Annotated in this window: 44 protein-coding genes (1 of these 44 running past the window's edge); 14 read left to right on the top strand and 30 right to left on the bottom strand. The window is 68.1% G+C overall.

Going from position 1 to position 57671, the window contains the following annotated elements:
• Nucleotides 1–272 precede the first annotated feature (272 nt).
• The 7 genes from SZ55_RS27925 to SZ55_RS07565 all read right to left on the bottom strand — a co-directional run bounded on the left by SZ55_RS27925 (nucleotide 273) and on the right by SZ55_RS07565 (nucleotide 5588).
• Nucleotides 273–932 (bottom strand): hypothetical protein, encoded by a 660-nt coding sequence (locus SZ55_RS27925; RefSeq protein ID WP_152644450.1) that lies wholly within the window; start codon nucleotides 930–932, stop codon nucleotides 273–275.
• 52 nt (nucleotides 933–984) lie between these two features.
• Nucleotides 985–1380, bottom strand: coding sequence for a GFA family protein (locus SZ55_RS27930; protein WP_152644451.1), 396 nt, complete (start codon nucleotides 1378–1380; stop codon nucleotides 985–987).
• A gap of 151 nt (nucleotides 1381–1531) precedes the next feature.
• On the bottom strand, nucleotides 1532–1906 hold the full coding sequence (locus SZ55_RS07545) for a cupin domain-containing protein (RefSeq protein ID WP_044403666.1): 375 nt from the start codon (nucleotides 1904–1906) through the stop codon (nucleotides 1532–1534).
• Between the two features lie 92 nt (nucleotides 1907–1998).
• Entirely contained in the window at nucleotides 1999–2421 is a 423-nt protein-coding gene (locus SZ55_RS07550) for a DUF1801 domain-containing protein (protein ID WP_044403668.1), read from the bottom strand.
• Nucleotides 2422–2518: 97 nt separating this feature from the next.
• Nucleotides 2519–3562 (bottom strand): hypothetical protein, encoded by a 1044-nt coding sequence (locus SZ55_RS07555; protein ID WP_044403670.1) that lies wholly within the window; start codon nucleotides 3560–3562, stop codon nucleotides 2519–2521.
• A 143-nt stretch (nucleotides 3563–3705) separates the two neighbouring features.
• Nucleotides 3706–4836: a M14 family metallopeptidase gene (locus SZ55_RS07560; protein WP_044403672.1), complete on the bottom strand. Its 1131-nt coding sequence runs from the start codon at nucleotides 4834–4836 to the stop codon at nucleotides 3706–3708.
• Nucleotides 4837–4934: 98 nt separating this feature from the next.
• Nucleotides 4935–5588 carry a YceH family protein gene (locus SZ55_RS07565; protein ID WP_044403674.1) on the bottom strand — a complete coding sequence of 218 codons (654 nt, stop codon included), beginning with the start codon at nucleotides 5586–5588 and terminating at the stop codon, nucleotides 4935–4937.
• Nucleotides 5589–5648: 60 nt separating this feature from the next.
• On the opposite strand from SZ55_RS07565, the gene SZ55_RS27935 reads away from it, so the two are divergent.
• The 3 genes from SZ55_RS27935 to SZ55_RS07575 all read left to right on the top strand — a co-directional run bounded on the left by SZ55_RS27935 (nucleotide 5649) and on the right by SZ55_RS07575 (nucleotide 8702).
• On the top strand, nucleotides 5649–5939 hold the full coding sequence (locus SZ55_RS27935) for a hypothetical protein (RefSeq protein ID WP_152644452.1): 291 nt from the start codon (nucleotides 5649–5651) through the stop codon (nucleotides 5937–5939).
• 83 nt (nucleotides 5940–6022) lie between these two features.
• On the top strand, nucleotides 6023–6514 hold the full coding sequence (locus SZ55_RS07570) for a hypothetical protein (RefSeq protein WP_044403676.1): 492 nt from the start codon (nucleotides 6023–6025) through the stop codon (nucleotides 6512–6514).
• 232 nt (nucleotides 6515–6746) lie between these two features.
• The gene (locus SZ55_RS07575) at nucleotides 6747–8702 is read left to right on the top strand and encodes an acetoacetate--CoA ligase (protein ID WP_044403679.1); all 1956 of its coding nucleotides are present in this window, start codon (nucleotides 6747–6749) and stop codon (nucleotides 8700–8702) included.
• Between the two features lie 517 nt (nucleotides 8703–9219).
• On the opposite strand, the gene SZ55_RS07580 is transcribed toward SZ55_RS07575, so the two are convergent.
• The 6 genes from SZ55_RS07580 to SZ55_RS07605 all read right to left on the bottom strand — a co-directional run bounded on the left by SZ55_RS07580 (nucleotide 9220) and on the right by SZ55_RS07605 (nucleotide 14880).
• Nucleotides 9220–9471, bottom strand: a complete 252-nt coding sequence (locus SZ55_RS07580) for a DUF2790 domain-containing protein (protein ID WP_044403681.1) — start codon at nucleotides 9469–9471, stop codon at nucleotides 9220–9222.
• Between the two features lie 190 nt (nucleotides 9472–9661).
• The gene (locus SZ55_RS07585; RefSeq protein WP_044403683.1) at nucleotides 9662–9916 is read right to left on the bottom strand and encodes a DUF2790 domain-containing protein; all 255 of its coding nucleotides are present in this window, start codon (nucleotides 9914–9916) and stop codon (nucleotides 9662–9664) included.
• A gap of 206 nt (nucleotides 9917–10122) precedes the next feature.
• Nucleotides 10123–11004 carry an efflux RND transporter periplasmic adaptor subunit gene (locus SZ55_RS07590; RefSeq protein WP_044403685.1) on the bottom strand — a complete coding sequence of 294 codons (882 nt, stop codon included), beginning with the start codon at nucleotides 11002–11004 and terminating at the stop codon, nucleotides 10123–10125.
• A gap of 6 nt (nucleotides 11005–11010) precedes the next feature.
• A complete protein-coding gene (locus SZ55_RS07595; RefSeq protein ID WP_044403687.1) occupies nucleotides 11011–11211 on the bottom strand; it encodes a DUF1656 domain-containing protein in 201 nt (66 codons plus the stop codon).
• On the bottom strand, nucleotides 11201–13381 hold the full coding sequence (locus SZ55_RS07600; protein ID WP_044403689.1) for an FUSC family protein: 2181 nt from the start codon (nucleotides 13379–13381) through the stop codon (nucleotides 11201–11203). Before SZ55_RS07600 ends, SZ55_RS07595 begins: the two co-directional genes overlap by 11 nt.
• Nucleotides 13378–14880 (bottom strand): efflux transporter outer membrane subunit, encoded by a 1503-nt coding sequence (locus tag SZ55_RS07605; protein WP_044403691.1) that lies wholly within the window; start codon nucleotides 14878–14880, stop codon nucleotides 13378–13380. The genes SZ55_RS07600 and SZ55_RS07605 overlap by 4 nt, the downstream gene beginning before the upstream one ends.
• 175 nt (nucleotides 14881–15055) lie before the next feature.
• Here SZ55_RS07605 and SZ55_RS07610 point away from each other — a divergent pair, with 175 nt between their 5' ends.
• The gene (locus SZ55_RS07610; protein ID WP_044403693.1) at nucleotides 15056–16000 is read left to right on the top strand and encodes a LysR family transcriptional regulator; all 945 of its coding nucleotides are present in this window, start codon (nucleotides 15056–15058) and stop codon (nucleotides 15998–16000) included.
• Nucleotides 16001–16008: 8 nt separating this feature from the next.
• Here the strand turns inward: SZ55_RS07610 and SZ55_RS07615 are convergent, their stop codons facing one another.
• Nucleotides 16009–16221, bottom strand: a complete 213-nt coding sequence (locus SZ55_RS07615; protein WP_044403696.1) for a hypothetical protein — start codon at nucleotides 16219–16221, stop codon at nucleotides 16009–16011.
• A gap of 223 nt (nucleotides 16222–16444) precedes the next feature.
• Between SZ55_RS07615 and SZ55_RS07620 the strand changes: the two genes are divergently transcribed.
• Nucleotides 16445–16669, top strand: a complete 225-nt coding sequence (locus SZ55_RS07620) for a hypothetical protein (protein WP_044403698.1) — start codon at nucleotides 16445–16447, stop codon at nucleotides 16667–16669.
• Nucleotides 16670–16693: 24 nt separating this feature from the next.
• Here SZ55_RS07620 and SZ55_RS07625 read toward each other — a convergent pair whose 3' ends face one another.
• Together SZ55_RS07625 and pdxB are read right to left on the bottom strand one after the other, a co-directional pair.
• Nucleotides 16694–17164: a hypothetical protein gene (locus tag SZ55_RS07625; RefSeq protein ID WP_052807548.1), complete on the bottom strand. Its 471-nt coding sequence runs from the start codon at nucleotides 17162–17164 to the stop codon at nucleotides 16694–16696.
• Nucleotides 17165–17261: 97 nt separating this feature from the next.
• Nucleotides 17262–18404 carry a 4-phosphoerythronate dehydrogenase PdxB gene (gene pdxB, locus SZ55_RS07630; RefSeq protein WP_044403700.1) on the bottom strand — a complete coding sequence of 381 codons (1143 nt, stop codon included), beginning with the start codon at nucleotides 18402–18404 and terminating at the stop codon, nucleotides 17262–17264.
• A gap of 417 nt (nucleotides 18405–18821) precedes the next feature.
• Between pdxB and SZ55_RS07635 the strand changes: the two genes are divergently transcribed.
• Nucleotides 18822–20216: an MATE family efflux transporter gene (locus tag SZ55_RS07635; protein ID WP_232060726.1), complete on the top strand. Its 1395-nt coding sequence runs from the start codon at nucleotides 18822–18824 to the stop codon at nucleotides 20214–20216.
• Nucleotides 20217–20267: 51 nt separating this feature from the next.
• Here the strand turns inward: SZ55_RS07635 and tusA are convergent, their stop codons facing one another.
• The gene (tusA, locus tag SZ55_RS07640) at nucleotides 20268–20507 is read right to left on the bottom strand and encodes a sulfurtransferase TusA (RefSeq protein WP_044403704.1); all 240 of its coding nucleotides are present in this window, start codon (nucleotides 20505–20507) and stop codon (nucleotides 20268–20270) included.
• Nucleotides 20508–20647: 140 nt separating this feature from the next.
• On the opposite strand from tusA, the gene SZ55_RS07645 reads away from it, so the two are divergent.
• A complete protein-coding gene (locus tag SZ55_RS07645; protein ID WP_044403706.1) occupies nucleotides 20648–22180 on the top strand; it encodes an alpha/beta hydrolase in 1533 nt (510 codons plus the stop codon).
• 9 nt (nucleotides 22181–22189) lie between these two features.
• Here SZ55_RS07645 and rlmM read toward each other — a convergent pair whose 3' ends face one another.
• Entirely contained in the window at nucleotides 22190–23242 is a 1053-nt protein-coding gene (rlmM, locus tag SZ55_RS07650) for a 23S rRNA (cytidine(2498)-2'-O)-methyltransferase RlmM (protein ID WP_044403708.1), read from the bottom strand.
• A 254-nt stretch (nucleotides 23243–23496) separates the two neighbouring features.
• Between rlmM and SZ55_RS07655 the strand changes: the two genes are divergently transcribed.
• A complete protein-coding gene (locus tag SZ55_RS07655; RefSeq protein ID WP_044403710.1) occupies nucleotides 23497–23727 on the top strand; it encodes a DUF2789 domain-containing protein in 231 nt (76 codons plus the stop codon).
• A gap of 119 nt (nucleotides 23728–23846) precedes the next feature.
• Entirely contained in the window at nucleotides 23847–24038 is a 192-nt protein-coding gene (gene ptrC / locus SZ55_RS07660) for a type III secretion system co-regulatory protein PtrC (RefSeq protein WP_044403712.1), read from the top strand.
• A gap of 21 nt (nucleotides 24039–24059) precedes the next feature.
• Here the strand turns inward: ptrC and SZ55_RS07665 are convergent, their stop codons facing one another.
• The 4 genes from SZ55_RS07665 to SZ55_RS07680 form a co-directional block, all read right to left on the bottom strand.
• Complete coding sequence (locus SZ55_RS07665) at nucleotides 24060–26294, bottom strand: xanthine dehydrogenase family protein molybdopterin-binding subunit (protein WP_044403714.1); 2235 nt, start codon at nucleotides 26292–26294, stop codon at nucleotides 24060–24062.
• Nucleotides 26295–26305: 11 nt separating this feature from the next.
• On the bottom strand, nucleotides 26306–26764 hold the full coding sequence (locus tag SZ55_RS07670) for a (2Fe-2S)-binding protein (RefSeq protein WP_044403716.1): 459 nt from the start codon (nucleotides 26762–26764) through the stop codon (nucleotides 26306–26308).
• A 122-nt stretch (nucleotides 26765–26886) separates the two neighbouring features.
• The gene (locus tag SZ55_RS07675) at nucleotides 26887–27813 is read right to left on the bottom strand and encodes an AraC family transcriptional regulator (protein ID WP_082078164.1); all 927 of its coding nucleotides are present in this window, start codon (nucleotides 27811–27813) and stop codon (nucleotides 26887–26889) included.
• Nucleotides 27814–28033: 220 nt separating this feature from the next.
• Nucleotides 28034–29059, bottom strand: a complete 1026-nt coding sequence (locus tag SZ55_RS07680) for a zinc-dependent alcohol dehydrogenase family protein (protein WP_044403718.1) — start codon at nucleotides 29057–29059, stop codon at nucleotides 28034–28036.
• A gap of 166 nt (nucleotides 29060–29225) precedes the next feature.
• Here SZ55_RS07680 and SZ55_RS07685 point away from each other — a divergent pair, with 166 nt between their 5' ends.
• Both SZ55_RS07685 and SZ55_RS07690 read left to right on the top strand, forming a co-directional pair.
• Nucleotides 29226–30143 carry a LysR family transcriptional regulator gene (locus tag SZ55_RS07685; protein WP_044403720.1) on the top strand — a complete coding sequence of 306 codons (918 nt, stop codon included), beginning with the start codon at nucleotides 29226–29228 and terminating at the stop codon, nucleotides 30141–30143.
• Between the two features lie 26 nt (nucleotides 30144–30169).
• Nucleotides 30170–30628 (top strand): SRPBCC family protein, encoded by a 459-nt coding sequence (locus SZ55_RS07690; RefSeq protein ID WP_052807549.1) that lies wholly within the window; start codon nucleotides 30170–30172, stop codon nucleotides 30626–30628.
• On the opposite strand, the gene SZ55_RS07695 is transcribed toward SZ55_RS07690, so the two are convergent.
• Nucleotides 30616–31758 (bottom strand): AAA family ATPase, encoded by a 1143-nt coding sequence (locus SZ55_RS07695; RefSeq protein ID WP_044403722.1) that lies wholly within the window; start codon nucleotides 31756–31758, stop codon nucleotides 30616–30618. The genes SZ55_RS07690 and SZ55_RS07695 overlap by 13 nt on opposite strands.
• 5 nt (nucleotides 31759–31763) lie before the next feature.
• On the bottom strand, nucleotides 31764–32627 hold the full coding sequence (locus SZ55_RS07700; protein ID WP_044403724.1) for an RNA ligase family protein: 864 nt from the start codon (nucleotides 32625–32627) through the stop codon (nucleotides 31764–31766).
• A 257-nt stretch (nucleotides 32628–32884) separates the two neighbouring features.
• Between SZ55_RS07700 and SZ55_RS07705 the strand changes: the two genes are divergently transcribed.
• The gene (locus SZ55_RS07705) at nucleotides 32885–33313 is read left to right on the top strand and encodes a hypothetical protein (RefSeq protein WP_044403725.1); all 429 of its coding nucleotides are present in this window, start codon (nucleotides 32885–32887) and stop codon (nucleotides 33311–33313) included.
• 134 nt (nucleotides 33314–33447) lie between these two features.
• Nucleotides 33448–34953, top strand: a complete 1506-nt coding sequence (locus SZ55_RS07710) for an MFS transporter (protein WP_044403728.1) — start codon at nucleotides 33448–33450, stop codon at nucleotides 34951–34953.
• On the opposite strand, the gene SZ55_RS07715 is transcribed toward SZ55_RS07710, so the two are convergent.
• The 6 genes from SZ55_RS07715 to SZ55_RS07740 form a co-directional block, all read right to left on the bottom strand.
• Nucleotides 34943–35173 carry a hypothetical protein gene (locus SZ55_RS07715; protein ID WP_044403730.1) on the bottom strand — a complete coding sequence of 77 codons (231 nt, stop codon included), beginning with the start codon at nucleotides 35171–35173 and terminating at the stop codon, nucleotides 34943–34945. The genes SZ55_RS07710 and SZ55_RS07715 overlap by 11 nt on opposite strands.
• Nucleotides 35174–35175: 2 nt before the next feature.
• Nucleotides 35176–36594 carry a hypothetical protein gene (locus tag SZ55_RS07720; protein ID WP_044403732.1) on the bottom strand — a complete coding sequence of 473 codons (1419 nt, stop codon included), beginning with the start codon at nucleotides 36592–36594 and terminating at the stop codon, nucleotides 35176–35178.
• Between the two features lie 39 nt (nucleotides 36595–36633).
• A complete protein-coding gene (locus SZ55_RS07725) occupies nucleotides 36634–37071 on the bottom strand; it encodes a nucleoside deaminase (RefSeq protein WP_044403734.1) in 438 nt (145 codons plus the stop codon).
• A gap of 115 nt (nucleotides 37072–37186) precedes the next feature.
• Nucleotides 37187–38533, bottom strand: coding sequence for an HlyD family type I secretion periplasmic adaptor subunit (locus tag SZ55_RS07730; protein ID WP_044403736.1), 1347 nt, complete (start codon nucleotides 38531–38533; stop codon nucleotides 37187–37189).
• Nucleotides 38534–38537: 4 nt separating this feature from the next.
• Nucleotides 38538–40694 carry a type I secretion system permease/ATPase gene (locus SZ55_RS07735; protein ID WP_044403738.1) on the bottom strand — a complete coding sequence of 719 codons (2157 nt, stop codon included), beginning with the start codon at nucleotides 40692–40694 and terminating at the stop codon, nucleotides 38538–38540.
• Between the two features lie 41 nt (nucleotides 40695–40735).
• Complete coding sequence (locus SZ55_RS07740; protein ID WP_044403740.1) at nucleotides 40736–42085, bottom strand: TolC family outer membrane protein; 1350 nt, start codon at nucleotides 42083–42085, stop codon at nucleotides 40736–40738.
• A 359-nt stretch (nucleotides 42086–42444) separates the two neighbouring features.
• Between SZ55_RS07740 and SZ55_RS07745 the strand changes: the two genes are divergently transcribed.
• Nucleotides 42445–57671: the 5' portion of a retention module-containing protein gene (locus tag SZ55_RS07745; protein ID WP_082078165.1), read on the top strand. It continues 679 nt past the right edge of the window; only the first 15227 of its 15906 coding nucleotides appear in the window; it begins with the start codon at nucleotides 42445–42447; its stop codon lies off the right edge, out of view.

The raw sequence follows: 57671 nt of genomic DNA on the forward strand, positions 1-57671 counted from the left end.
GTGCGGGCGGTTTTGCGGGGTGACGCGGGTGGGCGGGCGTAGGGTGGACCGCGCTTTATCGGTCCACCGTTTGGTGTGAGCTGGGCATGGCGGTGGGACGGTCGGCGCGGCTTGGGGTTGATGCGGTTCGCTGAGCTCACCGCATCCTACGGGTGCCATGCCGTGTGGTGGGGGTTGTGGGGCGTTGGTGCGTGCAGGTCCGCTCCCGGGCTGAAACCCGGGCTACGAGCGCATCGCGAATGGGTTCGCTGCCACTAGGTAAGCGAGGTGTTTCAGCCGAAGTGCATGTCGACCAGTTGCATGGCCGGAGCAGGCCTGTCGGAGTGGATATTGCAGAGCTTCACATTTCCGAATCCGAAGCGCGTATGGCACTGGACGTACCACCTCCAGACACCCCCCATGAATGCACCCACGAAGGTGTATTCGAGGTAATCCTGCTTGTATTGGTTGTTCTCCGCATCCCAATCCAGCGACAGCCTGGAGTCGAAACCCACCTCGATGGAACTGTCCAGTTTGACGACCGATGCAGCGCGCTTTGCGAATAGGCCGTTGCCATTCTTCAGATCAGCTGCGACATGAGCGACCTGTTGTGCGCCAACCGCGATGTAGCACCCTGTGAGCATCGAAGTGAAGACGAAGTCGGCCCTTCGCTCAGCGATGCTGGTGACCGCAACAGCACCAGGGGCGTAGTCCACCCAATACCCCCTCAAAGGTGCTTCAGCCCCCGACTGGGGCTCAGTGCCTTGCTTTAGATGACGCACCAGTTCGACACCTGAACTGCCAGCGCGGATATCAAATTCGGCCACCTTGTGTTCATCAAGCCGCAACAGAAACATGTCCGTACCCCACTCACCCTTGGTACCGATCTGCAGGGGGTAGCGCAGCAGGAAGCCGAGCACGTCATCCCGAAATTCCTTGTTATATCTCTGCATGGAGTGGAAATCCTTCGCAGTGTGTGGGTGGGGTGAGCCTTGTCCTGGGGCCTCAGGCGTCGTTGGCCGAGAGGTGCCACCAGGCTGGCCGGCGGTCGACGAAGGCGTGAGCGGTCGGTGCAAGCGCGGGGTGGTGGTTGTCGTCGAGGCTGCCGAGCAGCAGGCCGAGGGTGTCGCCGTCGTCCAGGGCGCCGAGGGTGCTGCCGCAGTGCCGGCAGAACGCGCGGGAAGACTGGGCAGAGGAGCGGTAGCGGGCGGGCTCGCCGTCGGGGCCGGTCCAGGTGATGGCGGCCTTGGGCAGTTCCATCCAGCACAGGGTGAGGCTGCCGGAATGACGCTGGCAGGTGAGGCAGGAGCAGGTGTGCACGCTGACGTCGTGCTCGGGAAGGCGCGCGCTGAAACGGATGGCACCGCAGAGGCAGCCGCCGGTGAAGGTGAGGTCGCCCATGCCGGGCCTCCTTGCCGTGTGGAATTGGGCTTGGAGTGTAGGCGTGCCGCTTCGCTTCGGTAAGGCCCCTCCTCGGCCGGTATTGGGGCGTTTGCGGGCGTTGGCTGGTAGGGGTAGCCCGGGCTTCAGCCCGGGACGGGCTGGCAGGCGGTCAGATCCAGACGTCGTTCTGCGCGGTGCGTTCGCCGCCTTCTTCGCCGGTGTTGAGCACGCCACGGGGTTCGATGAGCAGCATCTTCACTTCGCGTTCGGCATAGGGCTTGTGTTCGACGCCCTTGGGCACGACGTACAGCTCGCCGGGGCCGAGCAGGACGGCGCCGTCGCGGAGGTCGATGCGCAACTGGCCTTCGATCACCAGGAAGGCTTCGTCGGTGTCGGCGTGGGAATGCCAGATGAAGTCGCCTTCGTTGCGTACGACCTTGAACTGGTAGTCGTTCATTTCGGCGATGACTTTCGGGGTCCACTGTTCGCTGAACAGGGAGAGCTTGTGCTGCAGGTTGATGCTCGGGTGGGTCGGCTGGCGCACGACGCGGCTCCTGGCTGATGGGTGAGCTGCGAGGGTAGCGAGAGCCGCTGCGATGCGCTTGTACGATCCTGCGGTTTGTCGCAGGGGGCCGGTCACCCGCTGCGCTGTCGGGGTTTGCCGGGACGTGCGGTGTTGAGCGCTACGGCAGCCTTGAACAGGGCCTGCAGGGCGGCTTCGTCAAGGCGGTCCCCCTGATGGATGTCGATGGCGCGGCGGGTGCTGCCCTCCAGGCTGGCGCTGAACAGCCCGGCCGGGTCGTCCAGTGCGGCCCCCTTGGCGAAGGTGAGCTTCACGGCGCTCTTGTAGGTCTCGCCGGTGCAGACGATGCCGGCGTGGGACCACACCGGTACGCCCCGCCACTTCCACTCTTCGACCACCTCCGGGTCGGCGGCGTGAATGGCGGCGCGCACCCGCGCGAGGGTTTCGCCCCGCCAGTCACCCAGCTCGGCGATGCGGGCGTCGATCAGACGGGGCGCGTCGATGGCGCTCCCATGGGTGTTGCTGTCCTGGTCCATCGCGGCGGCTCCTGGCATGCATGGCGATCAGGAGCCTGATTGAAGACCAGCCCGTCCTGGCGCGCCATTCCGCGTGAGACGAGCGACCGCGTCGGACCTACGGGGTCAGCGACAGCGGTACACCCCAGATCGGGTCCTGCTTGCCCTGCTGGCGCAGCGGGGTGATCTGCAGGGGCTGGATCCGCGACAGCAGCGCCTGGTGCCTGTCACTGAGGATGCGCTGGGCGATGAGGGAGGTGGTGAAGTCCATGGGCGCGGGCCAGGTGTAGACGGTGAGGTTCTCCAGCGGGCATTCGACCTTTTCCGGGGCGATGGCCCGGCATTTGGACGCCTGGTATCGGTAGCCCGGGGTGCGCAGGTGCATGCGTGGGGCCAGCAGCAGTTGACCGCCCTGGACGGTGAAGCTGGCGAGGGCCTTGTCGGCCGGCAGGCGCGACTGGACCTTGATGGAGGGGACGTCGCGGGAGTCGGTCTGCTGGTAGTAGCCGGCCCCCGAGCGCTGGGTGGTCTCGCTGTATTGCTGTTCGCCCCAGGCGACACAGGCGCCCGAGGCCATGTGCACGGCGGTGCAGACGGCCTGGCTCCTGGTTTCGGTGCCGTAGGTGGCGTCCTTCCATACGTCTTCGCGGTAGTACTCGCGGTACAGCTCGGTGGACAGGTACGCGGTGCCGTTGGGGCCGCTGCCGGAGCCGGGTGGGCCGCTGCGGGCGCCGACTTCGTCGAGCACGCCACGGATCTGGTAGTCGTCGCCGCCGGTGAGCAGGTACTTGCCGGGCGGCAGGATGTGCACTTCGAAGGCCTTGAACAGGTAGGTGGCGTTGCGATCCCGCTGCAGTTCGTTGGTCTGGAACCTGCGGCCGAAGGTGATCGTCGGGTCCTGCTCGTTCTGCCAGATCACCGTGGGCGTCCACTGGGTCATGTCCAACCCGTCGTTCAGGGTCTTGTGGGGGTTCACGTCGGCCACCAGCACCACGGCCTTGTTGGCCTTGAGGGCGGCGTCGATCTCGTCCAGCAGTTGCGCGTAGCGCGGGTCGTCCATGGTGCCGGGGCTGCCGACGTAGGGCTCGGGCACGCAGCCGGAAAGGGACAGGGCGAGCAGCACGGCGGCCGGCAGGGCGGAGAGCAGGCGAGGCAGTCTCATGCATCGTTCCTTGATGGGGGCGGACCGGGCATATTCCGTCGACCGGGGGCGGGGCGAAATAGTGCAGATGAACTAGCGCGGGGCTGAACGCGGCGGGGCTCCGCCTGGTACGCCCTCCCCGGTTGCCGGGGAGGGCCTTGGGGTCAGCGCAGGCCGTGGACCATGGCGGCGGCGACGCTGAGCACGTCCTGGCCGAGCTTCATGGAACGCTTGCCGTTCCAGCCGGTTTCCGGGGCGGGGTTGTCGTCGTGGTCCTTGAAGGGCATTTCGATGGTGAAGGACAGGCAGTCGAACTCCAGACCGACGGCGTTGCAGGCCAGGGTGATGTTGGCCTGGCCGGGCTCGTCGCGGGGGTAGCCGTAGCGGGTCTGGAACTCGGCGCCCATGTCGACGAGGCGGCGGCGGAACTCTTCTTCCAGGGCGGCGAGGCGCGGGGTGTAGCCGGGGTTGCCTTCGCAGCCGGCGGTGAACACGTGGGGGATTTCCTCGTCGCCATGGATGTCGAGGAACAGGTCGACACCGATGCGGCGCATCTGCTGCTGGACGAAGTGGACTTCGGGGGTCTCCGCTTCGCTGGCCGATTGCCAGGCGCGGTTGAGGTCCTTGCCGGCGGCGTTGGTGCGCAGGTGGCCTCGGTAGGCGCCGTCGGGGTTCATGTTGGGGACGAGGTAGAGGTCGGCGGCGTCGAGCAGGCGCTCCAGCTCCGGGTCCTGGCGCTGCTTGAGGCGCTCGATGATGCCTTCCATGAACCATTCGGCCATGTGCTCGCCGGGGTGCTGCTGGGCGATGATCCAGACGCGGCGCTGGGCCTGGGGATTGCGGCTGACCTTGAGCAGGGGGATGTCGCGCCCTTCGAGGCTCTTGCCGGTGGCGACGATCTCGGCGCCGGCCGCTTCGACGGCCTGGCGGATGAGGGCGTCGTGGCGCGCGCGGCTGTAGGGCTCGAAATAAGCGAACCAGATGTGCGACTGGGTGGGCTCCAGGCCGAAGTGCAGGCCGTTCTCGTCGAAGCGGCTGGGCACGCGGAACCAGTTGACCTGGTCATAGGAGGCGGCGGCGTTGTAGCCGGTCCAGGCGTGGGCGTAGGCGGACTGGCCGGCGTTGACCAGGCTGAAGTCGTGGCGGCTGCCGGGGGTCATGCCGTCGACCTTGAAGTGGAACCACTGGAAATGGTGGCTGCGCAGGTCGGGGCGCATGGCGAGAAGGACGTGGCGGGGGTTGCTGGCGTCCTTGACTTCGATGTTGCCGCTGTCGAAATCGGCGCTGATCTTCATGGCTACCTCGGGCTGTGTCAGGGGTGCGCGCAAGAATGGCAGGTCGCCCGGTGCGGGCATATGCACCAGGCGACAAAGGCTTGCGTGATGGGGACGGATCAGTGGCCTTCGAGCCGTGCGAGGCGCTCTTCCAGTTCGGCGATGCGGGCTTCCAGCTGCTCCACGCGGCTCTCCAGGCCGGCGCGGGATTCGCTGCGCTCGGGGGCGTCCTGCCGGGTGGCGAGCAGCGCTTCGAGGTCGGCCGCTTCGCCCAGCAGGTGCATGAAGCGCTCTTCACGCTGGCCGCTCTGGCGCGGCAGTACGGTGGCCAGGCCACGGGCGGCGAGGCGGTCGAGGTGGTGGCGGACCTGGTCCAGGTCGTCGAATTCGTGCATGCGGCCGCTGCGGGTGAGCAGTTCGCCGAGGGTCTGCGGGCCGCGCAGCAGCAACAGGCCGAGCAGGATGAGCTGCGGCTGGACCAGCTCCAGGGTCTTGTCGGCGCGCTGCTCCCAGCGGTCGGCGCGGCTGCCCATCACCAGGCGGGCCAGGCCACGCCCTTCGAGGGTGCGCATGCCCTGCCCCACCTGGCCGGCGGTGAGGTTCATCACCGGTTCGCGGCTGGTCTTCTGGTTGCTGGCCAGCACCAGGGCGTTGAGGGTCAGCGGGTAGGACTCGGGGGTGGTGGCCTGCTTCTCGATCAGGCTGCCGAGCAGGCGGACCTCGACGGCGCTCAGGGGCTCATGGGTGAAGGGCGTTTCGATCTCGCTGGACATGGGGCCATCCATTGGTAGGAAAAGGCCCATAGCCTAGCAGGACGCCCGGCGGCTGCCTGCATGCGCGCAGCGCTCTGGCCCGGTCCGGCCAGCCTCCCCGTCACCACCCGCTGGATGCCGCATGTTTGCGGGCGGCGCCAGACGTTCAATGATCCGAACATGAGCCTGCTATCGATGGCGTGTTTCAGGATATTTCCGGCCATTAAATCGAATTATTCGATTGTTATGATTTCGCGCAAGAGTGTTTTGCATAAGGTTTCAGGTGCTCTTCAAGAGCCAAAAATTAAACATAACTATCTGTTTTTATTGAATAAATTAAGCACTATCAATGAAATCGATGGTCACCATTGACCATCTCCACTTTTTTATCGATTTTATTTCTCTAACATTGCCCTCGTGTTCACTTTCAACCCCACTTCCACGAGGAACCCATCATGAAAATGCGCATCCTTGCCAGCCTGTTCGCCGTCAGCCTGACCGCTACCGCCAGTGCCTTCGCCCTGCCCCAACAAACCCAGCAGGACTCGCTCCTGACCGCTGGCGCCGAACGCGCCGTGAACCCGCCGGTCGCCGAGAACGGCTCTGATCGCACCCCGGGCTTCCGCGTAGCCGAAGACGGCTCCGACCGCACCCCTGGCATCCGCGTCGCTGAAGACGGTTCCGACCGCACCCCTGGCATCCGCGTCGCTGAAGACGGCTCCGACCGCACTCCCGGCATCCGCGTCGCCGAAGACGGCTCCGACCGCACTCCCGGCATCCGCGTCGCCGAAGACGGTTCCGACCGCACCCCTGGCATCCGCGTCGCCGAAGACGGCTCCGACCGCACCCCAGGCATCCGTGTCGCTGAAGATGGCTCCGACCGCACTCCCGGCATCCGCGTGGCCGAAGACGGCTCCGATCGCACCCCCGGTTTCCGTGTCGCCTGAGGCCACACGGACCGGAGCGCATCCCGCCTGAGTCAATGCTGTCGCGAGGCCAGATCGATGCCTGAAACATCCCACGCTTGAAGGCGCCCTGACCGGCGCCTTCGGCGTTTATGGGGCACCGCTCACCTCCCCTGTCCTTATCTCTACGCTCCCGCGCCTGGAACGCACCCGGCTTTCCCCCAGCGCCTGGAGGGCCCATTATTCGGGCATTCCCGTGCACGAGGATGTCCCCATGAGCCAACCCCTCTGGAGCCCGAGCCCCGAGCGAATCGCCGCCACCCGGATGGAAGCCTTCCGCCGCCATGTTGCCGAACGCCATGGCGTGGCCGTGCCCGACTACGCCGCGCTGCACGCCTGGAGCGTGGCGGACCGGCCGGCGTTCTGGTCGACCCTGGCGGAGTGGTTCGAGGTGCGTTTCCACCAGCCGCCCCGCGCGGTACTGGAAGAAGGCCCGGCCATGCCGGATGCGCGCTGGTTTCCCGGTGCGACGCTGAACTTCGCCGAGCACCTGCTGCGGCGCCGCGATGACGCACCGGCGCTGGTGGCGGTGGACGAGGACGGTAGCCGGGTGCAGCTCTCCCATGCCGAGCTGGCCGCCCAGGTCGCCGGGTTGCAGCGCAGCCTGCGGGCGCTGGGCGTCGGGGTGGGAGATCGGGTGGCGGCCTTCATGCCCAACACCTGGCAGACGGTGGTGGGCATGCTCGCCAGCGCCTGCCTGGGGGCTACCTGGTCGTCCTGCTCGCCGGACTTCGGCACCCAGGGGGTGATCGACCGCTTCGGGCAGATCGAGCCCAAGGTGCTGATCGCCGCTGCCGGCTACCACTACGCGGGCAAGACCCTCGACCTCACGCCCAAGCTCAACGAGATCCTAGCCCGCCTGCCCAGCCTGGAGCAGTTGCTGGTGGTGCCCCATGCACGCCCGGACGCCCGGGCGGAAGACTTCCAGACCCCGGCGCGGGTGGCGCTGTGGGGCGACTTCTACCAGCCCGGCGGCGAGCCCGTGTTCGTTCCCGTACCCTTCGACCAGCCGCTCTACATCCTCTACTCCAGCGGCACCACCGGCGTGCCCAAGTGCATCGTCCACGGCGTCGGCGGCGCCCTGCTGCAACACCTGAAGGAGCACGGCCTGCACTGCGACCTGAAGGCCGAGGACACGCTGTTCTACTACACCACCTGCGGCTGGATGATGTGGAACTGGCTGGTCTCCGGCCTCGCCCTGGGCGCCACCCTGGTGCTCTACGACGGCTCGCCTTTCCACCCCACCCCGGAACGCCTGATCGACCTGATCGACGCCGAAGGCATCAGCCTCTTCGGCACCAGCGCCAAGTACATCGCCGCCCTGGAGAAGGCCGGCGTGGAACCCTGCCGCAGCCACCGGCTGGAACGCCTGAAGACGGTGCTTTCCACCGGCTCGCCCCTGGCCCACGAAGGCTTCGACTACCTCTACCGCCACTTCAAGGCGGACCTCTGCGTGTCGTCCATCTCCGGCGGCACCGACATCGTCTCCTGCTTCGCCCTGGGCAACCCGGTGCTGCCGGTGTGGCGTGGCGAGCTGCAATGCAAGGGCCTGGGCATGGATGTGCAGGTGTGGGACGAACAGGGTCAGCGCCTGGTGGGCGAGAAAGGCGAGCTGGTCTGCGCCCGGCACTTCCCGTCGATGCCGGTGGGGTTCTGGAACGACCCGCACGGGGAGAAATTCCACGCGGCCTATTTCGAAACCTTCCCCGGCGTCTGGGCCCACGGCGACTACGCCGAGGAAACCGCCCATGGCGGCTTGGTGATCCACGGCCGCTCGGATGCGGTGCTCAACCCCGGCGGCGTGCGCATCGGCACCGCCGAGATCTACCGCCAGGTGGAGAAGATCGAGGAGGTGCTGGAATCCATCGCCATCGGCCAGGACTGGCAGGGCGACGTACGCGTGGTGTTGTTCGTGCGCCTGCGCGAGGGCGTGGCGCTGGACGAGGCCTTGCAGGCGCGCATCCGCCGGGTGATCCGCGACAACACCACGCCGCGCCATGTGCCGGCGAAGATCGTGGCGGTCAGCGACATCCCCCGCACCATCAGCGGCAAGATCGTCGAGCTGGCGGTGCGCAACGTGGTCCACGGTCGTCCGGTGAAGAACACCGACGCCCTGGCCAACCCCGCCGCACTGGACCAGTTCCGCGACCGCGCGGAATTGGCTGACTGACAGGCACCCGCACGTGGAAAACGGCCGAGGCGGCCACCACCGCCCGGCCTACTCCCATCCAGGGAAAAGACCGACACGGCGGCCGAACGAAGGGAAACTTTACGTCGAGCGTTCGCGAGCAGTGCTCGTTCCCACTACCGCGGCAACCCGAGCCGCCTTGCGCAGGGTGGGCCGGGCGGCGTTCCGCTTCAGCCCACCATCGACGTCGCCCGTGATGCCGGTGGTGGACGTGGATCGCGCCACGTATGCGGTAGCCCGGACTTCAGTCCGGGGCGGCAAGCACCATTCCCGGGCTGAAGCCCGGGCTACGTGTCTGAGTCCGGGCTACGCGCCGCGCTCCGTAGGATGCGGTGAGCTCGGCGAACCGCATCAGGTCGTTGCACGGTACTGCCGGGGACTCCTGTTTGATGGGCTTCGCTGCGCTCAGCGCCATCCTACGGGGTGCTTGAGGCCGGATTGCGGCATGCAAAAAGCCCGGCACGTGGCCGGGCTTTTTTGGGTGGATCAGGGGGACGGCTCAGTTGGAGCAACCGTTGCCGAATACGCGGTACTCCACGCGGTGGATTTCGCCCTGGCGGTCTTCGTAGACCATGTGGGCGGGGACGACCTCGCAGACGTCCGGGATGCGGCTGTGGGAGATGACCTTGGCCACGTCGAGCTTCATGCCGTAGTGGTAGGTCTTGGTCTGGATGCCGTCGTCCATGGCGGGTGTGGTCGCGAGGGCCAGGGGCGAGAGAAGCGCCAGGGCCAGGGCGGTCAGTACTTTCATGGGCAGTCCCCGTAGGTCTGGAGGGTGGTCGCCGGCCGGGTGGCAGGCGGCGAATCCACGCTATCGGCAGCCTGGATGTCCTACAGGCTGTACGCCCGCCCCCACACGGCAGGCACGTCCTACAAAACGCGGGCCCCTGAAACGACAATGCCCGGCTCATCGGGCCGGGCATTTGTCAGGGAGCGGGCGGTCAGCCGTTGGAGCAGCCGTTGCCGAACACCATGTACTCCAGGCGGTGCACCTTGCCCTGGTGGTCCTCGTAGGTCAGGTAGGCCGGCACCACGCCGCATACATCGGGGACCTCGCTGCGGGAAATCACGCGGGCGATGTCCAGATCCATGCCGTACTGGTAGTGCTCGACCTCGGCGGGAACGGTCTGGTCAGGCGAGGCAGCGAAGACGAGCGGAGACAGGCCGGCAAGCGCCAGCAACAGGAAAGCTTTCATGGGTTCTAGTACTCGATTGCCTTGAGAAGGGCTTCGGCCCGCCCTCCACGAGCGGGCCGAAGGTATTGCGCGACACCGCACACGAACGGTGAAGTGGATCAAGCATGTGCCTCTGTCGTGGGAGGCGGAATCCATTCTAATGCCCGCCCCACGGGGCTTACAGGGCGATCCAGCACAAGGACTGTGACGTGCTGGTCAACAATCCCTCAGGCGCCGGGCAGGCCCTGGCGTGACTCGTCCACCACCACCGTGCAGGTCATCCCGGCGGACAGCTCCAGCCCCTCGGGCACCTCGTCCAGGTGGATGCGCACCGGCACCCGCTGGGCCAGGCGCACCCAGTTGAAGGTGGGGTTCACGTCGGCCACCAGCTCGCGGCTTTCCGGGTTGTCGCGGTCGTAGATGCCGCGCGCCACGCTGTCCACGTGGCCGAGCAGGCGCTCGCCGCTCATCAGGCGCATCTCCACCTTCGCGCCCTGGCGGATGCGCGGCAGGCGGGTCTCCTCGAAGTAGCCGTTGACGTAGAAGGAGTGCGCATCCACCAGCGCCATGCCGGCTTGCCCGGCGTGCACGTAGTCGCCCCGGTAGAGGTTGAGGTTGGTCACGTAGCCGTCCACCGGGGCGCGGACTTCGGTGCGTTCCAGGTCCAGCCGTGCGGCGTCGAGCCGGGACAGCGCCTGGCGGTAGCGGGCCATGGCGCCGTCGGCCAGGTGGCCGGCGTCCTCGCGGTTCTCCCGCGAGACCACCAGGTCGTCCATGTCGGCTCGCCGGCGGGCGTTCAGCCGGCGCATCTCCAGGTCGGCCTTGCGCGCGGCCACCTCGGCTTCGGCGTCACGCACGGCCAGCTCGTAGTGGGCACGGTCGATGCGCACCAGCACGTCGCCGGCCTTGACCCGCTGGTTGTCGCGCACCGGGATCTCCACCACCAGCCCGGCCACGTCGGGGGCGATGTTGATCACGTCGGCCCGTACCCGGCCGTCGCGGGTCCAGGGCGAGTCCATGTAGTGCTGCCACAGGCGCTGCACCAACAGCACCGCCAGGGCGAGGATGAGCAGGGTCGCGCCGACACTGATGATTCGTTTCACGGACAGGGTCTCTCAACGGTAGGTGGCCAGGGCCAGGGAGGCGTACAGGCAGGTGAACAGGCAGACCCGCAGCAGCACGGGGTGCCAGGCCAGGCGGTAGAGGCCGAGCCGCGCAGCGACGCGGTCGATCAGCCAGCCGCCGACCAGGGTGATCAGGAACAGCAGGGTCAGGCTCGGCAGGTAGACGCCGTGCACGGCGATTTCACGGGGCATGGGCGGGTACCGGGGCGGTGCCGGCGTCCTGGTGCTCGGCCCAGGGCGCCAGGGGGTCCAGCAGGGAGGTGCGGATGAAGTGCAGGTAGCTCTGCAACCGGCGCAGCGGCGAGGTCTCGAACTGTGGCGCGCAGGGCTCGGGGGTGGCGCGCACCGCCTCGATGGCCTGTTCGACGGCCTGCAGCGCACGCTGGCGATTGACCTCGCCGGGCTGGATCAGCAGGCGGATCAGCGCCCGGCCCATGGCGCGCACGGCGTGGCGCCAGGGCATGGATTCGGCATAGCAGGACAGCGCCGGCAAGCGCGCCTGCTCCAGGCGCAGTTCGATCACCGCGTGCCCCACCTCCTGCACAGCGAACATCCAGCGCAGCAGCCGGCGCTGGATGTCCGGACGCCCGGCGGAGAAGGCATAGGCCTGGGCCAGCAGGTCACGGGTGCCGCTCTCGAAACCGCTCACCAGTCCACGGATGCGCCCGCTGACGGTGTGCACCGCGCACATGCGCAGGTCGTGCTCCAGGCGCCGCCACAGCCAGGGCCGGTTAGGTGGCAGGATCAGCGCAGCCGCCAGGGTCGCCACGGTCATCGACAGCAGCACCGCCAGGTACTCGTTGAGCAGCCGGTAAGGGTCGTACTGCACCAGGTTGCCCGGCAGCGACAGCAGGCAGAACCACACCAGCAGCCCCACGCCGTAGCCGGACCAGGCCGGGCGGGACAGCAGCAGCGCGCCGAGGGCGAAGGTGGGCGCCAGGGCGCAGCAGAGCATGACGAAGCCATCCAGCGAGGGCAGCACGCAGAAGGTGGTGAAGATGCCCGCCAGGGCGCCGCCGGTGGCGCCCAGGGTCAGTTGCAGCGCCAGCCGCTTGGGGTTGGAGGAGGACGAGGCCAGGGCCGAGATCATTCCCACCGTCATGGTGAAGGTCTCCCCGGCGGGCCAGGCGGTGGCCATCCAGAAGGTGCCAAGGGCGAGGATCAGCAGGCTGCTGCGCATCCCCGCCACGGCGGCGGCCAGGGGGTTGGCGCGGGGGCGGAAGCTCTCCTGCCAGTCCTCACGGTGGTGGCGGTGTTCCAGCAGCGAGGCCAGGGTCATGGCGTAGCCGTGGAGGTCGTCGACGAAGCGGAACAGCAGCTCGGCGGCGGTATCGAAATCCAGCGCGCCGGCCTCGTCCACCTGGCGTTCGGCCAACCAGCCGCGCCCGCTGCGGATCAGTTGCATCAGCTCCTGTCGGCAGGCGGCCAGGCGTTCGGCGAACTCTGCCGCCTCGGCGTCGCTGCCCAGGCGCTCGCGCTGCGCGGCCAGCAGCGCCGAGACCTCGCCGAGGCACGGCTGCAAGGCCTCGCGCACCAGATGGGCGCCGCCCAGGTGCAGGCGCTTGAGCAACTGGTGCAAGGCGTGGAAGCGCGTGGAAAGGACCATGAACTCGTTGTTCAGCCGTGCCAGCCGCCCGGCGCGCATGCGCATGTGCGGGTCCTCGAAGGTGGTGGCGTTGCGCATGTTCTCCAGGCCCACGGCCACGGCGGCGAAGCGCGCGTTGAGCGCTTCGAAGCGCTCGCTGTCGAGGCTGCCGGCCAGGCCTTCGCAGGCGAATGCAGCGAAGTCTCGAAAGCGCGCCTGCAAGGTGCCGCGCAGGTCGGCGCTGGTGGTCTGGGGCAGCACCAGGGCGCTGACGAGGCCGGTGCAGAGGATGCCCAGGGTGATCTCCAGCACCCGCCACAGCGCCGACATGAAGGCACCTTCGGGGTGCAGGGTGGCGGGCAGGCCGATGATCACGGCGGTGTAGCCGGCCAGCACGCAGGCGTAGCCACGGAAGTCCCGGTAGCGTGCCGCGCCGGCGGTGCACAGGCCGATCCAGATGGCGATGGCCAGCATGAACAGCACCCGCTCCTGGTTGAACAGGGCGATCAGCGCCACCATCACCGTCAGCCCCAGCAGCGTGCCGATGATGCGGTAGAAGCTCTTGGCCAGAACCTGCCCGCTCTGCGGCTGCATGACGATGAACACGGTGACCAGCACCGTGCCGGGCTGCGGCAGCTCCAGGCGGTAGGCCAGCCACAGGGCGATGAAGGCGGTGAGCAGGGCCTTGAAGATGAAGACCCAGGTGACCCCTTCGGTACGGGCCCAATGGGCGAGGTCACGGCGCAGCGCCGTGGTCCAGGTAGCGTCGATGTTCATGGGCGTGCCAGGCGGAAGCGGGGTTCGGAGGGCGTCAGGTGTTCAGGGGCAGGGCCGGCTTCCTGGGGCAGGCCGCCGCCCAGTTGCAGCAGCAGGTCGGCCTGGGCGGCGAGGCGCCGTGCGCGCACCTGCTGCTCCACGCGCTGGGCCTCGAACAGGGCCGGCTGCGCCTGCAGCACCTCGCTGTAGTCGGTCAGCCCGCGTTGCTGGGCCAGCAGGGTCAGGTCGCAGGCGTGTCGCGCCTGGGCCACGGAGACTTCCGCCAGGCGCTGTTGCTGGTGCAGCGACTCCAGGCGCACCAGGGCATCGGCCACGCCCTTGATGGCCTGCACCAGGGTCTGGTCGTAATGCCCCACTGCCAGGTCGTAGCCGGCGCTGGCTTCGGCCAGTTGGCCGCGCCGCCGCCCGCCGTCGTAGACCGGCAGGGACAGCGCCGGGCCGAGGCCCCAGGTGAGCTTGTCGTAGCGCAGGAAATCCAGCACGCCGCCCTGCACCGCCGAGGTGCCAAGACCGCCGAGCAGGTCGACGTTGGGGTAGAAATCCGCCTTGGCTGCCTCGATGCCCTTGGCTTCGGCCGCCACCTGCCAGCGTGCCGCCACCAGGTCCGGGCGATGGCCGAGCAGTTCCAGGGGCAGGCGCGGCGGCAGGCCGATGTCCCTGAGCAGCGCCAGGCGCGGCCGTGTCATGGCTTCGGCCGCCCCCGGCCCCTCCCCTGCCAGTGCGGCGATCAGGTTGTGATCGAGGGCGATGCTTTCGCGCAGTTCGTCGATCTGCCGCTCCACGGGCGGGATGCCCATTTCCGCGCGGGTCACCTCCAGGCGGGTGCCGATGCCATCGTGGCGACGACGCTTGGCCAGTCCCACCAGTTGCTGGCGCTGGGTCAGCTCGGCCTGGGCGATGTCCAACTGGCTGTGATGGAGCGCGAAGCCGATGTAGGCGCGCACCAGGTTGCCCTGCAGCTCCAGGGCTGCCAGGCGGGCTTCGGCGACGCTGGCCCGGGCACGGTCCACCGCCGCCTCGCCACGGGCACGCTCGCGGCCCCAGAGGTCCAGCGGGTAGCTGAAGCCGAGCTGGCTGGTGTTGTTCCAGGAGCTGGTGCGCGCCAGGTCGCCGGGGCCATAGAAGGCGTCGTCGGGCCAGCGCTTGCGCTGCACGTTGGCGGCCAGGCCGAGGCTGGGCGATTCGTCCGCCTCCACCACGTGGGCCAGGGCCCGCGCCTGGCGGACCCGGGCGGCGGCCATGTCCAGGCTCGGGCTGCCGGCCAGGGCGCGGTCCATCCAGGCGTCCAGCTGCGGGTCGCCGAAGGCTCGCCACCACTGGCTGGCGGGCCAGCCGGCCTGGGCCTCGGCCGAGGCGATGGCGGCCCCCACCTCCAGCGCGGCCGGGTCGGGGACCTGGCTGGCCGGGGCGATGCCGTTGGAGTCGATGCAGGAACAGAGGAGCGGGAAACAGACGTACAGGCTGACCCGGAGCAAGCCGGGCCGATCGATGCGGGGCACGTGCGGCGAATCCTGATGGCAAGGGCTCTGGTGGCCCGTAACGGCGGCGATTCTATGTGTCGCCCGGGGGTCAGGATAAGCACACGGATAGGTGATTCATTGTGTACTCAGCGGCCATAATCGGCGGCACCACTTCATGCCAGAATTCGCGCCCCGTTCCGGGCCGGAGCCCTTGATGGACATCCTCTTCAACATGCGTGCCTTCGTCTGTGTCGCGGAGACCGGCAGCTTCACCGCCGCCGCCCAACGACTGGACCTGACCACCTCCTACGTTTCCCGCGCGGTCGCCACCCTGGAGACCCACCTGCGAACCCGCCTGTTGCACCGAACCACCCGCCGCATTGCCCTCACCGAAGCCGGCCAGCGCTACCTGATGCGATGCGAGCAGATCCTCGGCTACATCGAGGAGGCCGAAGCCGAAGCCAGCGAAGCCCACGCCCGCCCCGCCGGCAACCTGAAGGTCCATGCCATGACCGGCATCGGCCAGCACTACCTGATCGAAGCCATCGCACAGTACGCCGAGACCTACCCGGACGTGAGCTTCGACCTGACCCTGGCCAACCGCACCACGGACATCCTCGACGAGGGTTACGACATTTCAGTGGTGATCGCCCAGGAGCTGCCGGACTCGGGCTTCATCTCCAAGCAGCTGGGCACCACCTACAGCGTGCTCTGCGCCTCCCCCGGCTACATCGCCAAGCACGGCGCGCCACGCCAGCCCGCCGACCTGCTGGGGCATCGCTGCCTGCGCCTGGTGAACTCGGTGATGTCGCTGGACAAGTGGACCTTCGATGGCCCGGACGGGCAGCAGATGATCACCATCACCCAGACGCCCTTCCAGGTGAACACCGCCGATGCGCTGACCGAGGCGCTGCGGGCGGGCATGGGCATCGGTGTGCTGCCGGTGTACTCGGCGGTGCACGGCCTGCGGGACGGCAGCCTGGTGCGGGTGCTGCCCCATCACAGCCTGTTCCCGCTGGGCATCTACGCGCTGTACCCGTCGCGGCAGTTCCTCGATGCGAAGATCCGCACCTGGGTGGAGTTCCTCCGCGACTTCCTCCCCGGCCGCCTGAAGGCCGACGAGTCGGTCTTGCTGGAGCACAGCGCAACGCTGGGTTGAGCCTTCCGTCAGGCGGCGAGCGCAGCACTCTGGCGCTTGCGCCGCTTGGCGCTCTCCAGCAGCCAGATGGCCTGGCTGGCCTGGGCATCGGCCAGGCGCACGAAGGGGCCGGCCTTCACCGCGCCATCCAGCACCACCAGCCAGCACGTCAGGTGGCCGGCGCGGCGCAGGGTTTCGGGGACGGCTGAGCCGACCAGGGACATGATCTCGGCACTGTGCATGCTGGACTCCAGGACGATGTGGACGATGCGGACGATGGCGCCACTCTAGGAGCCGGCCTGGCGGTGCGGAAATCAGTCCGCTCGATAGTACTCATGGGTCGCCACGATGCCGCCACCGTCCTGCCCGCACTGACCGGCGAGGAGCCCCTGAAGCCGTCAAATGCCCCGCACCTTCACGGCATTCCGCCGTCCAACATCGGACAGCCGCAAGCGGAGACGCGAGATGCCTGGCAGCTATCGATACGAAATCATCTACCGGCTCCACGGGAGCCCGCAGGCGTTCATCGTCGAACTGGACGGACCGCCCAGCAGCGCCGATATCCATGCGCTGCTGGTGGAGCGACACGGCATTCCACTGGGGGAGACGCCGCCGAGGGACAACAAGGACTACCTGCGCCTGACCACCGGCCACGGCATCCAGGACGTGGCGGTCAGGCGCAAGTACTGACAGCCACGCAGGCCGTCGGCAGGATCAGCTGAGGGTGCCGAGGTTGAAACCGGTGACCGAGGCCAGGGTGCCACGCCACAGGGTCAGCCCGGTGCAGGTCAGGCCGCCGGCGGCGTAGACGCTGACATCACGCAGGTGGATGTACTGGGGCGGCAGCAGGTTCGGGTCTTCCCCGGTGGACTTGGCCATGACGCCGAGCTTGGCGAAGGTGGCGCGGATGTCCTCGCGGCCCTCTTCCGGCCAGGAGTGGGCGTATTCCTGGGCGAACAGGTCGAAGTAGCTCTCCACGGAGATCAGCGTGCCGCTGACCAGGCCCGCGCCGACGGTGAGGGTGATGCCCACTTCCACGCCGAGCTCGTTGGCCTGGCGCACCAGCATCTGCAGGAACCAGTCCATGCTGCGCCCCGTCCACTCGAAGTCCTTCGCCGTGCTCAGGTCATAGCTGCTGAGGATTTCGGCGGCATTCGACTTGGGGGTGTTCTGGGTGTCGCTCATTCGTCCATCTCCGTGGTTGCGGGGCTTGAAGTCCAAGGGTTATAGCACGGCGCCGGCGACAGGCAGGCGCCGCCGTTGCGCGGCAGCGCGCCGCAGGTCAGGCGAGGGTCGCGCCGAGGGCGCGGATGCAGCGTTGCAACGCGGGCGACTCGCCCAGCAGGCGCACCCGCAGGCCGTCGATCTCGCGGCGCACCGGGTAGTGCTTGCGCAGTGCGTCGAAGGCAGCGCGGCGCTGGGTGGCGTCCCCCACCAGGCTGCGGCGGAAGTCGGCGTCGTCCCGGCGCGGGTCGTACACCGCGCGGCAGAGCATGGGCAGCGCCCACTGCGGATCGGCGCTGGCATCCAGAACCAGTTCGGGCAGCCAGGGCGCCGGCAACAGGTCGGCCAGGCGCACCGTCTCGGGCTGCTTCAGGGCCCGGCAGAAGGCCTGGTAGATCTGCTCGGTGCCGCGCAGCTTGCCATCCAGGCTGTAGCCGGCGATGTGCGGGGTGGCGATGCGGCACAGCGCGGCCAGTTGCGGGTCCGCCTCGGGCTCGCCCTCCCACACATCCAGCACCACGCGCAGGTCCGGGCGCCGGCCCAGCACGTCGCGCAGGGCACGGTTGTCCACCACCGCGCCACGGGCGGCATTGATCAGCCAGGTGCCTTCGCGCAAGGCGGCCAGGCGGGTGGCATCGAGCAGGTGATGGGTGGGGTGGTCGCCGGATTTTTCCAGCGGGGTGTGCAGGCTGATGGCGTCGCAACGCGCCAGCAGGGTGTCCAGGTCCACGTAGTCGCCACCCTCGGCGGCCTGGCGCGGTGGGTCGCAGACCAGCACGGTCCAACCCAGCTCGCGCAGCACCCGTACCAGGCGCCCGCCCACCTGGCCGGCGCCAACGACTCCATAGGTGCGGCTGGCCGGGTCGACGCCGGCGCCCTCGGCCAGGGTCAGCAGGCTGCCCAGCACGTAGTCCACCACGCCCCGGGCGTTGCAGCCCGGCGCACTGGACCAGGCGATACCGCCCGCGTCGAGGGCCTGGGTGTCCAGATGATCGGTGCCGATGGTGCAGGTGCCGACGAAGCGCAGCGCGCTGCCTTCCAGCAGGGCGCGGTTTACGTGGGTCACCGAGCGCACCAACAACACTTCGGCATCGCCCAGGGCGGCACGGTCGATGGCCCGGCCGGGCAGGCGGCGGATGGTGCCGAAGCCTCCGAAGAAGGCATCGACCAGGGGAATGTTCTCGTCAGCGAGGATCTGCATGGGGGCACTCCATGGGCGGGGTGGGCATTCTACGGAATCCGTCGCGCAAGGTCCTACAGCCCTTTCCTGACCCATGCGTCAACGCGTAGACTACGCGGTCTTTCGCCTCCGCTGATTCCCCATCGCCGGCAGTCCCCCTGCCACGGCCGCTTCAGCGCCCGCTGCGAGCCCATCGCAGCCAGGCGGCCCGACAGGGCACCTCTAAAAACGTAAGCGAGGCAGTCAACGCAAGGCAAAAACAGGCGAAAAAGCGCAGTTTACGCGGTGTAAATGAGCATTTTGATCGGACTCGCGCACGAGCCTGTTTTTAACGCAGCGATGGCCACGCAGCCAGTTTTTAGGGGGCCCGCCGGGCATACGCAAGACGGACGCCACCGCCGTACCGGTGAACGCTACACAGCCATGGAAAGACCTCCCGTGACCATCCGAACTCGCCTCGACCGTACCCGTCGCGAACTCCGAGCCCTATTCACCCTCGCCCTGCCGATCATGATCGCCCAGCTCTCCCACTCGGCCATGGGCTTCGTCGACGCCGTGATGGCCGGCCGCGTGAGCCCCCGCGACCTGGCCGCCGTGGCCCTGGGCAACTCCATCTGGATACCCGTGTTCCTGCTGATGACCGGCATCCTCCTGGCCACCACCGCCAAGGTGGCGCAGCGCTTCGGCGCCGGCCAGCAGGGCGAGATCGGCCCGCTGGTGCGCCAGGCCCTGTGGCTGGCCGTGGCCGTGGGCCTGGGCGGCGCCGGCCTGCTGCTGTGCGCCGAGCCGGTGCTGCACCTGATGGGCGTGGAGGAAGACCTGATCGCCCCGAGCATGGGCTACCTGCACGGCATCGCCTACGGGCTGCCGGCGGTGGCGCTCTACCAGGTGCTGCGCTGCTTCAGCGACGGCCTGGGCAGGACCCGCCCGAGCATGGTGCTGGGCATCTGCGGGCTGCTGCTGAACATCCCGCTGAACTACGTGCTGATCTACGGCCACCTGGGCTTCCCGGCCATGGGCGGCGTGGGCTGCGGCTGGGCTAGCGGCACGGTGATGTGGATGATGTTCCTGGGCATGCTCGGCTGGGTGCGCTTCGCCCGCGTCTACCAGGGCAGCGCCCTGTTCGCCCGCTTCGAGCGGCCCGACTGGTCGGTGATCCGCCGCCTGCTGTCGGTGGGCCTGCCCATCGGCATCGCGGTGTTCGCCGAGTCGAGCATCTTCGCGGTGATCGCCCTGCTGATCGGCGGCCTCGGCGCCAACGTAGTGGCCGGCCACCAGATCGCCCTGAACTTCAGCTCCCTGGTGTTCATGATCCCCTACTCCCTGGCGATGGCCGTCACCGTGCGCGTCGGCCAGGCCCTGGGCCGTGGCGAGCCCCGCGAGGCGCGCTTCGCCGCCGGCGTGGGGATGGCCACCGCGCTGGCCTACGCCTGCCTCTCGGCGAGCCTGATGATGCTGCTGCGCCAAGGCATCGCCGGCATCTACACGCCGGACCCGGAGGTGATCGCCATGGCCGCCTCGCTGCTGGTGTTCGCCGCGCTGTTCCAGTTCTCCGACGCCATCCAGGTGACCGCCGCCGGTGCGCTGCGGGGCTACCAGGACACCCGCGCCACCATGGTCATCACCCTGTTCTCCTACTGGGGCATCGGCCTGCCGGTGGGCTGGCTGCTGGGGCTGACCGACTGGCTGGGCGAAGCCAGCGGCCCGCGCGGTCTGTGGCAGGGGCTGATCGTCGGTCTGACGGTGGCGGCGGTGATGCTCAGCTACCGCATCACCGGCAGCGCCCGGGCGCACATCCGCCACCTGAGCCAGCGGCCGACCGCTGTGGCCTGATCCGGCGATAGCGTCGCCACAACGCAACAGGGCCCTTTCGGGCCCTGTTTGTTAATCGGCTTTCTTGCGAATCCAGTACAGATAAGTGCCTGCCTCTTCCGCCTGGTCCACCAACTCGTGGCCGAGGAACATGCAGAACTTCGGAATGTCGCGGCGAGTCGAGGGATCGGTGGCGATCACCTTGAGCAGGCCGCCGGCCTGCAGGTCGCGCACCTTGTTGTGCAGCATCATCACCGGCTCGGGGCAGTTGAGGCCGGTGGCGTCGAGAATGGCATCGGGCTGATCGGTCATGGGGCACTCCGTCGAAGGGGCGCTATTGTCGCGCAAAGCGCCGCGTCCGCCCACTCCCAGAGCCCGACCTTGGATGGGCCGCCGGACGGAACGCAACGGTGGTAGCCTGCCGCGCCACGCCCACCACATGCCCAACCACCATGCGCCCGACCTGCCTGCTGCTTGCCCTCCTCCTGCTCGGCGGCTGCGCCGCCCGTGACCACCTGCCCGACTACAGCGCCCAGGCCGGCAAGGCCCTGCCCGCCACCTGGTACGACGCGGTGATCATCGCCCGTGACGGCACACGGCTCTCCGCCACCGTGTTCCAGCCCGCCCTCGCCGCCGGGGAAACCGCCCCGCTGGTGGTGCACACCCACGGCTGGGGAGGCTGGCGGGTCACCGGGCCGGACGGTTTCTACGGTAAGCGCATGATCTCCGGGCGCACCGCTCTGCGGGCCTGGCGCGCCGGCTACTGGGTGGTCAGCTACGACCAGCGCGGCTGGGGCGGCAGCGAAGGCGACATCGAGATGATGGACCCGCGTTATGAAGTGCAGGACGCCCTCGCCGTGGTGGACTGGGCCAGCGCCCACCTGCCGCGCCTGACCGAGGACGGCCCCGGAGACCCGCGCGTGGGCATGCTCGGGGAAAGCTACGGCGGCGCCGTGCAACTGCTGGCCGCCAGCGAAGACCCGCGCATCGACGTGCTGGTGCCCATCGCCACCTGGTACGACCTGGCCGACGCCCTCGCCCCCGGCGGCCGCCTCAAGGTGGGCTGGACCGGCGTACTGGTCAGTCTCGGCCTGGCCACCGGCTACGACCTCGGCAAATTCATCCAGGCGCCCTACCTGCGCAGTGCCGGCGGCGAGCTGACCGAGCCGGTGCGCGACGAACTCCACGCCCACAGCCTGGCGGCCTACTGCGAGCAAGGCCGCCGCCCGCGAGCCGACGCCCTGCTGATCCAGGGCCTGCGCGACACCCTCTTCCCCCTCGACCAGGGCCTGGCGATCCGCGACTGCCTGCGCCAGGGCAGCGCCGACGTGCGCCTGCTGGGCATCCAGGGCGGGCACATCCTGCCGCCACCGCTGCAGCGCTGGAGCGGCCTGCCGCCCTTCAACAACGAACCGGTGCTGCACTGCGACGGCCAGGCCCTCAACCTCGAAACCGCAGTGGTGAACTGGTACGAAGATCGCCTGCGCGGCCGTCACGGCGCGGCGGACAGCATCCCGCGCCTGTGCCTGAGCCTGTCCACCGACGAGGGCCTGGCCCTGCACGAAGCACCGCGCCAGGACAGCCCGCTGCCCCTGCCGGAAACCCGCCTGCGCCCCGCCACCAGCGGCTGGCTGCAGCCGGCGGCCTTCGTCGAGCTCAAGCGGATCGAACAGCCGGCTGCCCTCGTGGGGCCGACCCTGTTGCACCTGCGCCCCCGGCAGGACGATCACGAAGTGTTCGCCGCCCTCGCCGTTCGCCGGGCCAACGGGGATGTGGAGGTGCTGAACGAGCAGGTCACCCCGCTGGCCGCGCGGGCCGACGTGCGCCTGCCTTCGGTGAGCACCCGGCTGCAACCGGGTGACCGCCTCGGCCTGCGCTTCAGCGGCTTCAGCGGGCAGTACCTGTTCAACGGGTCCTGGTGGCCGGGCCAGGTGAGCCTGGCCGGTGAAGTGGAACTGCCGGAGCTGCAGCCCCTGCCCCACTGAGCGGCAGCCTCAGCCGAGGCGCCGCAGGTGGCAGGTGACTTCCTCGCGGTCGTGGTAGAGCTGCTTGCAGGCCATCGCCACCTTGATGCGGCGCGCCTTGAAGCTTTCTTCAAGGCGTTGCAGCAGGCGCTGCACTTCCGCATAGCGCTGCTTCATCGGCAGCTTGAGGTTGACCACCGCCTCGCGGCACAGGCCCTCGCCGATCCAGGTCTCCAGCAGCGCCGCGTTGCGCGCCGGCTTCTCGACGATGTCGCAGACCATCCAGTCCACCGGCTGCTTCGGCTTGTAGGTGAAGCCATCGGCCCGCAGGTGCTGCACCAGGCCGGTGTCCATCAGGCTCTGGGCCATCGGGCCGTTGTCGATGGCGGTGACCAGCATGCCGCGCCGCACCAGCTGGTAGGTCCAGCCGCCGGGCGAAGCCCCCAGGTCGACCCCGGTCATGTCGCCGGACAGGCGCGTCTCCCACTGCTCGCGGGGGATGAAGGTGTGCCAGGCCTCTTCCAGCTTCAGGGTCGAGCGGCTGGGCGCCTCGCGGGGGAACTTCAGGCGCGGGATGCCCATGGGCCAGAGGGCCGAGTTGTCGGGCTCGGCCAGCCCGACGAAGACCTCGCGGCCACTGCGGAACGTCAGCAACAAGCGCGGCAGGCGCGGGTCGTCCCGCAGGCGCCCGGCCTTCTCCAGCGCCTTGCGCAGCGGGCCCTCGAACTTCTTGCAGAAGTTCGACAGCTCCTTGCCTTCATTGGTGTCCAGCACCTCCAGCCAGAGGCTGCCGCACACCGGGTAGGCACCCAGGTGCTCCAGCAGCACGCTGATGCGATCGGTCTCCGGCAGCGCGAGGAACTCACCCCGGGCCCACTGGCGCGGGAAGATCAACCGGGCGAAACGCTGCCCCAGCATCAAGCGCTCGGCACCGCCGGGCTCCTGGCAGATGAATTCGGCATGGGCGCTGCCGGCCTTGCCCTTGGCATAGCCGGGCACCTCCAGGCGCGCAGCCAGGTCGGTGATCTCGGCGCAGACCTCGCCCTCGAAGCCGGGCCGGCAGTGCAGTAACAGGGTGTTCATGGTGGTGTCTCCTCGGGCGCGCACTATAGAGCCGACGCAGGAGATTTCACACAACCACCCGAGAAAAATCGCTCACCGAATCCGAGACACAGCCAAAGCTGCACCGGGTCGCGGGATTTCTTGGGGTTTTCAGACACGCGCTCTGCCCCCAGGAGCGCACAGAAGCTATCTGCCGCTGCAACGTCGCTATCTCACCCGATGAACCGTTGCGCCGGATCGCAAGTCCAACCCCGCAGACCCAACAGGAGACCACCATGGACACCACGCCCCATACCCTTGCCACCCTGTTCGAACAGCTCGGGCTGGACGCCAGCCGGCCGGCCATCGAGGCCTTCATCGCGGGCCATCGTCTGGAGGAGGGTCGGAAGATCCATGAAGCGCCGTTCTGGAACGAGGCCCAGCGGGATTTCCTGCGCAGCGCCCTCGGCCAGGACGCGGACTGGGCGGTGAAGGTGGACGAGCTGGCCGTGCGCCTGAGCGCCTAGCGCCGGGTCCATCGATGGGGCTGATGGCGACCATCAGCCCCTTTCAGTTCTGCGCCCGGGAGCGCAGCGGCATCATGCCTCGGGTCGGGCACCTGCCCCGCTGAAACGAGGATCGAGCCATGTCCTTCCCCCACGCCTGCAACGACAACAGCTACCTGGTCACCCATGTGACCCAGGATGAGTTCCGCCTGCACTTCGAGACCGAGGTGGCGCTGTGCCGTGAGGACGGCACCTTCGAGATGCTCCAGGTGAGCACGCCCATCGCGGAGCGTCGCGCATTGCGCCAGCTGATTCGCGGCGAGGCGGCCTGATAGGGCCACCTCGCCGGCCGGTCAGGCCTTGACCTGGGTGGGGAACGGCAGCTTGCGCAGGCGCACGCCGGTGGCGGCGTAAAGCGCATTGGCCACTGCCGGTGCCAGGGGCGGTACGCCCGGTTCGCCGACGCCGGTGGGCTTCTCGGCGGAGGGCAGGATGTGCACCTCCACCACCGGCATCTCGTTCATCCGCAGCACCTGGTAGTCGTGGAAGTTGGATTGCTCCACGCGCCCTTCCCGCAGGGTGATGGCGCCGTGCAGGGCGGCCGCCAGGCCGAAGCCGATGCCGCCCTCCATCTGCGCCTTGATCACGTCCGGGTTGATGGCCAGGCCGCAATCCACCGCGCAGACCACCCGATCCACCCGGAAGCTGCCATCAGCCTTGACCGTCACCTCCGCCACCTGGGCCACGTAGCTGCCGAAGGATTCATGCACGGCAATGCCACGGCCACGCTTCTCGCCCTCCGCGCCCGGCTTGAGCGGCCGGGACCAGCCAGCCTTGTCGGCGACCAGTTCCAGCACGCCTCGGTGACGCGGGTGCTTCTCCAGCAGCCCGTGGCGGAAGGCGTACGGGTCCTTGCCGGCGGTGGTGGCGGCTTCGTCCACCAGCACTTCGGCGGCGAAGCCGGTGTGGGTGTGGCCCACCGAGCGCCACCACTGCACGGGGACGCCGATGTCGCTGGGGGTGCTCAGCTCCACCTGCAGGTTGGGGACGGCGTAGGACAGGTTGGAGAGGCCCTCCACCGAGGTCTGGTCGACGCCGTCCTTGATCATCACTGCTTCGAAGCCGGTGCCCTTGATGATGGATTGCCCGACGATGCGGTGGTGCCAGGCGGTCAGCCGACCTTCGGCATCCAGCGCAAGGCGTGCGCGGTGCAGGTAGGCCGGGCGGTAGTAGCCGCCACGGGTGTCGTCCTCACGGGTCCATACCAGCTTGACCGGCGCCTTCACGCCCTTGTCCCAGGCGGCCTTGGCGATGGCCACGGCTTCCAGCGGGTAGTCCGACACCGGGTTGGCGCGGCGACCGAAGCTGCCGCCGGCGTAGAGCTGGGTGATGGTGACCTTCTCCGGGGCGATGCCGAGCAAGCGCGCCACCGAGGCCTGGTCACCGGTCTGCCACTGCTCGCCGTTCCACAGTTCGCAGGCGCCTTCGGAGAGGCGCACCAGGCAGTTCATCGGTTCCATGGCCGAGTGGGCCAGGTAGGGGAATTCGAACTCTGCCTCGATGCGCTGGTGGGCTTTGGCGAGGACCGGCTCCACGTCCCCCTGGCGGGTGGCGACGGTGCCCGGCTGGGCAGCGGCGTCACGGTAGCGGGCGAAGATCTCCTCGCTGCCGAGGGTGAAGGCACGCTGTTCGTCCCACTCCACCGCCAGGGCATCCCGGCCGCTGCGGGCAGCCCAGGTGTTGTGCGCCAGCACGGCGACGCCGGCACGGCCGTGGGGCAGGTCGCGGAACTCCACCACCTCCACCACGCCCGGCACAGCCTTGGCGCGGGTGGCGTCGACCTTGGCCGGCACGGCACCGAAGCGCGGCGGGTAGGCCACCACGGCCACCAGCATGCCGGGCAGCTTGAAGTCCTGGGTGAACACGGCGCGGCCGTCGGTCTTGTCGGGGCTGTCCTTGCGCGGTACGGCCTGGCCGATGAGGCGGAAGTCCTTCGGCTCCTTGAGGGGGACGCTGGCCGGTACGCTCTCACGGGCCGCGGCCTCGGCCAGTTCGCCGAAGCCGGCCTTGCGACCGCTGGCGGCATGGCTGATGACGCCCTGCTCGACGCGCAGGGAATCAGCCGGTACCTGCCATTGCCGCGCGGCTGCGGCCACCAGCATGGCGCGGGCGGTGGCACCGGCCTTGCGCATCTGCTCGTAGGCATTGGCGATGGAGCTGCTGCCGCCGGTGCCCTGGAACGGCCCGAACGCCAGGTTGTTGTAGCGCTTGGCGTCGGCGGGCGCGCCCTCCACCACGACCCGGCTCCAGTCCGCTTCCAGCTCTTCGGCCACCAGGGTGGCGAGGCCGGTGTAGGCGCCCTGCCCCATCTCCACGTGCTTGGCGATCACCGTTACCTGGCCGCTGCGGTCGATGCGCACGAAGGCATTGGGTTCGAAGCTGCCGTTGCCGGCCAGCAGTTCGGCGGCGTCCAGCAGGGGCGAGAACAGCACCCCCAGGGCCAGTCCGCCACTGCCGCGCAGGAAGGTGCGGCGGCTGACGTTGAAGATGCCGGTCTCCGGCGCTGCGTCCTGCTCGAAGGTGCTCATGACGTCGCTCCTCATGCCAGCTGCCCGGCGGCTTCGTGGATGGCCGCGCGGATGCGCACGTAGGTGGCGCAGCGGCAGATGTTGCCGCTCATGGCGGCGTCGATGTCGGCATCGGTGGGCGTGCGGTTGCCACTGAGCAGGGCGGTGGCCGCCATGATCTGCCCGGACTGGCAGTAGCCGCACTGCACCACGTCGAGCTTGCGCCAGGCGGCCTGGACGGCGCGGCCGACATCGTTCTCGGCCACCGCTTCGATGGTGGTGACCTTACGCCCCACCACGCTGGAAACGGGGGTGACGCAGGCGCGCGTGGGCTGGCCGTCGACGTGCACGGTGCAGGCGCCGCACAGCGACATGCCGCAGCCGTACTTGGTACCGGTCATGCCGGCCACGTCTCGCAGGGCCCACAGCAGGGGCATGTCGGGCGCCACGTCGAGCGCGGTGTCCTGGCCATTCAGGTTGAGGGTAATCATCGGTTGGCCCACCTCTTCGGGATCGGGTTGGTCGTCATCGGCCGCACGCGGCCTGGCTGGTTTTCTTCAGACTAGAAGGCCGCCGCCGACCCCGGTGCCGGGGCGACGAAGCGGCGGCCGGTTCAGGCACTCTGCCGCAGGCGGGCGATGTCGCGCTGGGGCGGCGCGCCGAACAGCCGGCTGTATTCGCGGCTGAACTGCGAGGGGCTCTCGTAGCCGACGCGGCCGCCGGCGGTGGCGGCGTCCAGGGCTTCGCTGAGCATCAGCCGCCGCGCCTCCTGCAGGCGCAGCTGCTTCTGGAACTGCAGCGGGCTGAGGGCGGTGACCGCCTTGAAATGGTGGTGCAGCGCCGAGCTGCTCATGTTCACTTCGCTGGCCAGGGCTTCGATGGACAGCGGCCGGTGGTAGTGGGTCTTTAACCACGCCACCGCGCGGGCGATGCGCTGGGCCTGGCTGCCGGCGCAGGCGATCTGCCGCAACTGCGCGCTGCGCTCGCCCATCAGCAGGCGGTAGAGGATCTCGCGCTTGATCAGCGGCGCCAGCACGGGGATGTCGGCCGGGGTATCCAGCAGACCCACCAGGCGGATCAGCGCGTCCTGCAGGCCGCCGTCCAGGCTGCACACCGAGATGCCCCGGGCGGACGCCGACAGCGGCGGCGGCTCGGCGATCTGCAGCAGCATCTCGCTGATGGCGGCGGGCTCCAGGTCCAGGCGCATGCTGAGGTAGGGCACCTCGGGCGTGGCTTCGAGCACCTGGCCGATCACCGGCAGGTCGAGGGAGACGATCAGGTACTGGGACGGACCGTAGCGGTAGCACTCACCGTTGAGCTGGGCTTGCTTGCTGCCCTGGACCACCACGCCCAGGGCGGGCTCGTAGAGGCAATGCAGCGGTTCGCTGGGCGTGCTGGCGCGGAACAGCCAGAGGCCGGGGATGGCGGTGGCGCTGCCGCCCTCCTCCCTGGCGAATCGTTCAATCAGCCTGGCGAACCGGTCCTGGGCTCCGAGGGGGGCGGTGAAAACAGGGTCGGCGTTGGAGACGGATGAGTTCATGGTTGGGGCTTCTCCCGGCAAGGCTTCCGACTCTAACCGCGGCGAAAACCGGCGTCTCGCACGCGAATAGAAACAGGCAGGATCGTGCAAGAATCCGGCAGGAATCGACTACCCGGGCAAGGAGGTGGGACGGCAGACTGCAGTCCTGGCTGAAACCACCGCCGCCCACAACGCAATCCGGCGCACAGGGCGCCGGATTGAAGGGGTCGCAGGGAACAGGTCAGTCGGCGACGCGCATCACCACCCGTCCGCCGGGCGGGCAGGTTTCCATGTAGCGGCTGGCCTCGATGAAGTCCTCGAATTCGAAGACCCGGTCGATGCTCGGCTTGAGCAGGTGGTCGCGGGTGAGCTGGTTGATGTGCTCCAGAGCGCGGCGAACGGCCGCCTCATCACGCTCCAGGCCCGACTCCGGATCGCCACCGGTGAAATCCATGACGCAATGACGGAAGAACTGCAGGTGCTTCTTGAACGCCGCGCAGGCCGGGAAGGCCGCATCGTTGCCACCGTTCAGGCCGTAGAGGATCAGCTTGCCGCGCTGGGCGGCGACATCCCCCAGCAGCTTCATCTGCGGGCCGGCGCACTGGTCGAGGATGACCTCGACGCCCTGGCCGTCGGTGAAGCGCTCGACCTCCAGCACCAGGTCCTGCTCTTCGGTAACGATGATCTTGTCGGCCCCCAGCTCCTTGAGGAACGGGCGGCTCTCGGGGTAGCTGGTGGAGGCGATGACCACCGCGCCCAGCGCCTTGGCCAACTGCACGGTCTGCGGCGCCAGGCAATGGCCGGCCTCGGTGACCAGCACACGCTGGCCGGGTTTGAGCCGGGCCAGGTCCATCAGGGCGAAGTAGCCCATCAGCAAGGGGGTGTAGTGCACCGCTGCCTCGACCGGAGTGAGCACCTCGTCCGGGTAGCGCGTCAGGGCGCTGCGCGGCAGCAACACCTGGTCGCCCCAGGTGGGGTAGCGGTTGGGGGTGCTGGCGGGAAAGCTGGCCACGGCCACACCGGGCTCGAGGTCATCGACCCCCTCGCCCACGGCCTCGACCACGCCGGCCATCTCGAACCCGACACCCGACGGCAGGCGTGCCGACTCGGAGGCCAGGTTCTGACGCCAAAGCACGTCTTTCCAGCTGACGCCGATGGCACGGGTGCGCACCAGAACCTCGCCGTGCCCGGGCACCGGGGTGGGGAGCTCTTCCAGCTTGAGCACATCGGCCTCGCCGAACTGATGGAAACGGATCATGCGGGACATCACGCACCTCGCCTGTGACTCTTTACATGGCCACGGACTCTATCCGGGCTTTGTCCACAAAACCACCCGTAGCGATCAATAGTCGTCATAAACGGTGATGATGCGGGCGCTTGACGGCGCCTGCGCGGAGCCTCATTTTTCACCCACTTTTTCCGGAAGCCCATGCATGAACAGGAACGACCTGCGCAAAGTCGACCTCAACCTGCTGATCGTCTTCGAGACGCTCATGCACGAGCGCAGCGTGACCCGCGCGGCGGAAAAGCTGTTCCTTGGCCAGCCCGCCATCAGCGCGGCCCTGGCCCGCCTGCGGTCACTGTTCGACGACCCGCTGTTCGTGCGCACCGGGCGCAGCATGGAGCCCTCGGCGCGGGCGGTGGAGATCTTCTCCCTGCTGACCCCGGCGCTGGACTCCATCTCCACCGCCATCAGCCGCGCCGCCGACTTCGACCCGGCCACCAGCAGCGCGGTGTTCCGCATCGGCCTGTCGGACGACGTGGAGTTCGGCCTGCTCCCCGCCCTGCTCCGCCGCCTGCGTGCCGAGGCCCCGGGCGTGGTGCTGGTGGTGCGCCGCACCAACTACCTACTGATGCCCAACCTGCTGGCCTCGGGGGAAATCTCCGTGGGCGTCAGCTACACCGACGAGCTGCCGGCCAACGCCAAGCGCAAGACCATCCGCCGCGCCCGCTCCAAGCTGCTGCGGGCCGACTCGGTCCCTGGCCCCCTGAGCCTGGAGGACTACTGCTCGCGCCCCCACGCCCTGGTGTCCTACGCCGGTGACCTCAGCGGCTTCGTGGACGAGGAGCTGGCCAAGCTCGGCCGCAGCCGCCGGGTGGTGCTGGCGGTGCCGCAGTTCAACGGCCTGGGCGCCCTGCTGGCCGGGACCGACATGGTCGCCGTGGTGCCGGACTACACCGCAGCCGTGCTCACCGCCGCCGGTGGCCTGCGGGTGGAGGACCCGCCCTACGGCAACCGCACCTTCGAGCTATCCATGGCATGGCGCGGCGCCCAGGACAACGACCCGGCGGAACGCTGGCTGCGCTCGCGCATCCAGATGTACTGCGGCGACCCCGACAGCCTGACCTGAACCGCGCGTACCGCAAGGAGACCGCCATGCAGGACACCCAGACCCTCGCCCTCCACACTCACCGACGCTTTGCACAATCGGCCGACGCGGTCTACAGCGCCTGGCTGAACCCGGCGCTGGCCTGCCGCTTCCTGTTCGCCACGCCCGGTGGCGAGATGCGCGTCGTCGACCTCGATCCCCGCCCCGGTGGCCACCTGCTGATGGTGGAACTGCGTAACGGCGAGAAGGTCGAGCACGTCGGCGAATACCTCGAACTGGTCCGCCCCCAGCGGCTGTCCTTCACCTTCGGCATCGGCCGGGACAGTGCCGAGCGCGACCGCGTCGACGTGGACATCAGCGCCCTGGACGAAGGCTGCGAGCTGCAGCTGACCCATCACCTGGACGCCCGCTGGAGCGAACAGGCCGACAACGCCCGCGCCGGCTGGGAGGCCATGCTGGCGCACCTGGCGGCGGCACTGGAATCGGTGAAGCCTCACACCACCTGATAGACCACCCGGTTCGCCTCGCTGGGCACCGGCACCTCCCACTTGAACAGCATCCGCGCGATGTCCTGGTTGCGCAGGCTGCTGTCGCGCTGGCGATTGCGCCGGAGGATCTCCGCCTCCGGCTGCTCCAGGTAGACCAGCTCCACCCGCGCGTCATAGGCGTAGAGCAGGTCCAGGGTCTTCTTGCGCATCTGTGCCGACAGGTGCGTGGCATTCCACACGAAGGGCCGCCGCGCCCGCAGCAGTCCCCGGGCCTGGTCGATGGCGTAGTGCGCAGCGGCCCCTTCGTTCTGGCCGTGACGCAGGCCCAGTGCCTCGCGGGCGTCGTCGAAGGACACCGCCGGCAGGTCGGGGCGGTGGCGTGCCTGCCAGGTGTTCTTGCCACTGGCCGGCAGGCCGGCCAGCACCACCACCTCGGAGCCCTCCACGGCCCGGTGCAGCGGGTAGTCCGGCAGCACCCGCGCGCCGCGGAAGTACTGCACCCGGGTGTGCTCGTCGACGAAGGCCTTGGGCGCGTGCAGGCAGCCCTCCTCCTCCGCCAGTTGCTCGAACAGGTCGATCTCGTCCAGCACCGCCTGCTTGCCGTCGAACCCACGCCCCAGCATGTCCGCCCGCGCCACCGCGCAGAGCATCCACAACGGCAGCTCCCAGGACAGGCGGTGCAGGGTGAATTCCACCGGGCGCCCGCTGCGGTCGCTGCTGAGGGCGAAGAACGGCAGCTGGTGCACGGCGATGATCCGGCAGATGCGCTCGCGAAGCTCGAACGGCACGCCGGCGCGCCACAGCAGGATGCGCGCATCGATGGCGCCGCGCCGCGAATGGCCCGGCTGGCCGATACGGCCGGTGCTTTCGTCGATCACCGTGGTATCGGGCTTGGCGATGTCGTGCAGCAGCGCGGCGAAGAACAGCACGAAGCGCGCGTCCGCATCGGCAGCGGCATAGGCCGGCTGGGCCAGCAGCGCGTCCACCACCATCCGGGTGTGGATCCAGACGTCGCCCTCGGCATGGTAGAGCGGGTCCTGCGGGGTATCGGCCAGCCGCCCGAGGGACGGGATGGCCGCCAGGCAGGCGGCGAAGTCCGCTGCCTGGCCGGGGTTGGGCACCAGGGCCCTGAGGGTTGCCATGTCCATGGTCTTCAGTCTCCTTGGGCAGCCAGGCTGGCCCAGGTCACCACCGGCTGCGGGGCGTAGAGGTCAACGCCCGGTGCCAGCAGGTTGGGAATGTACGGCTGCCGTGAATGGTGCAGGCCGCTGTCGAGGATCGCCTGGACGAAATCCGGGCGGACCCACTTGGCGCGGCCCAGGGTGTGCCGAGCGTCCTCGATCTTCAGGTACAGCCCCTCCATGTGCTCGGAGTGGTCGCCATTGGCCAGCGCCCGGGCCAGGTCCAGCCCTTCGCGCCGTACGGTGCGCTCGAAGCTGGCGCGCCAGTCGGGCGAACGCGCCAGGGAGGGACCGACCAGCCGCAGCAGGTCGGCCAGCCGGGGCGGCGGCGGGCCCTCGTGGAGCACCGGCACCGACAGCACCGGGCCACCGGCCAGCAGCCCATGCCGCGCACGGGTGGACAGGAAGGCCTGCTCGGTGCGGTCCCAGATGTCGAACTCGAGGAACAGGTGCGGCAGCCGGTCGTAGAACACCGAATGCAGCTTGCTGCACACCTCGCCGAACATCACGTAGCGGTCTTCCAGGCGCTCCAGCAGCCAGGCTTCGTGGGCACAGGCCCATTGCTTGAACTGGCCGAACTGGCGCTCGCGGCTGCCGCCGATCAGGTAATGCCCTCGGGATTGCAGCAACAGCTCGCCGCCGGGCGAGAAGCTGATGGCGGCGTTGGCGCCGTCGAGTTTTTCCTCCACCACCAGGTGGCAGCCGGCCAGGTCACGGTAGGCGAGCTGGTCGGCATCGCTGTCGCCGAGCTGCAGCCGCGACGACTCCAGGTGAGGCGTGCGCGGGTACTTGAACAATTCGAGGTTGAGCGTCGAAACGCGGACGTGGTCCGTCATGGTCTTCTCCTTCTTGAAACAGGGAAAACCGACGACGTGATCTAGCAGGATTCAGTGAGCGTGCGAATGCACGGCCAGCAACAAGGCTTGTCGAACCGTCGTCGGTGTCAGGCGAGTTGGCTGGCGCGGGGCATTGGCTTCACCACTTGAGGGAAGGGGGTGGATCGGAAAGGCGCGCATTGGACCGCCACGCCACCCGGCCTGTCAAGGCCGTGAGCGTGATGCACCGCACACCGGGTTGCCCGGAGCCTGGCGCAATGGCACTCGGCGGCCTGGAAGTGGTCAGCGCGCGGGCCCTGTACGTGTACTGCCAGCAGCAGGAACAGGAGTGGCGCGAGAGGAACCGCATCCGCGGCATGGAAGAGCGCGGGCTCGGCTTCACCCGCTTCGACACCCTCTTCGACCCGGCCACCCCGGGCGCCAGCAAGCGCACCACGCAGTCGAGCTCCAGCGTCTCCTACAGCGGCGACAGCGACAGCACCACGATCCCGATCTTCAACGCCGAAGTGACGGGCGACATCGGCGCCCTCCAGGGACTGTCCAAGCTGGTCAACCCGCAAACCGCCTTCGCCAGCGCCGACAAGCTGGCCAAGGCCATGGCCGATGCCAAGCAGCAGTTCGAGTCGGGCAAGCTCTCGAAGGCGGAGTACCAGAGCCTGAAGATGAAGATCCTCAGCGACCTCTGAACCACCACCCGCCAGCCCCGTTTGCCGGTCAGCCCCGTGCCGGCCGGCAGACAACCTGAACTCCCCTCCCCCTCGCGCGCTCTCCAGATCATGGCCAGCCCCGGCGCCGGCCCCCATGGATCAAGGAGCCCGCGATGAACAGCCCCTCGCTGACCGCACACGCCCGTCCAGGCCAGGACGCCACCGGCGACGAAACCCGCCACTACGACACCGACCTGCCGGCGCGGCTCGACCGCCTGCCCTGGGGGCGCTTCCATACCCTGCTGGTGATGGCGCTGGGCATCACCTGGCTGCTGGACGGCCTGGAGGTCACCCTCGCCGGCTCGGTGGCCGCCGCCCTCAAGCACAGCCCGGCCCTGCACATGAGCAACACCGACGTGGGCCTGGCCGGCGGCATGTACATCGCCGGGGCGGTGCTGGGGGCACTGTTCTTCGGCTGGCTGACCGACCGCATCGGTCGCCGACGGATGTTCTTCATCACCCTCGCGGTGTACATCGCTGCCACGGCCGCCACCGCCTTCGCCTGGAACCTCTGGAGCTTCCTGCTGTTCCGCTTCCTCACCGGAGCCGGCATCGGCGGCGAGTACTCGGCCATCAACTCCACCATCCAGGAATTCACCCCGGCCCGCTTCCGTGGCTGGGTGGACCTGGGCATCAACGGCACCTTCTGGATCGGCGCTGCCCTCGGCGCGGTGGGTTCGGTGGTGCTGCTGGACCCGGACGTGGTGGGTGGCGACATGGGCTGGCGCCTGTGCTTCGGCATCGGCGCGGCGCTGGGGCTGGTGATCCTGCTGATGCGCCTGTGGCTGCCGGAAAGCCCGCGCTGGCTGATGATCCATAACCGCCCGGACGAAGCAAAGGCCATCATCGACGCCATCGAGGCGCGCTTCCGCCGCGAGGGGCACACACTCGCCTCCGTCGACCACCTGCCGCGCATGCGCCTGCGCGGGCGGGACCACACGCCCCTGCCGGAGGTGCTGCACACCCTGTTCGTGCGCCACCGCCGCCGCGCCCTGGTGGGCCTCAGCCTGCTCACCAGCCAGGCGTTCTTCTACAACGCCATCTTCTTCACCTACGCCCTGGTGCTGACGGACTTCTACGACGTCCCAGGGGACCAGGTGGGCTGGTACATCCTGCCCTTCGCCCTCGGCAACTTCTGCGGCCCGCTGCTGCTGGGCCGGCTGTTCGACCATGTGGGGCGACGGGTGATGATCAGCAGCACCTACATCCTCTCCGGCGTGCTGCTGACCCTGAGCGGCTACCTGTTCCAGCAGCAGATGCTCGACGCCACCCAGCAGACCATTGCCTGGATGGTGATCTTCTTCTTCGCCTCGGCGGCCGCCAGCTCGGCCTACCTGACGGTGGCCGAGACCTTCCCGCTGGAGGTTCGCGCCCTGGCCATCGCCGTGTTCTACGCCTTCGGCACCGGCCTGGGCGGCATCGTCGGGCCGCTGCTGTTCGGCCAGTTGATCGAGAGCGCCGAGCGCAGCCAGGTGTTCATCGGCTACCTGATCGGCGCCGGGCTGATGGTGGCGGCCGGGGTGATCCAGGCGTTGTGGGGCGTGGCGGCCGAGCGGCAGCCGCTGGAGAGCGTGGCGAAGCCGCTGTCGCAGGTGGAGCCGGAAGCGGTCACTGCATGAGCGTGCCGAGGGTCACCACGGCGCCCAGCAGCACGAACAGTCCCACCGTGCAGGTGATGGCGCTCTCCCAGCCATCGTCCAGCCAGTGGCCCCTGGGATAGCGCCCCAGGGTGCCCAGGCGCAGGACGACGCGGCCGACGCCGAACAGCACCCAGCGCAGCAGCACCTCCACCAGCAGTTCGCCCAGCAGGCGGCCGACCGCGCCCAGGAGGCTGTCCATGGCTAGTAGAGAGGCCGGCTGCCGAGGGTGAAGTCCACGGCCAGTTCACGGTCGTAGCGGGTGGCCCGCGCGTTCAGGTGCTCCCAGCTCAACGTGCCAAAGCGCAGGTAGAGCCGCCCGCCTCGGCTGTCCGCCGAGAGCAGCGCCACCTGGCCGGCCTCGCGGCTGCCGTCGGTGGCCTTCAGGTCCAGGCGGTACTGGCCCAGCAGTTGGCCGTAACGGTCGACGTGATCGAGGGAGATACCCCCCAGGTGCCAGTCGCTGAGCAGCAGGTAACTGTCACCGAGGCAGGCCACCTGGCGTATGGCGGCGTCGGGCTGGTACCACCAGCCCTGGCCCGCCAGCTCGTTGTTGTAGCCGGCGGGGCTGGGGCGCACGCTGACCGCACCACAGCCGGCCGGGCGCCCGGCGAACAGGGCCGGGTCCACCAGGGTGGCGGGCTGCAGTTCATGCAGGTTCAACGGCGTCTCCGGGTAGCCCCAGGGGAGATTGATGCGCGGCGGCGGGACCAGCACCTTCTGCAGGAAGCCGGCGGCAGGCGCATCCCGCAACTCGGGGTACCCGTCGGGCGCCTGGCCGATCACCGGCCGGCCGTCGCCGACCCAGGCCTGGCGATTGCCCAGGCGCAGGTCCTCGGCCTGATCGAGCACTTCCACATCGCTGCGCCAGGCGGCAGGCTCGGAATCCGGAATGAGGCTGATGCGCTCGATGACCACATAGCGCGAGGGCTCGCCGGCCCAGGGCACGGAGCGCCGCGCGCCCCGTGGCAGGGCCTGGTAGGTGCGGCCGTCCGCGTGCACGCTGCGATACCCGGCGGCCAGCAACGGGGCAACCGTGACCTCGGCGAAGCGAGCCGGGCCCTCCCGCAGCACGGTGATCTCCGCCGCCGGGCGGGTGGCGGAAATGACCTGGGCAGCCGGCTGGTCGCGGGTCACCCAGTACAACGGCCCACCGACGGCGATGACCACACCCAGGCCCGCCAGCAGGCGCAGGGCGAACACGTCGCCGCTCTCGCGCATGGCCAGCAGGATGCGCACCATGTAGTGCAGCCCCACCAGGGGCGGCCAGACGAGCAAGGCCGACAGCCCGGCCGGCATGACACCGGCGAGGAGGCCAATGGAGAGCGGCAGGAAGGCCAGCTCACCGGCCAGCAGCAGGCAGAAGGCGAAGAGGTTGGCCAGCCCGCCCGCCTCCTCGGGCTCGATGAACAGCGTCCACACCAGGCCGGCCATGCCCAGCCAGGCGCCGGTGGTCAGCAGCAGCCCGACGCCCGACCCGCCCGGTATCAGCAGGCACAGCAGGGCGAACGGCAGGGCCGCCAGCACCCCGAAGACATAGCAGGCACGGCGCAACGCCGGCCGGTTGCGGCGCAGGAAGGGCTCAGGGGCAGCCGCCCCGAAGGCGGGTGGTGGGTTGTGCATGGGGTCGTCCGTGAACGCGCGTGCAGGCGATCCGCTCGCCTATTCGCCGATGTCCTCGTTCCAGAGTTCGGGGCGGGCGGCGATGAAGTCTTCCATCAACCGGATGCAGGTGGCGTCCTGCAGCACCTCGACCTCGACCCCGCGTGAGCGCAGCAGCGCCTCTTCGCCGAGGAAGGTGTGGTTTTCGCCGACGATCACCTTGGGAATGCCGTAGAGCAGGATGGCGCCGCTGCACATGGAACAGGGTGACAGCGTGGTGTACAGCACGCACTCGCGGTAGACGCTGGCGCTCTGCCGGCCGGCGTTCTCGAAGGCGTCCATCTCGCCGTGGCGGATGGCGCTGCCCTCTTGCACGCGACGGTTGTGACCACGGCCGATGATGCGGCCCCGGTGCACGATCACCGAACCGATCGGGATGCCCCCTTCGGCGAGCCCCTGGCGGGCTTCGTCGATGGCGGCCTGCATGAATTCGTCCATGGGCGCTCCTGCGTACGCGGTGGAACCTGGGTTTCTCGGCCTGCGCAGCCGCAAGCCGCGCAGACCCTAGGTGACGAACGGCAGGCTGTCCACCCTCGCCTGCCCGAGCTGTGAATCAGCGCTCGCGCAATGCCTCGGCGCGGGCACGGATGATCGGCTTGAGCAGGTAGCTGAGGATGCTCTTCTTGCCGGTCATGATGTCCACCGAGGCCACCATGCCGGGGATGATCAGCAACGGCTTCTCGTCGCTGCCCAGGTGGCTCTTACGGGTGCGCAGCTTGATCAGGTAGAAGCTGTTGCCGTCCTCGTCGGTGATGGTGTCCGCGCCGATCTGCTCCAGGTCGGCCTGCAGCCCGCCATAGATGGTGTAGTCGTAGGCGGTGAACTTCACCATGGCCTTCTGTCCGGGGTGGAGGAAGGCGATGTCCTGGGGCCGGATGCGCGCCTCCACCAGCAGGGTGTCGTCCAGCGGGACGATCTCCACCAGGTCGCTGCCCGGCTGGATCACCCCGCCGATGGTGTTCACCAGCAGCTGCTTGACGATGCCCCGCACCGGCGAGGTAACCAGGGTGCGGTTGACCCGGTCCTCCAGCGCCTTGCCGGTGGCCTCGGCCTTGTTCAGGTCGGTGCGCGCCTCGTTGAGCTGGGTGAGCGCCTCGCTGCGGAAGCGCGAGCGGGTCTCGGCGACCTTCTGCTCCACCTCCTTGATGGCCGACTCGGCCCGGGGAATGGCCAGGTTGGTGGCCTCCAACTGGCCACGCACCTCCACTTCGGAACGCTTCAGGCGCAGCACCTCCACCTTGGAGATGGCCCCTTCCGCCACCAGCGGCTCGGAGATGGCGATCTCCTGGCGCAGCAGCTCCAGGCTGTTGCGGTACTGGCCCTGCTTGGAAACGAATTCGCGCTGCTCCTGCTGCTTCTGCACCAGCTGCTGCTCCAGCCCGGCCACTTCGTCCCTGAGTTGCTGCTGGCGGCTGCGGAACAGCGCCTCTTCGCTCTCGGCCTGGCCGGGGGCCTTCTGCCGCAGCTCATCGGGGATGACCAGCTCGCGACCCTCCACCTCGGCGCTCAGGCGCTCGACGCGCAGGGCCATGGCCACGCGGTCGGCCTCGGTCTCGCCAACGTTGGACTGGAAGCGCGTGGCATCCAGGCGCAGCAGCGGGTCACCTGCCTCCACCACCTGGCCTTCGTGGACGAACAGCTCGGAGATGATGCCGCCCTCGAGGTTGGAGATCTTCTGCAGCTTGGACGACGGAATCGCCTTGCCTTCGCCCCGGGTCACCTCGTCGATCTCGGCGAAATGCGCCCAGAGCCCGAGGAACAGGGTGAAGCCGATCAGCGTCCAGATGGTCAGGCGCACCACCCGGGGCGCGTCCTCCACCAGGGCCTTGCTGACCTCCGGCAAGGGTTGGTCGGCCAGGCTCTCCTGGCCCTTGAAGTAGCTCATCAGGCCTTCGCCCATCGACTTACGCGACACTGATCTGCCCCTTCTTCAGCGCTTCCATCACGGCTTCCTTCGGACCGTCGGCGATGATCTGCCCCTTGTCCACGATCACCAGGCGGTCCACCAGGGACAGCATGGAGGCGCGGTGGGTGACCAGCAACACGGTCTTGTTGGCGACCACAGCCGCCAGGCGCTGTTTCAGGCGTTCTTCGCCGGTGTTGTCCATGGAACTGGTGGGCTCGTCGAGCAGCAGGATCGGTGGATCCAGCAGCAGCGCGCGGGCCAGGGCGACGTTCTGCCGCTGGCCGCCGGAGAGGTTCTGGCCACGCTCGCCCACCTGCAGCTCGTAGCCCTGGGGGTGCAGCCGGGCGAATTCGTGCACGCCGGACAACTCGGCGGCCTGCAGCACCAGCTCGTCCTCGACGTAGCGGGCGCCGGACACCAGGTTGTCACGCAGGGTGCCGGCCAGCAGCTGGATGTCCTGGGGCACGTAGCCGATGTTGTGGCGCAGGTCGCTGACGTCCAGCTGGCGCACGTCCACGCCGTCCACCAGCAGGCTGCCGGAATCGGCCTGGTAGAGTCCGACGATCAGCTTGGCCAGGGAGCTCTTGCCCGAGCCGCTGCGGCCGACGATGCCGACCTTCTCGCCAGGGCGGATGATCAGGTTGATGGTGTTCAGCGCCGGGTTCTGCTGGTTCGGGTAGGTGAAGGACACCTGGCGGAACTCGATGGCGCCCTGCAGACCCTGGCGGGTCAGCGGCCGCTCGTCTTCGTGGCGTTCCTGGGGCAGCGCCATCATCTGGTTGACCGAGAACATGGTCAGGCGCGCCTGCTGGTAGCGGGTGATCAGGCCGGAGAGCTGGGTCATCGGGCCCAGGGCGCGGCCGTTGAGCATGTAGCAGGCGATCAGCCCGCCCATGCTGAGGTCGCCGGCGATGATCATGTAGACCCCGGCGACGATCATCACCACGCCGGCCAGCTGCTGGATCAGCAGGGTCAGGTTGAGCGAGAGGCTGGAGAGCATCTTCACCCGCAGTTCGAGGCGGCCCAGGGTGCCGATGGTCTGCTCCCAGAGGTACTGGCGCTCGCTCTCGGCGTTGTTGACCTTCACCGCGTCGAGGCCGGCCAGGGTCTCGATCAGGCTGGACTGGCGCTCGGCGGAGAGCGCCATGGTGCGGTCCATGGTCTCCACCAGGGGTTTCTGCAGCAGCCAGCCGAGGGTACCGGCGAGCACGAAGGCCACCAGTGGCACCCACACCAGGTGCCCGCCGAGGATGCCGATCACCAGCAGGATCAGCAGCGTGAACGGCAGGTCGATGACGCTGGTCATGGTCAGCGAGGCGAGGAAGTCCCGCAGCGTCTGGAACTCGTGGATGTTCTGGGCAAAGCTGCCGACCCGCGCGGGCCGGTGCTTCATGGCCATGCCGACGATGCGCTCGAACAGCGTGGCGGAAATGATCATGTCGGTCTTCTTGCCCGCCAGGTCCAGGCACAGGCCGCGCATGGTCTTGAGCAGCAGGTCGAAGACGTAGGCGCCGGAAATGCCCACGGCCAGCACCCACAGGGTGGCGGCGGCCTGGTTGGGCACCACGCGGTCGTACACGTTCATGACGAACAGCGGCGCGCCGAGGCCGATCAGGTTGATCAGCAGGCTGGCCGCCACCGCGTCGACGTAGAGCCAGCGGGAACGCTTGAGGGTGTCGCGGAACCAGTGCTTGACCCGGGGAATCAGCGTGCCGTGGTTGAGGTCGAACTTGTGCCGCGGCTGGGCGAAGAAGGCCTGGCCGGCGTAGTCCTCGGCCAGGGCCTCACGGGGGGCGCGCACCTCGCCGCCGTCGCTCTCGCTCAGCAGCAGGCGTGCATCGCCGTTGGCTTCCCAGCCCAGCAGCACGGCGCAGCGACCCTCCTTGAGGATCAGCATGGCCGGCAACGCAATGGTCGGGATCTGCTCCAGCTTGCGCTGCAGCAGGCGCCCCTGCAGGCCGGCCCGGGCGGCCGCACGGGGCAGCAGCTCGGGGGTCAGGCGCTGGCCGGGCAGCGGCAGCCCCGCCGTGAGCATGGCCCGGCTGGCCGGGCGCTGGTGCTGCAGGCAGAGGCTGAGGAGGCTGTCGAGCAGGGGGTCATCGAGCTGTCCGCGTGGATCGTTGGTGAAGGGCAATCGACTGGCTTCTTGATCCACGCTGGAACACTCTTTTCAACGGTACGGGGGTTGGGCGCTGCTCAGTTGAGGCCCGGCAGGTTCACTTCGGGCTTCAGCTCGCTCTGAACGACGCTCGCCATCGGTGCGACGACACCCTGGCTCTTGAGCAGCTCGCCCATGGTGGCTTTGATCCGGTACTGAGTAAACAGCTCCAGGTAGCGAATTTCAGCCAGGCGACGGGACGCGGTGAACAGCTCGTTCTCGCTGTCCAGCAGGTCCAGCAGGGTGCGTTCGCCGATGCTGAACTGCTTCTGGTAGGACTCGCGCACGCGGCTGCTGTAGTCCACGTACTGCTGGGCGATGGGCATCTGCTCGCGGGCGTTGGCCAGGGCGTTCCAGGACAGGCCCAGGTCTTCGTTGAGCACGCGCAGGGCGTTGTTGCGGATGTCCAGGGCCTGGTTCACCTGGTAGGACTTGGACTCCAGGTCGGCCTTGTTGCTGCCGCCGGCGAACAGGTTGTAGCGCATGCGCAGCATGGCCTGCCATTCGTTGACGTGGCCGTTCTGGCCGTCCAGGTCGTTGTCGGCGCCACGGCGCAGCTCGGCATCGAAGCGCGGGTAGAAGGTGGACTTGGCGGCGTCGTACTGCTTCTCCGCAGCGGCCACGTCGGACTCGGCCGAACGCAGGATCGGGCTGTTTTCCAGCAGGGCGCGACGGGCCTCGGCCAGGTCGGCGGGCAGCTGGCCCGGCAGGCCGGACGGCTCGGTCAGTTCGAGCGGGTCGGTGCCCACCACGCTGAAGTAGTTGGTGCGGGCATCGGCCAGGTTGGTCTGCTCGGTGATCAGGTTGTTGCGGGCCTGGGCCAGGCGCGCCTCGGCCTGGTCCTGGTCGGCCAGGCGCCCTACCCCACGGGTGCTGCGCAGGGTGATCTGGTCATAGATGCGCTGGTGGCTCTTCAGGTTCTCCTCGGCCAGGCGAACCATCTCCTGGCGCTTGATCACCTCGATGTACACCTGCGCCACGTCCAGCGCGGTGCGCTCGGAGGTGCCCAGCAGCGAGTAGGCACGGGAATTCACGGTGGCCTGCTGGCGCGCCACTTCGCTGGAGGTGGCGAAGCCGTCGAACACCATCTGCTGCAGGGTCAGGGCCGACTCGCCACGAGTCATGGTCCGCCAGTGGTCACCCTGGCCACGGGTGGTGGTGTTGTCGCTGCCTTCGCGGCCATAGCCGGCCACCACGTCCACACGCGGCAGGTAGCCGCCCTTCGCAGCCTTCAACTGATAGTCAGCCGACAGGCGGGCATTCACCCCGGCCTGGACTTCCGGGTGGTACTCGATCGCACGCTGCATGGCCTCCTGCAGGGTCTGCGCGTGCAGGGGAAAGCTGGCGACAAGGGCAAAGGGCAAGGCGGTAACAAAGCGCAGACGCATGGAAAGGCATCCTTTCATGGAAATTCGGTGGGTTTCTGTCCGGGCAAGATTCCGTCAGGGAATTGGCGTCAACCTTGCTCAAACAGCGAGCAGAAATCCGTGACCCAAGTCAGTCCTGATCCTTCTGTCAGAACTATCTTAAATAGCTGCGAATATCAAAGTGACATTACGTAGGCAATTGTTTAGGATGGCAGGCAATTGGTCAATACTTTGGCATATACCCAATAGCGAATCTGAATAAGCCAAATTACTGACGCCAGCTTTTCAACACCACCGAATCAATGAAGGAATGCAGCGCCGATCCACCTCTGGAACGACTCGGCGCCGCAAGCTGAAGCCAAACCAGGAGATTCACCCCCATGAGCACTGTCGTAGCCGTAGTGAAAAGCGTCATCGGCCAGGTCGTTGCACTCTCCGCCGAGGGTGTGCAGCGTCAGCTCTTCGAGGGGGATCGGATCTTCCAGGGTGACGAGATCGTCACTGGCGCGGCCAGCATGGTCACCATCGAGCTGCCCGATGGCCGCCTGATCGACCTGGGCCGCGACACCCGCTGGGCCAGCAATGAATTCGCCCCCCAGGCCTCCGATGACGGCGCCGCCCAGACCGCACCCAGCGCCGAAGAGCTGCAACAGGCCATCGCCGCCGGTGTCGACCCGACCCAGGCCTTCGAAGCCACCGCTGCCGGCGCCACCAGCGCCGGCGGCTCCACCAGCGGCGGTGAAGCCGGCGGTGGCCGCAGCTTCGTCCTGCTAGACCCTACCGGCGGCGTCGTTGAAGCACAGATCGGTTTCGCCACCCAGGGCCTGGCCAACGGCGCCTCCGGCACCACCGAGACCCAGGGCGCCCTGCCCAACATCGCCCCGCAGTTCACCGGCGCCGATGGCGGCCCCATCACCACCTTCAGCCTGAGCACGCCGGAAGACACCCCGATCAGCGGCACCTTCACCGCCCGCGATGCCAACGGCGACCTGATCACCTTCAGCGTCACCCAGGGCCCGGCCAACGGCACCCTGGTGTTCAACCCCAACGGCACCTGGACCTACACCCCGGCCCAGGACTACAACGGCGCCGACAGCTTCGTCGTGACCGCCACCGACGGCCGCGGCGCCTCCACCCCGCTGACCGTCAACCTGGGCATCACCCCGGTCAACGACGCACCGGTGGCCAGCGGCACCTACACCGCCGACGTCAACGACACCGCCGGCCTCGACACCTTCGCCGACATCAAGGGCCAGCTGACCGCCACCGACGTGGACGACACCCAGCTGACCTGGAGCGGCAGCGGCAAGGGCGCCTACGGCGAACTGACCGTCAATGCCGACGGCACCTACATCTACGTCGTGGACGCCAAGGCCGTGAACGGCCTGCAGGACGGCGAGAAGGCCAGCGACAGCTTCGTCGTCACCGTGCGCGACCCGTCCGGCGCCAGCGACACCCGTGTCATCACCATCAATTTCAACGGCGCCAACGACGCGCCGATCGCCACCGCCAGCAGCGCCGACGTCACCGAAGACCAGACCGTCAGCGGCACCCTGCAGGCCAGCGACGCCGACAAGGGCGCGGTGCTCAGCTACAGCCTCACCGACAAGGCCCCCGCCGGCTTCAGCCTCAACCCGCAGACCGGCGCCTGGACCCTGGACGCCGGCAACGCCGCCTACCAGTCCCTCGCCGAAGGCCAGAAGCTGACCCTCACCGTGCCCTATGAAGTGACCGACCAGTTCGGCGCCAAGAGCACCAGCACCCTGACCATCACCGTCACCGGCGTGAACGACGCCGCCGTGCTCGGCAGCGCCGACGTGCAGCTGGACGAGACCGACAGCGCCCTCACCACCGGCGGCACCCTCAGCATCACCGACATCGACAGCCCGGCCACCTTCGTCGCCCAGACCGGCACCGCCGGCAACTACGGCACCTTCAGCATCGATGCCGCCGGCAACTGGACCTACGTCGCCAATGCCGCCTACAACGAGCTGAACGTCGGCCAGAAGCTGGTGGACACCTTCCAGGTCACCAGCGCCGACGGCACCAAGACCAGCGTCACCGTCACCATCAACGGCACCAACGACGCCGCCGTGCTGAGCAGCGCCGACGTGCAGTTGGACGAAACCGACAGCGCCCTCACCGCAGGCGGCACCCTGACCATCACCGATGTCGACAGCCCGGCCACCTTCGTTGCCCAGACCGGCACCGCCGGTACCTACGGCACCTTCAGCATCGACGCCGCCGGCAACTGGAGCTACGTCGCCAACTCCGCCTACAACGAGCTGAACGTCGGCCAGAAACTGGTGGACACCTTCCAGGTCACCAGCGCCGACGGCACCAAGACCAGCGTCACCGTCACCATCAACGGCACCAACGATGCCCCGGTGGCCGTGGACGACACCGTCACCCTGGACGAGGACAGCGTCGCCACCGGCAACGTGCTGACCAACGACAGCGACGTCGACAGCACCAGCCTGAGCGTCACCGGCTTCAGCATCGCCGGGCAGAACTACCAGGCCGGCGACACCGCCTACCTGTCGGTGGGCAAACTGACCCTGCTGGCCAACGGCGAGTTCTCCTTCACTCCCAACGCCGACTACAGCGGCGTGGTACCGGCCGTCACCTACACCCTCAGCGACGGCTCCCTGAGCACCACCGGCACGCTGCAACTGGTGATCAACCCGATCAACGACGCCCCGGTCAACAGCGTCCCCGGCGCCCAGACCCTCGACGAAGACGGCAGCCAGACCTTCAGCACCGCCAACGGCAACGCCATCAGCGTCACCGACGTGGACGGCGATACCCTCACCACCACCCTCAGCGTCGGCCACGGCACCCTGACCCTGGGCAACCTCGGCAACGGCGTGACCTTCAGCGGCAACGGCACCGGCACCCTGGTGCTCTCCGGCAGCGCCCAGGCCATCAACGCCGCCCTGCAGGGCCTTAAGTACGTTCCGTCCGCCGACTACAACGGCCAGGACACCCTCAACGTCCGCACCAGCGATGGCCAGCTCACCGACAACGACAGCATCGGCCTGACCATCAACCCGGTGAACGATGCCCCCGTGGCCGGCGCCACCGACGCCGCCACCGAAGAAGACGCCGCCCCCATCAGCGGCCAGCTGGATGGCAGCGACGTCGACGGCGACACACTGACCTACACCCTCAGTGGCCCCGCCCCGGACGGCTTCCAGCTCAACCCCAACGGCACCTGGACCCTCGACCCCAGCGCCGCCGGCTACCAGAGCCTGGCCAAGGGCCAGGTCCTGACCCTGACCATTCCCTACAGCGTCAGCGACGGCAGCCTGAGTGCGAAGAGCACCCTGACCATCACCGTCACCGGCACCAACGATGCGCCGAAGATCGATGCCGCCACCGCCGCAGCCAATGAAGGCGATGGCGTCATCACCGGCCAGATGGTCGCCACCGACGTCGACAACGTTGCCCAACTGACCTTCACCACCCCCGCCACCGTCGACGGCCTGACCCTCAACAGCAACGGCAGCTGGAGCTTCGACAGCAGCCACAGCGCCTACGACAGCCTCAAGGCCGGCGAGCAGCTGGTGATCAAGGTGCCGGTCACCGTCACCGACGAATTCGGTGCCAGCAACACCGCCAACCTGGAAATCACCGTCACCGGTACCAACGACGCCCCGGTGGCCAGCGCCGTGTCCGCCAGCGGCAGCGAAGACCAGCCCGCACGCATTCAGGTCGACCTGGCCGGCAGCGACGTCGATGGCACCGTCACCGGCTTCGTCATCACCGGCCTGCCCCAGCACGGCCAGCTCTACGCCTCGGCCAACGGCGGCACCCCGCTGAAAGCCGGCGACAGCGTCACCGGCCCGGTCTATTTCGTCCCGGACAGCGACTGGAACGGCACCACCACCTTCCAGTACCAGGCCGTGGACAACAACGGCGCCACCTCCACCAACGCCACCGCCACCATCAACGTCTCCCCGGTGAACGATGCGCCCGTGGCCAGCCCCACCAGCGCCAGCGCCACCGAAGACGGCCCGACCGTGGGCGGCCAGCTCGCCGCCACCGACGTCGACGGCGACAAACTGACCTTCAGCCTCAAGGGCAACGCCCCGGCCGGCCTCAGCCTCAACCCCGACGGCACCTGGACCCTGGACCCGAGCAACGCGGCCTACCAGTCCCTGGCCGCTGGCGAGAAGCTGGTCATCCAGGTCCCGTTCACCGCCACCGACGGCCAGCTCAGCAGCGACAGCGTGCTGACCCTGACCATCACCGGCGTCAACGACGTCCCGGTGGTCACCGGTGCCATCAGCGTCGGCACCAACGAAGACGCCGCCGGCCAGGTCATCGACCTGCTGGCCAAGGCCAGCGACACCGATGCCAACGACGTGCTCAACGTCGTCAACCTGCGCGAAACCAGCGGCAACGATGCCTCCGGCGTGACCGTCAGCGGCAACACCCTGGTGCTCGACCCCAGCGCCTACAACTACCTGGCCAAGGGCGAGAAGGTCACCCTCACCTACGAATACGAGGTCAGCGACGGCCATGGCGGCCTGGTCACCACCCAGGCCACCGTGGTGATCGACGGCGTCAACGATGCCCCCGTGGTCAGCGCGGCCATCGCCACCACCACGAACGAAGACGCCGGCGCCCAGCAGGTCGACCTGCTGCAGAACGCCAGCGATGTGGACCGCAGCGACGTGCTCTCGGTGGCCAACGTCAAGCTGGTCGGCAGCGGCGACACTGCCGGCGTGACCGTCTCGGGCAACACCCTGCAGGTCAACCCCAACGCCTACAACTACCTGGCCGCCGGCGAGAAGCTGGTGCTCACCTACAGCTACGACGTGGTCGACGGCAACGGCGGCGTCACCCCCACCACCGCCACCCTGACCATCGAAGGCCGCAACGACGCGCCGGTGCTGGAAACCACCGTGCAGACCGGCAGCGTCACCGAACGCGCCGACGGCGTGCCCGGCGAGAACGCCGGCAACCTCAGCGCCACCGGCGACATCGGCTTCGAAGACGCCGACCTCAACGACAGCCACAGCGTCAGCACCCAGCTGGTCAGCGCCACCGACGGCAACGGCCAGGCCGTGGCCGCCCTGGGCAACCTCGCCGCCACCCTCAGCGATTCCGCCACCGGCGACGGCCAGGGCTCCGTGCACTGGACCTACAGCGTGCCGGCCGGCTCCCTGGACTACCTGGCTGCCGGCGAGACCCTGACCCTGGTCTACCGCGTCACCGTCACCGACGGCAGCAACGCCAGCGCCAGCCGCGACGTCACCATCACCGTCACCGGCAGCAACGACGCCCCGGTGGTCAGCGGCGCCATCACCTCGGTGACCAACGAAGATGCCCAGCCCTACAGCATCAACCTGCTGCAGAACGCCAGCGACGTCGACGCCAAGGACGTGCTCAGCGTCATCAACCTGAAGCAGATCGGCACCGGCAACGCCGCCGGCGTGACCTTCGACGCCGCCAGCAACAGCCTCAAGGTGGACCCGTCCGCCTACAACTACCTGGCCAAGGGCCAGAACCTGGTCCTGAACTACGAATACGAGGTCAGCGACGGCCACGGCGGCCTGGTCAAGACCAGCGCCAGCGTCACCATCGAAGGCCGCAACGACGCCCCCGTGGTGGACAGCAACGCCATCACCGTGGCCGAGGAAAGCGTCGGCACCCCGCTGGGCCTCAAGGCGCCCACCGATGTGGACGGCGATGCGCTCACCATCACCGTCACCGGCCTGCCCGTGGTCGGCCGCGTGACCCTGGCCGACGGCACCACCGTCAGCAATGGCCAGACCCTCACCAGCGCCCAGCTGCAGGGTCTGAAGTACAACGCCCCCGCCGACTACAAGGCCGGCGACCCGGTGGGCAACTTCACCTACAGCGTCAACGACGGCACCACCACCGTGGTCGGCAGCGTGGCGGTCAGCGTCACCCCGGTGAACGACCTGCCGGTGGTGGACAGCAAACCCCTCACCGTGGCCGAGGAAAGCGTCGGCACCCCGCTCGGCCTCAAGGCGCCCACCGATGCCGACGGCGACGTGCTCACCATCAAGGTCACCGGCCTGCCGGTGGTCGGCCAGGTCACCCTCGCCGACGGCTCCCTGGTCAGCAACGGCCAGACCCTCACCAGCGCCCAACTGCAAGGCCTGAAGTACAACGCCCCCGCCGACTACAAGGCCGGCGACCCGGTGGGCAGCTTCACCTACAGCGTCAATGACGGCACCGCCACTGTGAACGGCAGCGTCGCCATCAGCGTCACCCCGGTGAACGACCTGCCGGTGGTGGACAGCAAGCCCCTCACCGTGGCCGAGGAAAGCGTCGGCACCCCGCTGGGTCTCAAGGCCCCCACCGATGCCGACGGCGACGTGCTCACCATCAAGGTCACCGGCCTGCCGGTGGTCGGCCAGGTCACCCTCGCCGACGGCTCCCTGGTCAGCAACGGCCAGACCCTCACCAGCGCCCAGCTCCAAGGCCTGAAGTACAACGCCCCTGCCGACTACAAGGCCGGCGACCCAGTGGGCAACTTCACCTACAGCGTCAATGACGGCACCGCCACCGTGAACGGCAGCGTGACCATCAGCGTCACCCCGGTGAACGATGCGCCCGACGCCCGTGACGACGCCCCGACCCTCACCGGCCTGAAGGGCAGCTACTACGCCTACCGCGAAGGCGCCGACGGCCCGAACCTGAGCAACCTGGCGATGGTCAAGGACTTCATCGCCAAGCACGCCGCCGACGCCACCTTCACTGCCACCTCGCTGAACTACGGCAACGGCGTGAGCAGCGACCTGGGCGGCAACGGCAACCTGCAGAAATTCCTCGGCAGCGACGCCGCGACCCTGAACACCGACCCGGCCAACACCTCCGACGCCATCGTCGAGCTGAGCGGCTCGGTCAACCTGGCCGCTGGCAACTACCAGCTGCGCGTCACCGCCGACGACGGCTTCAGCATCGTCATCGATGGCAAGGTGGTGGCCGAGTACAACGCCAACCAGGGCCCGACCGCCCGTGAATTCGCCACCTTCAACGTGCCCACCAGTGGCGCCCACCAGATCCAGATCATCTATTGGGACCAGGGCGGCCAGGCCCAGCTCAAGGTGGAGATGCGCCCCGAAGGCGGCAGCTACACCGTGCTCGGCGGCAACAGCCTGAGCCACGGCCTCGACGGCCTGGTGACCGCTGAAGACACCCCGCTGACCATCGAGCCCGCCACCCTGCTGGGCAACGACACCGACGTGGACGGCGACAGCCTGACCATCATCAGCGTGCAGAACGCGGTCAACGGCACCGTGGCCCTGGTCAACGGCAAGGTGGTGTTCACCCCGGCGGCCAACTTCAACGGCACCGGCTCCTTCACCTACACCGTCAGCGACGGCAAGGGCGGCACCGACACCGCCACCGTCAAGGTGGGCGTCACCGCGGTCAACGACCTGCCGGTGGTGGACAGCCACGGCCTCACCGTCAACGAGGAAAGCGTCGGCACCCCGCTGGGCATCAAGGCGCCCACCGACGTGGACGGCGACGTGCTCACCATCAAGGTCACCGGCCTGCCGGTGGTCGGCCAGGTCACCCTCGCCGACGGCACCCTGGTCAGCAATGGCCAGACCCTCACCAGCGCCCAGCTCCAGGGCCTGAAGTACAACGCCCCCGCCGACTACAAGGCCGGCGATGCCGTGGGCAGCTTCACCTACAGCGTCAACGACGGCACCGCCACCGTGAACGGCACCATCAACCTGGCGGTCAACCCGATCAACGACCTGCCGGTGGTCAACAACGCCAACGTCAGCGTGGACGAGGACAGCACCCTCACCAGCCAGCTGAACGCCACCGATGCCGATGGCGACAGCCTGACCTACACCCTGAAGACCGGGACCAACAACGGCACCCTGGTGTTCGACACCGCCACCGGTCAGTACACCTACAAGCCCAACGCCAACTACAACGGCCCGGACTCCTTCACCGTCACCGTCAACGACGGCAAGGGCGGCGTGGTCGACGCCGTGGTGCGGATCACCGTCAACCCGGTGAACGACATCCCGACTTCCAAGCCGCTGGACCTGACCACCGTCGAAGACAATGCCGCCACCGGCAAGATCGATGCCCGCGACGTGGACGGTGACACCCTCACCTACAGCATTGCCAACGGCAACGGCCCGCAGCACGGCACCGTCACGCTCAACCCTGACGGCACCTTCTCCTACATGCCGGCCAAGGACTACAACGGCACCGACGCCTTCACCGTGACAATCAGCGACGGCCACGGCGGCGTGACCACCAGCCTGGTCAGCATCAACGTCCTGCCGTTCAACGACGCGCCGGAAACCACCGACCAGACCAAGGAAACCGACGAAGACAAGAGCGTCAGCGGCCAGATCGTCGCCACCGACGTGGACGGCGACAAGCTCAGCTACGTGATCCAGTCCGGCGTGGCTCACGGCTCGATCCTGCTCAACACCGTGACCGGTGAGTACACCTACACCCCGAACAAGGACTTCAACGGCACCGACTCCTTCACCATCCGGGTCTACGATCCGAAGGGCGGCTATGCCGACTCCGTGGTGACGGTCAAGGTCAACCCGGTCAACGATGCACCGACCTCCGGCCCGCTGTTCCTGACCACCGTCGAGGACAACGCCGCCAACGGCACGATCAATGCCCGCGACGTGGACGGTGACACCCTCACCTACACCATCGCCAACGGCAACGGCCCGCAGCACGGCACCGTCACGCTCAACCCCGACGGCACCTTCTCCTACATGCCGGCCAAGGACTACAACGGCACCGACGCCTTCACCGTCACCATCAGCGATGGCAAGGGCGGCGTAACCACCAGCCTGGTCAGCATCAACGTCCTGCCGTTCAACGACGCGCCGGAAACCACCGACCAGACCAAAGAAACTGACGAGGACAAGAGCGTCAGCGGCCAGATCGTCGCCACCGACGTGGACGGCGACAAGCTGAGCTACGTGATCCAGTCCGGCGTGGCCCACGGCTCGATCCTGCTCAACACCGCCACCGGCGAGTACACCTACACCCCGAACAAGGACTACAACGGCACCGATTCCTTCACCATCCGGGTCTACGATCCGAAGGGCGGCTATGCCGACTCCGTGGTGACGGTCAAGGTCAACCCGGTCAACGACGCACCGACCTCCGGCCCGCAGTTCCTGACCACCGATGAAGACACCCCGATCGACGGCCGCGTGACCGGCCGTGACGTGGACGGCGACACCCTCACCTACAGCATCGCCAACGGCAACGGCCCGCAGCACGGCACCGTGGTGATGAACGCCGACGGCACCTACACCTACCAGCCGGCCAAGGACTTCAACGGTACCGACACGTTCACCGTCACCATCAGCGACGGCCACGGCGGCACCACCACCAGCCTGGTCAGCGTCATCGTCAACTCGGTCAACGATGCCCCGAACGCCCCGAACAGCACCGCCAGCGTGGACGAGGACGGCACCCTGACCAGCCGCATCACCGCCACCGACGCGGAGGGCGACCCCCTTACCTACACCCTGAAGACCGGCACCACCAACGGCACCCTGGTGCTCAATCCCAACACCGGCGAGTACACCTACAAGCCCAACGGCGACTACAACGGGCCGGACAGCTTCGTGGTCACCGTCAGCGACGGCAAGGGCGGTGTCACCGACACCGTGGTCAACATCACCGTCAAGCCGATCAACGACGCCCCGACCGCTTCCCCGTCCAGCATCAGCACCGACGAGGACACCCCGGTGGACGGCCGCGTGACCGGCCGTGACATCGACGGCGACACCCTCACCTACAGCATCGCCAACGGCAACGGCCCGCAGCATGGCACCGTGGTGATGAACGCCGACGGCACCTACACCTACCAGCCGGCCAAGGACTTCAACGGCAGCGACTCCTTCACCGTCACCATCAGCGACGGCCACGGCGGCACCACCACCAGCGTGGTCAGCGTCACCGTCAAGCCGGTCAACGATGCCCCGGTGGCGCCCAACAGCACCGCCAGCGTGGACGAAGACGGCACCCTGACCAGCCGCATCCCCGCCACCGACGTGGACGGCGACCGCCTCACCTACACCGTGAAGACCGGCACCGCCAACGGCACCCTGACCCTCGACCCGAACACCGGCGAGTACACCTACAAGCCCAACGGCGACTACAACGGCCCGGATCGCTTCGTGGTCACCGTCAGCGACGGCAAGGGCGGCGTGGTCGACACCGTGGTCGACATCACCGTCAAGCCGGTAAACGATGCGCCCACCGCCGTCAACGACACCGCCACCACCCAGGAAGACACCGCCGTCACCATCGACGTACTGGCCAACGACCGCGACGTAGACGGCGACAGCCTGACCCTGACCGGCGCCAGCGCGCAGCACGGCAGCGTCAGCATCGTCGACGGCAAGCTGGTCTACACCCCCACCGGCAACTACAGCGGTGCGGACACCATCACCTACACCGTTACCGACGGTAAGGGCGGCAACAGCACCGCCACCGTCCAGGTGGGCATCCAGCCGGTGGCCGACGCCCCGAACCTGGGCACCCAGGCACCAAGCGGCACCCCCGCCGCCACCGGCCTGCTGCAACAGAGCTGGAACAACCTGGCCCTGGGCAGCGGTGGCAACGGCGCCAACCCGGCCACCCTGAAGAGCACCATCGACGCCGCCGGCACCCCCACCAGCAGCGGCAACCTGGCCGACGCCCACATCGACAGCGTCAACGCCGGCGTGGCCAACAAGCTCTCCGGCCTGATCTACCTGGAAGCAGGCCAGACCTACACCTTCAGCGGCACCGGCGACGACAGCGTGATGGTCGTGGTCGGCGGCACCACCGTGGGCAGCGCCACCTGGGGCGGCTCCACCGGCCAGTTCAGCGGCAGCTACACCGCCCAGCAGAGCGGCTACTACACCCTGGACATCTACCAGCACAACCAGAGCGGCCCGGGCACCCTGGACGTCAACGTCAAGGTCGGCAACGGCCCGGTGCAGGACCTGTCCAGCGCCAACGTGCAGCTCTACACCAAGGCCAGCGACCTGGCCGGCAACGGCCTGCACCTGTCCGACCTGCATGGCAGCGACGGCAAGGGCTACTACCAGCTCTACAACGTCAACGAGGGTGACGAGGACAGCAGCATCCCGCTGTCGCGCCTGACCGCCTCGCTGAACGACACCGACGGTTCGGAAAGCCTCTCCGTGGGCATCTCGCAGATCCCCGCAGGCGCCACCCTGACCGACGGCGTGCACAGCTTCACCGCCACCAGCGGCAGCACCACCGCCGACATCAGCGGCTGGAACCTGGGCAACCTGAGCATCACCCCGCCAGCCAACTACAACGGCACCTTCGACCTGAAGGTCACCGCCACCGCCACCGAAGGCGCCAACGGCGACAAGGCTTCCACCTCGCTGACCCTGCCGGTCACCGTGCACCCGGTGAGCGACGCCCCCACCGGCGCCGACAACACCGTGCAGACCGACGAAGGCACCCCGCGCAGCTTCAGCGCTGCCGAGTTCGGCTTCAGCGACGTGGACGCCGGCGACAGCCTCAAGGCCATCCGCATCAACAGCCTGCCGGGCAACGGCAGCCTGAGCCTGAACGGCACCGCCGTCACCGTGGGCATGCTGGTCACCGCGGCGCAGATCGCCTCGCTGGTCTACACCCCCACCGCCAGCGGCAGCAGCAGTGGCTCCTTCAGCTTCTCCGTGCAGGACCAGAGCGGCCTGTTCTCCAGCCAGCCCAACACCATGACCATTCAGGTGGCCAACCTGGATGACGCACCCGGCCTGGTCGACAGCAGCGTCACCTTCGCCGAGAACACCGCCGCCGGCAGCACCATCGCCGACCTGAGCGACCGCTTCACCGGCACCGATCAGGACCGAGACGGCGAGCCGCTGTTCTACAGCATCACCGGCGGCAACGACGCCGGCCTGTTCAGCATCAACGCCAGCACCGGGGTCATCACCCTGGCCAACGGCAAGACGCTGGACTACGAAACCGCTACCCAGCACCAGCTGCAGGTCAGCGCCACCGACGGCAAGACCGCTGCCACCGCTACCGTCACCGTGAACGTCACCAACGTGAACGACAACGGCGTGGTGATCACCGACAGCAACACCGCCACCAACCAGGTCAACGAAAACGCCGCCAACGGCACCGTGGTCGGCGTGACCGCCAAGGGCGTGGACGGCGACGTCGGCGCCACCATCACCAAGTACGAACTGGTGGACAACGCCGGCGGCCGCTTCGCCATCAACGCCACCACCGGCGTGGTCACCGTCGCCGACGGCACCAAGCTGGACTACGAGAGCGCCACCAGCCACACCATCGTGGTCAAGGCCACCAGCTCCGACGGCAGTACCAACACCCAGTCGTTCACCATCCAGGTGGGCAACGTCAACGACAACGGCGTGGTCATCACCGACAGCGACACCGCCAGCAACTTCGTCAACGAGAACGCGGCCACGGGCACCGTGGTCGGTGTGACTGCCAAGGGCGTGGATGGCGACGTCGGCGCCAACATCACCCAGTACGAGCTGACCGATAACGCGGGTGGCCGCTTCGCCATCAACGCCACCACCGGCGTCGTGACCGTCGCAGACGGCACCAAGCTGGACTTCGAGAGCGCCACCAGCCACACCATCGTGGTCAAGGCCACCAGCTCCGACGGCAGCACCAACACCCAGTCGTTCACCATCCAGGTGGGTAACGTCAACGACAACGGCGTTGTGATCACCGACAGCAACACCGCCACCAACCAGGTCAACGAGAACGCCGCCAACGGCACCGTGGTGGGCATCACGGCCAAGGGCGTGGACGGCGACGTCGGCGCCACCATCACCAAGTACGAGCTGACCGACAACGCGGGTGGTCGCTTCGCCATCAACGCCACCACCGGCGTTGTAACCGTGGCAGACGGCACCAAGCTGGACTTCGAGAGCGCCACCAGCCACACCATCGTGGTCAAGGCCACCAGCTCTGACGGCAGCACCAACACCCAGTCGTTCACCATCCAGGTGGGCAACGTCAACGACAACGGCGTGGTCATCACCGACAGCGACGCCGCCACCAACCTGGTCAATGAGAACGCCGCCAACGGCACCGTGGTCGGCGTGACCGCCAAGGGCGTGGACGGCGACGTCGGCGCCACCATCGCCCAGTACGAACTGGTGGACAACGCCGGTGGCCGCTTCGCCATCAACGCCACCACCGGCGTGGTCACCGTCGCCGACGGCACCAAGCTGGACTACGAGAGCGCCACCAGCCACACCATCGTGGTCAAGGCCACCAGCTCCGACGGCAGCACCAACACCCAGTCGTTCACCATCCAGGTGGGCAACGTCAACGACAACGGCGTGGTCATCAGCGACAGCAACACCGCCACCAACCAGGTCAACGAGAACGCCGCCAACGGCACCGTGGTGGGCATCACGGCCAAGGGCGTGGACGGCGACGTCGGCGCCACCATCACCAAGTACGAACTGGTGGACAACGCCGGTGGCCGTTTCGCCATCGACGCCACCACCGGCGTGGTGACAGTGGCCGACGGCACCAAGCTGGACTTCGAGAGCGCCACCAGCCACACCATCGTGGTCAAGGCCACCAGCTCCGACGGCAGCACCGCCAACCAGTCGTTCACCATCCAGGTGAACAACGTCAACGAGGCCCCGGTGGTGGTCGCGGGCGCCAACGTCACCGGCGTCGAAGACACCAACTACGTCTTCGCCTGGAACGACTTCAAGGTCAGCGACGTCGACGCCAACAGCACCCTGTCGATCAAGATCGAGAGCCTGCCGCTGGAGGGCAAGCTGCAGCAACTGGTGAACGGCACCTGGACCAACGTCGCCGCCAACGCCAGCGTCACCAAGTCGGTGATCGACGCCGGCGGCCTGCGCTTCGTGCCGGACAGCAACGAGTCCGGCCACGACAGCTTCGGCGGCAGCGGCGTCGGGCTGAACCAGGCCACCTACGCCACCTTCAAGTACAGCGGCAGCGACGGCGCCCTGAGCACCGCCAGCAGCACCATGAGCATCGACATCACCCCGGTGGCCGACGTGCCGACCCTGACCGTGAAGTCCGCCGCGGCCAGCACGCTGTTCACCACCACCTGGGAATCGGCGCCCAACAGCGACAGCACCTCCCAGGACGTGGCCGGGCCGACCTTCGAGAACTGGTCCCTGGTCACCACCGGCGACGTGCGCAGTGGCGGCAACAACGTCTTCGAAATCTGGGCCAACGGCGACAGCATGCAGAACCAGGCCGGCGGCTACGTCACCGTCAGGCTGCCGGGCACCAACAACGGAGACGCGCTGGAGCTCAACGACGCGGGCGGCAGTATGTCCCAGACCCTGGGCGTCACCCGAAACGTCGCCACCGAGGTCGGCAAGGTCTACGAGCTGAACCTGGACTACGCCGGTCGCTCGGGCTTCGACGCCAGCTTCACCAAGATCGCGGTCTACCTCGGCACCACCCTGGTGGGCGAGTACAGCTCCACCAGCAGCCAGTCCAGCCTGAACTGGGAGAACATCCACTTCAGCTTCACCGGCACCGGCAAGACCGAGGCCCTGACCATCAAGCTGGCCGGCACCTCCACCGACTCTGCTGGTCGCGGTGCGCTGATCGACAACATCACCCTCACCTCGTCCCAGGGCGTGGTGGCCGGTGACGGCGGCGTCAGCGGCAAGACCAGCATCGCCCTGGCCAACTACATCAGCGGTGCGCTGACCGACACCGACGGTTCCGAGAGCCTGCGCTACGACCTCTCCAACCTGCCCAGCGGGGCCAGCGTGGTGGTCGGCAACACCACCCTCACCGCGAACGCCGGCGTGGTGTCCCTGACCGCAGCCCAACTGGCCACCGCCAAGCTGCTGGTCAGCGGCTCGGTACGCGGCGAGATCGGCCTGGACATCAAGGCCGTGTCGGTAGAGCCCAACGGCACCACCGCCAGCTCCGCCAGCCAGCACCTGACGCTGAAGATCGTCGACGGTGGCGTCGGCCATGAAAGCTTCACCACCAACACCATCAACGTCGCGGACACCAGCACCTCGCTGTCCAGCGGCCTGACCGGTGAATACTGGGGCTATGCCGAAAGCGGCACCGCGCGGCCGAACCTCACCAGCCTCAAGCTGGTGGAGGACTACGTCGAGTCCCGCACTGGCAACAGCACCAGCCTGATCGGTTCCAACGACAACGCGGCCGCCGCCTCGGTCAACGCCACCTTCGTCGCCAACGTCATCGACTACGGCCTGAAGAACGGCACCACCGTGTTCAGCGACGACCTGGGCGACAACCGCACGGTGTCCAACGGCACCACCATCGGCTACGTCAACAACACCATCCAGAACAACCTGTACGACTTCCTCACGGCAGCCAGTACCGGCAACGTCTCCAACCTCAAGGCCGGCGGCGCAGGCCTGGGCGATACCTCGGACGCGATCATCCGTGCCCACGGTTTCCTCGACCTGGCCCAAGGCGGCACCTACGACATCCGCGTCACCGCGGACGACGGTTACCGCCTGCTGATCGGTGGCCAGGTGGTAGCGGAGGCTGACTACATCCAGAGCACCACCACCAAGGTGTTCAGCGGTGTCGGCCTCAGCGGCGACCTGCAGGCCCTGGAACTCCT

The organism is Pseudomonas sp. FeS53a, assembly GCF_000931385.1.
Taxonomy (GTDB): domain Bacteria; phylum Pseudomonadota; class Gammaproteobacteria; order Pseudomonadales; family Pseudomonadaceae; genus Metapseudomonas; species Metapseudomonas otitidis.

Excerpts from the sequence above, each read along its gene's own strand:
- SZ55_RS07585 (WP_044403683.1), bottom strand. The coding sequence starts at position 9,916 with ATGAAAGCTTTCCTGTTGCTGGCGCTTGCCGGCCTGTCTCCGCTCGTC.
- SZ55_RS07715 (WP_044403730.1), bottom strand. The coding sequence starts at position 35,173 with ATGGACAGCCTCCTGGGCGCGGTCGGCCGCCTGCTGGGCGAACTGCTG.
- SZ55_RS07695 (WP_044403722.1), bottom strand. The coding sequence starts at position 31,758 with ATGGACATGGCAACCCTCAGGGCCCTGGTGCCCAACCCCGGCCAGGCA.
- tusA (WP_044403704.1), bottom strand. The coding sequence starts at position 20,507 with ATGACCGATCAGCCCGATGCCATTCTCGACGCCACCGGCCTCAACTGC.
- SZ55_RS07580 (WP_044403681.1), bottom strand. The coding sequence starts at position 9,471 with ATGAAAGTACTGACCGCCCTGGCCCTGGCGCTTCTCTCGCCCCTGGCC.
- SZ55_RS07720 (WP_044403732.1), bottom strand. The coding sequence starts at position 36,594 with ATGCACAACCCACCACCCGCCTTCGGGGCGGCTGCCCCTGAGCCCTTC.
- SZ55_RS07645 (WP_044403706.1), top strand. The coding sequence starts at position 20,648 with ATGCGCCCGACCTGCCTGCTGCTTGCCCTCCTCCTGCTCGGCGGCTGC.
- SZ55_RS07740 (WP_044403740.1), bottom strand. The coding sequence starts at position 42,085 with ATGCGTCTGCGCTTTGTTACCGCCTTGCCCTTTGCCCTTGTCGCCAGC.
- ptrC (WP_044403712.1), top strand. The coding sequence starts at position 23,847 with ATGTCCTTCCCCCACGCCTGCAACGACAACAGCTACCTGGTCACCCAT.
- SZ55_RS07625 (WP_052807548.1), bottom strand. The coding sequence starts at position 17,164 with ATGAGCGACACCCAGAACACCCCCAAGTCGAATGCCGCCGAAATCCTC.
- SZ55_RS07680 (WP_044403718.1), bottom strand. The coding sequence starts at position 29,059 with ATGTCCCGCATGATCCGTTTCCATCAGTTCGGCGAGGCCGATGTGCTC.
- SZ55_RS07560 (WP_044403672.1), bottom strand. The coding sequence starts at position 4,836 with ATGAAGATCAGCGCCGATTTCGACAGCGGCAACATCGAAGTCAAGGAC.
- SZ55_RS07685 (WP_044403720.1), top strand. The coding sequence starts at position 29,226 with ATGAACAGGAACGACCTGCGCAAAGTCGACCTCAACCTGCTGATCGTC.
- SZ55_RS07610 (WP_044403693.1), top strand. The coding sequence starts at position 15,056 with ATGGACATCCTCTTCAACATGCGTGCCTTCGTCTGTGTCGCGGAGACC.
- SZ55_RS07570 (WP_044403676.1), top strand. The coding sequence starts at position 6,023 with ATGAAAATGCGCATCCTTGCCAGCCTGTTCGCCGTCAGCCTGACCGCT.
- SZ55_RS07700 (WP_044403724.1), bottom strand. The coding sequence starts at position 32,627 with ATGACGGACCACGTCCGCGTTTCGACGCTCAACCTCGAATTGTTCAAG.
- SZ55_RS27925 (WP_152644450.1), bottom strand. The coding sequence starts at position 932 with ATGCAGAGATATAACAAGGAATTTCGGGATGACGTGCTCGGCTTCCTG.
- SZ55_RS07655 (WP_044403710.1), top strand. The coding sequence starts at position 23,497 with ATGGACACCACGCCCCATACCCTTGCCACCCTGTTCGAACAGCTCGGG.
- SZ55_RS27930 (WP_152644451.1), bottom strand. The coding sequence starts at position 1,380 with ATGGGCGACCTCACCTTCACCGGCGGCTGCCTCTGCGGTGCCATCCGT.
- SZ55_RS07665 (WP_044403714.1), bottom strand. The coding sequence starts at position 26,294 with ATGAGCACCTTCGAGCAGGACGCAGCGCCGGAGACCGGCATCTTCAAC.
- SZ55_RS07690 (WP_052807549.1), top strand. The coding sequence starts at position 30,170 with ATGCAGGACACCCAGACCCTCGCCCTCCACACTCACCGACGCTTTGCA.
- pdxB (WP_044403700.1), bottom strand. The coding sequence starts at position 18,404 with ATGCAGATCCTCGCTGACGAGAACATTCCCCTGGTCGATGCCTTCTTC.
- SZ55_RS07725 (WP_044403734.1), bottom strand. The coding sequence starts at position 37,071 with ATGGACGAATTCATGCAGGCCGCCATCGACGAAGCCCGCCAGGGGCTC.
- SZ55_RS07615 (WP_044403696.1), bottom strand. The coding sequence starts at position 16,221 with ATGCACAGTGCCGAGATCATGTCCCTGGTCGGCTCAGCCGTCCCCGAA.
- SZ55_RS07730 (WP_044403736.1), bottom strand. The coding sequence starts at position 38,533 with ATGGGCGAAGGCCTGATGAGCTACTTCAAGGGCCAGGAGAGCCTGGCC.
- SZ55_RS07550 (WP_044403668.1), bottom strand. The coding sequence starts at position 2,421 with ATGGACCAGGACAGCAACACCCATGGGAGCGCCATCGACGCGCCCCGT.
- rlmM (WP_044403708.1), bottom strand. The coding sequence starts at position 23,242 with ATGAACACCCTGTTACTGCACTGCCGGCCCGGCTTCGAGGGCGAGGTC.
- SZ55_RS07670 (WP_044403716.1), bottom strand. The coding sequence starts at position 26,764 with ATGATTACCCTCAACCTGAATGGCCAGGACACCGCGCTCGACGTGGCG.
- SZ55_RS07675 (WP_082078164.1), bottom strand. The coding sequence starts at position 27,813 with ATGAACTCATCCGTCTCCAACGCCGACCCTGTTTTCACCGCCCCCCTC.
- SZ55_RS07595 (WP_044403687.1), bottom strand. The coding sequence starts at position 11,211 with ATGCCCCGTGAAATCGCCGTGCACGGCGTCTACCTGCCGAGCCTGACC.
- SZ55_RS07705 (WP_044403725.1), top strand. The coding sequence starts at position 32,885 with ATGGCACTCGGCGGCCTGGAAGTGGTCAGCGCGCGGGCCCTGTACGTG.
- SZ55_RS07710 (WP_044403728.1), top strand. The coding sequence starts at position 33,448 with ATGAACAGCCCCTCGCTGACCGCACACGCCCGTCCAGGCCAGGACGCC.
- SZ55_RS27935 (WP_152644452.1), top strand. The coding sequence starts at position 5,649 with ATGCGCGCAGCGCTCTGGCCCGGTCCGGCCAGCCTCCCCGTCACCACC.
- SZ55_RS07575 (WP_044403679.1), top strand. The coding sequence starts at position 6,747 with ATGAGCCAACCCCTCTGGAGCCCGAGCCCCGAGCGAATCGCCGCCACC.
- SZ55_RS07565 (WP_044403674.1), bottom strand. The coding sequence starts at position 5,588 with ATGTCCAGCGAGATCGAAACGCCCTTCACCCATGAGCCCCTGAGCGCC.
- SZ55_RS07620 (WP_044403698.1), top strand. The coding sequence starts at position 16,445 with ATGCCTGGCAGCTATCGATACGAAATCATCTACCGGCTCCACGGGAGC.
- SZ55_RS07600 (WP_044403689.1), bottom strand. The coding sequence starts at position 13,381 with ATGAACATCGACGCTACCTGGACCACGGCGCTGCGCCGTGACCTCGCC.
- SZ55_RS07555 (WP_044403670.1), bottom strand. The coding sequence starts at position 3,562 with ATGAGACTGCCTCGCCTGCTCTCCGCCCTGCCGGCCGCCGTGCTGCTC.